General features: G+C 31.2%; 53 protein-coding genes. 1 reads left to right on the plus strand and 52 read right to left on the minus strand.

From position 1 onward, the window contains the following. Nucleotides 1-6: 6 nt before the first annotated feature. The 33 genes from RSD37_RS05205 to RSD37_RS05365 all read right to left on the minus strand — a co-directional run bounded on the left by RSD37_RS05205 (nt 7) and on the right by RSD37_RS05365 (nt 39197). Complete coding sequence (locus RSD37_RS05205; protein WP_346945647.1) at nt 7-2115, minus strand: polyribonucleotide nucleotidyltransferase; 2109 nt, start codon at nt 2113-2115, stop codon at nt 7-9. Nucleotides 2116-2207: 92 nt separating this feature from the next. Then, nucleotides 2208-2471, minus strand: coding sequence for a 30S ribosomal protein S15 (rpsO, locus tag RSD37_RS05210; protein ID WP_346945648.1), 264 nt, complete (start codon nt 2469-2471; stop codon nt 2208-2210). Between the two features lie 153 nt (nt 2472-2624). Beyond that, nucleotides 2625-3590 carry a bifunctional riboflavin kinase/FAD synthetase gene (locus RSD37_RS05215; RefSeq protein WP_346945649.1) on the minus strand — a complete coding sequence of 322 codons (966 nt, stop codon included), beginning with the start codon at nt 3588-3590 and terminating at the stop codon, nt 2625-2627. Between the two features lie 11 nt (nt 3591-3601). Further along, nucleotides 3602-4495: a tRNA pseudouridine(55) synthase TruB gene (truB, locus tag RSD37_RS05220; protein ID WP_346945650.1), complete on the minus strand. Its 894-nt coding sequence runs from the start codon at nt 4493-4495 to the stop codon at nt 3602-3604. A 2-nt stretch (nt 4496-4497) separates the two neighbouring features. Further along, the gene (locus RSD37_RS05225; RefSeq protein WP_346945651.1) at nt 4498-5457 is read right to left on the minus strand and encodes a bifunctional oligoribonuclease/PAP phosphatase NrnA; all 960 of its coding nucleotides are present in this window, start codon (nt 5455-5457) and stop codon (nt 4498-4500) included. Continuing rightward, nucleotides 5447-5809 carry a 30S ribosome-binding factor RbfA gene (rbfA, locus tag RSD37_RS05230; protein ID WP_346945652.1) on the minus strand — a complete coding sequence of 121 codons (363 nt, stop codon included), beginning with the start codon at nt 5807-5809 and terminating at the stop codon, nt 5447-5449. Before rbfA ends, RSD37_RS05225 begins: the two co-directional genes overlap by 11 nt. Nucleotides 5810-5827: 18 nt before the next feature. After that, the gene (gene infB / locus RSD37_RS05235) at nt 5828-7915 is read right to left on the minus strand and encodes a translation initiation factor IF-2 (RefSeq protein WP_346945653.1); all 2088 of its coding nucleotides are present in this window, start codon (nt 7913-7915) and stop codon (nt 5828-5830) included. 17 nt (nt 7916-7932) lie between these two features. After that, a complete protein-coding gene (locus tag RSD37_RS05240) occupies nt 7933-8247 on the minus strand; it encodes a ribosomal L7Ae/L30e/S12e/Gadd45 family protein (protein ID WP_346945654.1) in 315 nt (104 codons plus the stop codon). After that, nucleotides 8237-8506, minus strand: coding sequence for a YlxR family protein (locus tag RSD37_RS05245; protein ID WP_346945655.1), 270 nt, complete (start codon nt 8504-8506; stop codon nt 8237-8239). The genes RSD37_RS05240 and RSD37_RS05245 overlap by 11 nt, the downstream gene beginning before the upstream one ends. A gap of 17 nt (nt 8507-8523) precedes the next feature. Continuing rightward, on the minus strand, nt 8524-9609 hold the full coding sequence (gene nusA / locus RSD37_RS05250) for a transcription termination factor NusA (protein WP_346945656.1): 1086 nt from the start codon (nt 9607-9609) through the stop codon (nt 8524-8526). A 14-nt stretch (nt 9610-9623) separates the two neighbouring features. Continuing rightward, nucleotides 9624-10085 (minus strand): ribosome maturation factor RimP, encoded by a 462-nt coding sequence (gene rimP, locus RSD37_RS05255; RefSeq protein WP_346945657.1) that lies wholly within the window; start codon nt 10083-10085, stop codon nt 9624-9626. A gap of 263 nt (nt 10086-10348) precedes the next feature. Next, on the minus strand, nt 10349-14683 hold the full coding sequence (locus tag RSD37_RS05260; RefSeq protein WP_346945658.1) for a PolC-type DNA polymerase III: 4335 nt from the start codon (nt 14681-14683) through the stop codon (nt 10349-10351). A 17-nt stretch (nt 14684-14700) separates the two neighbouring features. Next, on the minus strand, nt 14701-15750 hold the full coding sequence (ispG, locus tag RSD37_RS05265) for a flavodoxin-dependent (E)-4-hydroxy-3-methylbut-2-enyl-diphosphate synthase (protein WP_346945659.1): 1050 nt from the start codon (nt 15748-15750) through the stop codon (nt 14701-14703). A gap of 9 nt (nt 15751-15759) precedes the next feature. Beyond that, on the minus strand, nt 15760-16761 hold the full coding sequence (rseP, locus tag RSD37_RS05270; protein WP_346945803.1) for an RIP metalloprotease RseP: 1002 nt from the start codon (nt 16759-16761) through the stop codon (nt 15760-15762). A gap of 64 nt (nt 16762-16825) precedes the next feature. Continuing rightward, a complete protein-coding gene (locus RSD37_RS05275) occupies nt 16826-17980 on the minus strand; it encodes a 1-deoxy-D-xylulose-5-phosphate reductoisomerase (RefSeq protein ID WP_346945660.1) in 1155 nt (384 codons plus the stop codon). 317 nt (nt 17981-18297) lie between these two features. Further along, nucleotides 18298-19095: a phosphatidate cytidylyltransferase gene (locus RSD37_RS05280; protein ID WP_346945661.1), complete on the minus strand. Its 798-nt coding sequence runs from the start codon at nt 19093-19095 to the stop codon at nt 18298-18300. 16 nt (nt 19096-19111) lie between these two features. Beyond that, nucleotides 19112-19864, minus strand: a complete 753-nt coding sequence (locus tag RSD37_RS05285) for an isoprenyl transferase (protein WP_346945804.1) — start codon at nt 19862-19864, stop codon at nt 19112-19114. Between the two features lie 93 nt (nt 19865-19957). After that, nucleotides 19958-20515, minus strand: coding sequence for a ribosome recycling factor (frr, locus tag RSD37_RS05290; protein ID WP_346945662.1), 558 nt, complete (start codon nt 20513-20515; stop codon nt 19958-19960). A gap of 17 nt (nt 20516-20532) precedes the next feature. Next, nucleotides 20533-21255 (minus strand): UMP kinase, encoded by a 723-nt coding sequence (gene pyrH, locus RSD37_RS05295; protein ID WP_346945663.1) that lies wholly within the window; start codon nt 21253-21255, stop codon nt 20533-20535. A gap of 181 nt (nt 21256-21436) precedes the next feature. After that, a complete protein-coding gene (gene tsf, locus RSD37_RS05300; protein ID WP_346945664.1) occupies nt 21437-22357 on the minus strand; it encodes a translation elongation factor Ts in 921 nt (306 codons plus the stop codon). 130 nt (nt 22358-22487) lie between these two features. Then, entirely contained in the window at nt 22488-23189 is a 702-nt protein-coding gene (rpsB, locus tag RSD37_RS05305) for a 30S ribosomal protein S2 (RefSeq protein ID WP_346945665.1), read from the minus strand. Nucleotides 23190-23408: 219 nt separating this feature from the next. Continuing rightward, a complete protein-coding gene (codY, locus tag RSD37_RS05310; protein ID WP_346945666.1) occupies nt 23409-24182 on the minus strand; it encodes a GTP-sensing pleiotropic transcriptional regulator CodY in 774 nt (257 codons plus the stop codon). A gap of 231 nt (nt 24183-24413) precedes the next feature. Next, nucleotides 24414-26498 carry a type I DNA topoisomerase gene (topA, locus tag RSD37_RS05315; protein WP_346945667.1) on the minus strand — a complete coding sequence of 695 codons (2085 nt, stop codon included), beginning with the start codon at nt 26496-26498 and terminating at the stop codon, nt 24414-24416. 186 nt (nt 26499-26684) lie between these two features. Then, nucleotides 26685-27779 carry a DNA-processing protein DprA gene (dprA, locus tag RSD37_RS05320; RefSeq protein WP_346945668.1) on the minus strand — a complete coding sequence of 365 codons (1095 nt, stop codon included), beginning with the start codon at nt 27777-27779 and terminating at the stop codon, nt 26685-26687. A 23-nt stretch (nt 27780-27802) separates the two neighbouring features. After that, a complete protein-coding gene (locus tag RSD37_RS05325; protein ID WP_346945669.1) occupies nt 27803-29323 on the minus strand; it encodes a YifB family Mg chelatase-like AAA ATPase in 1521 nt (506 codons plus the stop codon). Nucleotides 29324-29763: 440 nt separating this feature from the next. After that, the gene (gene hpdA, locus RSD37_RS05330; protein WP_346945670.1) at nt 29764-30705 is read right to left on the minus strand and encodes a 4-hydroxyphenylacetate decarboxylase activase; all 942 of its coding nucleotides are present in this window, start codon (nt 30703-30705) and stop codon (nt 29764-29766) included. Nucleotides 30706-30840: 135 nt separating this feature from the next. Beyond that, nucleotides 30841-32136 carry an MFS transporter gene (locus tag RSD37_RS05335; RefSeq protein WP_346945671.1) on the minus strand — a complete coding sequence of 432 codons (1296 nt, stop codon included), beginning with the start codon at nt 32134-32136 and terminating at the stop codon, nt 30841-30843. 71 nt (nt 32137-32207) lie between these two features. After that, on the minus strand, nt 32208-32477 hold the full coding sequence (gene hpdC / locus RSD37_RS05340) for a 4-hydroxyphenylacetate decarboxylase small subunit (protein WP_346945672.1): 270 nt from the start codon (nt 32475-32477) through the stop codon (nt 32208-32210). Nucleotides 32478-32482: 5 nt separating this feature from the next. Continuing rightward, nucleotides 32483-35200, minus strand: a complete 2718-nt coding sequence (gene hpdB / locus RSD37_RS05345; protein ID WP_346945673.1) for a 4-hydroxyphenylacetate decarboxylase large subunit — start codon at nt 35198-35200, stop codon at nt 32483-32485. A gap of 245 nt (nt 35201-35445) precedes the next feature. Then, nucleotides 35446-36363: a response regulator gene (locus tag RSD37_RS05350; protein WP_346945674.1), complete on the minus strand. Its 918-nt coding sequence runs from the start codon at nt 36361-36363 to the stop codon at nt 35446-35448. A gap of 70 nt (nt 36364-36433) precedes the next feature. Further along, the gene (locus RSD37_RS05355; RefSeq protein ID WP_346945675.1) at nt 36434-38455 is read right to left on the minus strand and encodes an ATP-binding protein; all 2022 of its coding nucleotides are present in this window, start codon (nt 38453-38455) and stop codon (nt 36434-36436) included. A gap of 14 nt (nt 38456-38469) precedes the next feature. Continuing rightward, on the minus strand, nt 38470-38928 hold the full coding sequence (locus RSD37_RS05360; protein WP_346945676.1) for a LuxR C-terminal-related transcriptional regulator: 459 nt from the start codon (nt 38926-38928) through the stop codon (nt 38470-38472). Nucleotides 38929-38975: 47 nt separating this feature from the next. Next, the gene (locus RSD37_RS05365) at nt 38976-39197 is read right to left on the minus strand and encodes a PocR ligand-binding domain-containing protein (RefSeq protein ID WP_346945677.1); all 222 of its coding nucleotides are present in this window, start codon (nt 39195-39197) and stop codon (nt 38976-38978) included. Between the two features lie 402 nt (nt 39198-39599). Here RSD37_RS05365 and RSD37_RS05370 point away from each other — a divergent pair, with 402 nt between their 5' ends. Continuing rightward, complete coding sequence (locus tag RSD37_RS05370; protein WP_346945678.1) at nt 39600-39962, plus strand: YraN family protein; 363 nt, start codon at nt 39600-39602, stop codon at nt 39960-39962. 125 nt (nt 39963-40087) lie between these two features. On the opposite strand, the gene RSD37_RS05375 is transcribed toward RSD37_RS05370, so the two are convergent. The 19 genes from RSD37_RS05375 to pta form a co-directional block, all read right to left on the minus strand. Next, nucleotides 40088-40909, minus strand: coding sequence for a ribonuclease HII (locus tag RSD37_RS05375; RefSeq protein ID WP_346945679.1), 822 nt, complete (start codon nt 40907-40909; stop codon nt 40088-40090). Further along, nucleotides 40899-41765 (minus strand): ribosome biogenesis GTPase YlqF, encoded by an 867-nt coding sequence (gene ylqF / locus RSD37_RS05380; protein ID WP_346945680.1) that lies wholly within the window; start codon nt 41763-41765, stop codon nt 40899-40901. The genes RSD37_RS05375 and ylqF overlap by 11 nt, the downstream gene beginning before the upstream one ends. Nucleotides 41766-41843: 78 nt before the next feature. Beyond that, nucleotides 41844-42188, minus strand: a complete 345-nt coding sequence (gene rplS / locus RSD37_RS05385; RefSeq protein WP_346945681.1) for a 50S ribosomal protein L19 — start codon at nt 42186-42188, stop codon at nt 41844-41846. Nucleotides 42189-42299: 111 nt separating this feature from the next. Then, the gene (gene trmD / locus RSD37_RS05390; RefSeq protein WP_346945682.1) at nt 42300-43025 is read right to left on the minus strand and encodes a tRNA (guanosine(37)-N1)-methyltransferase TrmD; all 726 of its coding nucleotides are present in this window, start codon (nt 43023-43025) and stop codon (nt 42300-42302) included. Then, the gene (gene rimM / locus RSD37_RS05395) at nt 43025-43522 is read right to left on the minus strand and encodes a ribosome maturation factor RimM (RefSeq protein WP_346945683.1); all 498 of its coding nucleotides are present in this window, start codon (nt 43520-43522) and stop codon (nt 43025-43027) included. The genes trmD and rimM overlap by 1 nt, the downstream gene beginning before the upstream one ends. A 241-nt stretch (nt 43523-43763) precedes the next feature. Further along, a complete protein-coding gene (locus tag RSD37_RS05400) occupies nt 43764-43991 on the minus strand; it encodes a KH domain-containing protein (RefSeq protein ID WP_346945684.1) in 228 nt (75 codons plus the stop codon). 29 nt (nt 43992-44020) lie between these two features. Then, a complete protein-coding gene (rpsP, locus tag RSD37_RS05405; RefSeq protein WP_346945685.1) occupies nt 44021-44263 on the minus strand; it encodes a 30S ribosomal protein S16 in 243 nt (80 codons plus the stop codon). A gap of 39 nt (nt 44264-44302) precedes the next feature. Next, nucleotides 44303-45664: a signal recognition particle protein gene (gene ffh, locus RSD37_RS05410; RefSeq protein ID WP_346945686.1), complete on the minus strand. Its 1362-nt coding sequence runs from the start codon at nt 45662-45664 to the stop codon at nt 44303-44305. Nucleotides 45665-45675: 11 nt separating this feature from the next. Beyond that, nucleotides 45676-46023: a putative DNA-binding protein gene (locus tag RSD37_RS05415; protein ID WP_346945687.1), complete on the minus strand. Its 348-nt coding sequence runs from the start codon at nt 46021-46023 to the stop codon at nt 45676-45678. An 84-nt stretch (nt 46024-46107) separates the two neighbouring features. Continuing rightward, nucleotides 46108-47019: a signal recognition particle-docking protein FtsY gene (gene ftsY / locus RSD37_RS05420; RefSeq protein ID WP_346945688.1), complete on the minus strand. Its 912-nt coding sequence runs from the start codon at nt 47017-47019 to the stop codon at nt 46108-46110. A 12-nt stretch (nt 47020-47031) separates the two neighbouring features. Beyond that, nucleotides 47032-50589, minus strand: a complete 3558-nt coding sequence (gene smc, locus RSD37_RS05425) for a chromosome segregation protein SMC (RefSeq protein WP_346945689.1) — start codon at nt 50587-50589, stop codon at nt 47032-47034. A 232-nt stretch (nt 50590-50821) separates the two neighbouring features. Next, nucleotides 50822-51913, minus strand: coding sequence for a radical SAM protein (locus tag RSD37_RS05430; protein WP_346945690.1), 1092 nt, complete (start codon nt 51911-51913; stop codon nt 50822-50824). Then, nucleotides 51906-52604 carry a ribonuclease III gene (gene rnc, locus RSD37_RS05435; protein ID WP_346945691.1) on the minus strand — a complete coding sequence of 233 codons (699 nt, stop codon included), beginning with the start codon at nt 52602-52604 and terminating at the stop codon, nt 51906-51908. The genes RSD37_RS05430 and rnc overlap by 8 nt, the downstream gene beginning before the upstream one ends. Nucleotides 52605-52786: 182 nt before the next feature. Continuing rightward, on the minus strand, nt 52787-53017 hold the full coding sequence (gene acpP, locus RSD37_RS05440) for an acyl carrier protein (RefSeq protein WP_346945692.1): 231 nt from the start codon (nt 53015-53017) through the stop codon (nt 52787-52789). 133 nt (nt 53018-53150) lie between these two features. Next, on the minus strand, nt 53151-54152 hold the full coding sequence (gene plsX / locus RSD37_RS05445; RefSeq protein WP_346945693.1) for a phosphate acyltransferase PlsX: 1002 nt from the start codon (nt 54150-54152) through the stop codon (nt 53151-53153). A gap of 245 nt (nt 54153-54397) precedes the next feature. Continuing rightward, on the minus strand, nt 54398-54580 hold the full coding sequence (rpmF, locus tag RSD37_RS05450) for a 50S ribosomal protein L32 (RefSeq protein WP_346945694.1): 183 nt from the start codon (nt 54578-54580) through the stop codon (nt 54398-54400). 2 nt (nt 54581-54582) lie between these two features. After that, a complete protein-coding gene (locus tag RSD37_RS05455; protein WP_346945695.1) occupies nt 54583-55083 on the minus strand; it encodes a DUF177 domain-containing protein in 501 nt (166 codons plus the stop codon). A 242-nt stretch (nt 55084-55325) separates the two neighbouring features. Next, the gene (locus RSD37_RS05460; protein WP_346945696.1) at nt 55326-56522 is read right to left on the minus strand and encodes an acetate kinase; all 1197 of its coding nucleotides are present in this window, start codon (nt 56520-56522) and stop codon (nt 55326-55328) included. An 87-nt stretch (nt 56523-56609) separates the two neighbouring features. Next, nucleotides 56610-57611, minus strand: a complete 1002-nt coding sequence (gene pta, locus RSD37_RS05465) for a phosphate acetyltransferase (RefSeq protein ID WP_346945697.1) — start codon at nt 57609-57611, stop codon at nt 56610-56612. Nucleotides 57612-57671 lie beyond the last annotated feature (60 nt).

Here is a 57671-nt window from a genome sequence, read left to right on the forward strand (position 1 = left end):
TTTAGTTTATTCTTCTGTCTTAGTTTCTTCACTATCTTTTAATGCATCTTTTCTTGAAAGATTTACTCTTCCTTGACCATCAATTTCAGTTACTTTTACAAGTATTTCATCTCCGATAGATACTATATCTTCAACTTTATTAACTCTTTCGTTAGCTAATTTAGATATGTGTACTAAGCCTTCTTTTCCTGGTATTACTTCTACAAAAGCACCAAACGCCATAATCTTAGTAACTTTACCTAAGTATATTTCGCCAACTTCTACCTCTTTTGTAATGTCTTTAATTATTTGTAATGCTTTATTAGCACTTTCACTATCATTAGACATTATAACTATTTTACCATCATCGTTAGTATCAATTTTAACACCTGTATCAGCTATTATTTTCTTAATAGTCTTTCCACCAGGTCCTATAATATCTCTAATTTTATCTGGTTTTATATTTATAGCATACATTCTTGGAGCATATTCTGATAACTCAGCTCTTGGCTCTGATATACATTCATTCATTTTACCTAATATATGCATTCTTGCAGTTCTAGCATCTTCTATAGCTGTTCTTATGCAGTATTTAGATAATCCCTTGATTTTTGTATCAACTTGGATTGAAGTTATTCCCTTTTCAGTACCTGCTACTTTAAAGTCCATGTCTCCAAAGAAATCTTCAATTCCTTGAATATCTGTAATTACAGCTTCATCACTTAAATCTTCACTGGTTATTAGTCCCATTGCAATACCTGCAGCTGGTCTTTTTAGTGGAACCCCTGCATCAAGTAACGCTAAAGTACTTCCGCATACACTGGCTTGAGATGTAGATCCATTAGAACTTAAAACTTCCGAAACAAGTCTTATAGCATATGGAAAATCTTCTATGGAAGGTATTAATGGTTCTAAAGCTCTTTCAGCTAAAGCTCCATGACCAATTTCTCTTCTACCTGGTCCTCTAAGTGGTCTAACTTCTCCTACGCTATATGCAGGGAAGTTGTAGTGGTGCATGTATCTTTTGAAATCTTCTTCTCCAATACCATCGATGATTTGAACATCACCTAATGCTCCAAGAGTTGCAACTGTCATTACTTGAGTTAATCCTCTTGTAAATAATCCAGTACCATGAGTTCTTGGAAGTAATGACGTTTCACATTCTATGTTTCTAATTTCATTAAATGCTCTGCCATCTGGTCTTCTCTTATCTTGAAGTAGCATATTTCTTACTATTTCTTTTTGAATATTATATACAGTTTCACCTATATCGCTGCCCTTATCTGCATACTTTTCTGCAAATTCTTCACTTATCTTAGATTTGATTTCATCAACTCTAACATTTCTTACATCTTTATCAATGATGTACATAGCTTCTTTTAACATATCATAAGAAAAGTTTCTTATGTCAGACTCTAATTCTGCTTCTACTTTATATAAAAGTGGCTCTGGTTTTGTTTTTCCAAATTTAGCTCTTGCTTCTTCTTGGAATTCTATAATGCTTTGACATTCATTAAATCCAAAATCTATAGCTTCAATCATAGTTTCTTCTGGAATTTCTTCTCCGCCTGCTTCTATCATCATAACTCTATCTTTTGTTGCACATACAGTTAACTGCATAGAGCTTAATTCTCGCTCTTTAGATGTAGGATTCACAACGAATTTTCCATCAATTAATCCAACAGATACTGTAGCTACTGCATCTTTATATGGAATGCTAGATATAAGTAATGCTATTGAAGCAGCATTCATAGCTAGTATTTCTGGTGAATTATCTTGATCTACAGATACTACTGTACAAACAACTTGAACATCATTCCTGTATCCCTTTGGAAATAATGGTCTTATAGGTCTATCTATAGCTCTACAGTTAAGTATAGCCTTCTCAGATGGTCTTCCCTCTCTTTTAAGGAACCCTCCTGGAATTTTACCTACTGCATATAATCTCTCTTCATATTCTACACTTAATGGGAAAAAGTCTATTCCTTGTCTTGGTTTTTCTGACGCATTTACGTTTACAAGTATTACTGTTTCTCCATAGCTAATAAACATAGCACAATCAGATAACTTACCAATTTTACCTAGCTCTATTTTCATTTCTCTGCCGGCTACCGATGTAGTTAATATATTTGTCATTGTTTTTCCTCCCTTCGATTCTTAAAATATATATTTAAAATATTATTTTTTCTTATTTAATTAAAATAATAGAGCGGCTTTGCCGCTCTTAATTATTTTCTAATTCCTAATTTAGCAATTATAGTACGGTATCTTTCGATATCTTGCTTCTTTAAGTAGCCTAAAAGTCCTTTTCTTTGTCCAACCATCATTAAAAGACCTCTTCTAGAGTGGTGATCTTTTTTGTGAACTTTTAAGTGTTCAGTTAATTCCTTAATTCTTCCTGTTAATAATGCTATTTGCACCTCTGGAGAACCTGTATCTCCTTCTTGTCTTGCATATGTTTGCATTATTTCTTGTTTTTTTGCCTTATCCATTTGTATGCACCTCCAATAGTTAAATCGCCATATGCCATGTGTTCCGTTGGCATTCGGAATACCTAGCACAAGGTTCCTTTGAAATTATATCAAATTATATTTCTTTTGTAAATAGAAAAACTATTTTACTTTGAATTAATTGTAAAAAATTATCTACAATGGAAACTCATCTTCATATTGAGAGTAATTTTTATTACCTACATATGCCTTATCTCTCACTAACTGATTTTTTAATTCTTCAATATTAATAAACTTCTTTTCTTCTCTTATTTTCTCTATAAAATATAGTTTTATCTCTTCTCCATATATTACCCTATTAAAGTTCAATATATGAGTTTCTATACTTAATTTTTTTCCTTGTAGAGTAGGATTATATCCAACATTCGTTATCCCTCTATAAAAGGTACCGTTATATTCAACAACTGTACTATATACTCCACCTTTAGGAACTATAAATTTTTTATCGTAATTAAGATTCACAGTAGGAAAATCTATAGTTCTTCCAATCTGCTTACCCTTAATTATTCTACCACTTAACATAAATGGCCTATTTAAGAACTTATTTGCTTTTTCTATATTTCCCTCTTGAATATTATGTCTAATTGCAGAACTACTAGAAACTTCCCCATCAACTTTAACTGGTTTAACCACTAAAAGTTCATAATCTAAAATTTCACTGTATTTCTTTAAAAGATCCACATCTCCAAGATTCTTATATCCAAATCTATAATTAAATCCAACTACAATACCCTTTGCATTATAATGTTTTTTTAAATTTTCAATAAAGCTGTCTGGTGATATTGACATTAGTTCCTTATTAAACTCCATGAAGTTCAATATATTTACATTGAGTTTTTTGAACAAGCTACGTTTTTCCTTGTTACTCATTATAAGTTTTGGGCAAACATCTTTATTTATTACAGATAACGGATGATTTCTAAATGTACATACCATGATCTTTACTTCTTCTATGTTGTACTTCAGCTTAATTTCTTCTGCTAAATTTTTAGCATTATTAATTAAAGCTCTATGTCCGCTATGTATACCATCAAAACTTCCTAATACTATTATCGTTGGTGTTTTTATGGTTTTAGTAAAATTATCTCTAATAACCTTCATAAGTATATCCCCTAAATAAATAGTTTTATTAGTTTAAATCCAGCATCGGTTTCAGCACCAATGCCTATTAATTTATTTGAACTATTATATACTGCATAGTTACAAAACTTTTCTAATTGATTTAAAAGAGTTTTATCATTTATCATAACTCCATTTAATATCAATTTTTCAAATTTTTCATTTACAACAAGTTTAGGAAATTTACTGAATACATCTTCTAAAGAAATTATATGATTTTCTATATTCTCTTCAGTTAAATCTTTCAAATTTACACTACCACTTATTGAGAATGGTCCTGTCGAGGTTCTTTCCAGCCCCCACATCATACCACCACAACCTAACTCTTCGCCTATGTCATAGCATAAACTTCTTATATAAGTCCCCTTAGAACAGCTTACTTTTATTTCTACTATGGGACTTTCTATGGTAAGTATATCTATACTATATATAGTAATTTTCCTTGGCTCTCTATAAACTTCTTTACCTTCTCTTGCTAGTTCATAAAGCTTTTTTCCATTCTGTTTAAGTGCTGAATACATAGGTGGTACTTGGTCTATATTGCCAACAAATTTTTCTATAACTTTAATTATCTCATCATTAGTAACACTTACCTCATTCTCACGTAATACTTTACCTTCCCTATCATAAGTGTCAGTAACTACACCCAATTTAACTTTTGCTATGTATTCCTTTGTATCTTCCATAATAAACTCTATAGCTTTTGTTGCCCTTCCAATACAAACTGGAAGTACTCCACTAGCCTCAGGATCTAATGTCCCACCGTGTCCAACTTTTTTCCCCTTTGAAAGCCTTTTTACTTTTCTCACTACATCAAAAGAAGTTATTCCAAGTGGTTTATTAATATTTAAAACTCCACAGAGTTTATTCTTACCATTATCTGCCATAACTATATCAACTCTTTTTCCAATATTTTTATTAATTTCGTTTTTATAGATGACATATTTCCTTCATAGAAAAAGCCTGCCGCTCTAATATGGCCTCCACCATTAAAGGTCTCTGCAATCTTACTAACATCCACTATTTCTTTAGATCTTAAACTTGTCTTAATACCACCTTTGCTCTCTTTAAATAAAGCAACTACTTCTGCTCCATTTATCATTGTCCCAAAGTGTATTACTTCTGCTGAATCTATGCTTTCCAGATTTGATCTTTTTAACATTTCCTCTGTAATTTCCATAAATACAACTTTATCCTTGACCTGTAATGAAATTGTATCTATGATTCTACCAAAAAACTTAACTTTATCAAAATCTTTATTATCAAATATATTTCTTTGAATTTGATTAAAGTTAACTCCTGTTTTAATGACTTCCCCTGCAATTTCATGAGTTTTACTAGTGGTATTGGAATGTCTAAAGGAGCTTGTATCTGTAAGTAACGAAGTGTAAATTGACACTCCTATACTCTTTGTGATTTCAACCTTTAGAAATCCTAATAAATCAAAAATTATTTCTCCTACTGCTGCTGATTGACTATCAACGTAATTTAAATCACCATACTTCTCATTGCTCATATGGTGATCTATATTTATAAGAGTATATCTTTTATTATCTAAGTTCAAATTAGCATTTATTCTTTTGAAATCCCCACAATCAAGTACTATTACAAGTTCTGTACCTTCTTTTACATCTTCAATTAGTCCTGTAATTTCATCACTACAAGGTAAATATGAAAATGTATTTGGTAGACATTCCTTTGAAATTATATATGCATTCTTATTAAGTGCCCTCAGCCCTTGAAGTAGGGCTGTGGCACTTCCTAATGAATCACCATCTGGTGATTGATGAAATGTAATTCCAATATTGTTACTTTTTTTTATGATATCTAATATATCCTTAGTTATCATTTGAATCATTCTCCTTTATTTTTCTGAATAATGATTCAAGATGACTAGCCTTATCTAATGTAGTATCTAATTCTATAATAACTTCCGGTATATGTCTCAACTTAACATTTTTACCAATTTCTTTCCTTATAAAACCTGTAGAGCTTTTAAGTATTTTAAGTGTTTCTTTTTTCTGCTCTTCTGTTCCAAAGATACTAACAAACACCTTTGCATAGCTTAAATCCTTTGTTACCTCTACATCTGTTACACTTACCATTGCACTAAGTCTAGGATCTTTTATTTTACTTCGAATAGTATTGCTAACATCTTTTTTGATTTCTTCGTTAATTCTTCCACCTCTATAGTTAGCCATGGAGCTCACTCCTCTCTATTACAGTCCTTTTGGTTTAATTTCTTCCATGATATAAGCTTCGATAATATCGCCTTCTCTTATATCATTGAATTTATCAACGCTAAGTCCACATTCATATCCTGCTGCTGCTTCCTTAACGTCATCTTTAAATCTTTTTAAAGATCCTAATGTAGATTCAGTTATTACTATTCCATCTCTTAGAACTCTAACTTTACAGTTTCTTGTTATTTTACCGTTTAAAACGTAACATCCTGCTATAGTCCCAACATTAGATATTTTATATACTAATCTAGCTTCACATCTTCCAATTACAAGTTCTTTATACTCAGGCTCAAGCATACCGATCATAGCAGATCTAATATCATCTAAAGCATCGTATATTATCCTATAAGTTTTAATTTCTACATTATCTCTATCCGCTATTACTATAGCATTATTATCTGGTCTAACATTGAATCCAATAATAATTGCACTAGATGCATATGCAAGAGATACATCTGTTTCTGTAATTGCACCAACTGCACTATGGATAACTCTTACTTTTACAGTCTCAGCAGAAAGTTTTTCTATAGATTGTTTAACAGCTTCAGCTGAACCTTGAACGTCTGCTTTAACTATTATACTTAATTCTTTAACCTTACCTTCTTGAATTTGGTTGTATAGATTTTCCATAGAAACTCTATTAGATGTTTGGAAATGTTCTTGTCTTATTTTTTCTTTTCTTGCTTCAGCCATTATTCTAGCAGTTTTTTCATCTTTAACCACTGTAAATCTATCTCCCGCTGCTGGAACTTCTGAAAGACCAAGTATTTCAACTGGTATAGATGGGCCTGCTTCTTTTGTATTTTTGCCTTTATCATCTATCATTGCTCTAATTCTTCCATAGGTAGTTCCTACGATTATAGAATCCCCTGATTTTAAAGTTCCATTTTGAACTAATACACTAGCAACTGGTCCTCTACCTTTGTCAAGCTTTGCTTCAACAACTGTACCTTTAGCTTTTCTGTTAGCATTAGCTTTTAATTCTAACATTTCAGCATTTATTACTACCATCTCTAGTAATGTATCTAATCCCTCTTTAGTATGTGCAGATACTGGTACGCAAATAGTATCTCCACCCCAATCTTCTGATACTAGTCCAAATTCAGTTAACTCTTGTTTAACCTTGTCTGGATTAGCACCCTCTTTATCCATCTTGTTTATAGCTATAATCATTGGAACGCCTGCAGCTTTACAATGGTTTATTGCTTCTACTGTTTGTGGCATTATTCCATCATCAGCAGCTACTACTAAAATAACTATATCCGTAACTTGCGCTCCCCTTGCTCTCATTGATGTGAAAGCTTCATGTCCTGGAGTATCAAGGAAAGTTATTTTTTCACCATTTACATCTACTGTATAAGCACCTATATGTTGAGTTATTCCACCTGCTTCTGTTGCTGTAACTTTAGATTTCTTTATAGCATCAAGCAAAGATGTTTTACCGTGGTCAACGTGACCCATAACTGTAACTATTGGAGGTCTCTTAGATTTATCTTCTTCTGTTTCTGTTAAATCCATGTCATCTGCTTCATCTTCTTGTTCTTCAGCAACATCCCCAACATTACCAGCTTTCAACACTGCAGTAGAACCAAATTCTTCCACAAGTTTCTCAGCTGTTTTAAAGTCGATTTCTTGATTTACTCCTGCCATAACTCCTTGGAATATTAAAGCTCTGATAACTTCAACTACTGGCTTTTTAAGCTTATCAGCTAAGTCTTTTACAACGATAGTAGCTTCCATTTCAATTACTTCATCTGGAGTTTCTTCTTCTTTTTCTTCCTCTGACTTTTTATTTGCCATTCTTCTTTGCTTACTATTTTTTCTCTGCTGTTTATTGATATCGTCATTTATTTTTGTTTCATACTCTTCAACGATTTCTTTTTTTTCAGCTTCCTCTTTCTTCTGCTCTTCATATAACTCTTTTATAAGGTTTGCGTCTTCTTCCTCAATAACACTCATGTGATTTTTAGCTTCAACACCAAACTCATCCATTAATACGGTTATAAGTTCCTTACTTGAAACTTCTAACTCTTTAGCTAATTCATATATTCTTACTTTCGCCAAAATTTTCACCCCCGAATTTACATTTCGTAATTCTCTTTCCATAACTTTATTAAATTTTTACTCATCATTATATCTTTTACTGCTAACACATTAATCTCCGCTCTTCCAATGGATATACCTAATTCTTCACTTGATATTCCATCTATTACAGGTATTTTATTGTCAGTACAGTATTTTTGAAACTTATTCTTAGTATTATCCGAACATTCTACCGATAAAATACATAATTTAATTTTATGCCTTTTAATTTCATCTTCACAGGCATTATATCCTTCTACTAAATTTCCAGACTTTTTTGCAATACCTAAAAAACTCAAAAATTTATTCTGCATTAATTATCTCTTCCTTTAGTTTATCATATATTTCATCATTTATTTTACTTTCTAAGTTTCTTTCTAATCTTTTTGTCTTCACAGCCTTTTCTAGACAACATATATCTTTGCAAATATATGCACCTCTTCCCGGCTTTTTACCATGTAGATCTATAGATATCTCATTCTCTTTGTTTTTTACAACTCTTATTAGTTCCTTCTTGGGTTTCATTTCCATGCACCCAGTACACATTCTTTGAGGTATCTTTTTTACTTTCATAGAATAATCACCTACTTTTAAAGGGTATTTTCTTGATCTTTTAAATTGTCAGCTTGAGTTTTACTTTTGATATCTATTTTCCATCCAGTAAGTCTTGCAGCTAATCTAACATTCTGCCCTTCTTTACCAATTGCTAAAGATAACTGATTATCATCTACCACAACTTTAGCACTTTTAATTTCTTCATCTACATCTACTGATAAAACTTTCGCTGGACTTAAAGCATGAGCGATATACTCTTCTGGCAATTTACTCCATTTGATTATATCTATTTTTTCATTTTTAAGTTCATTAACTATGTTTTGAACTCTTATTCCCTTAGGACCAACACAAGATCCCATAGGATCTACATCTTCATCCTTAGACCATACAGCTATTTTACTTCTAGAACCAGCTTCACGAGCAATATTCTTTATTTCTACTATTCCACTGTATATCTCAGGCACTTCTAATTCAAACAGCCTTTTTACAAGTCCTGGATGTGTTCTTGAAACAACGATTTGAGGACCTTTAGAACTTTTTTTAACTTCTACAATGTATAACTTTAGTTTATCATTATATATATAAGATTCTCCCGGCATTTGCTCATTTGGGCCAAGAACAGCTTCTAATTTACCTAAATCTATAAATACATTTCCTCTATCTTTTCTTAGTACAATACCTGTAATGATATCAAATTCTTTAGTTATAAATTCATTGTATATCATAGTTCTTTCAGCTTCTTTTATTCTTTGAACAACAACTTGTTTTGCTGCTTGAGCTGCAACTCTTCCAAAATCTCTTGGTGTAATTTCTATTTCTGCAATATCTTCTAAAGCATATCTTGGGCTAATTTCTCTAGCATCCTCTACTGAAATCTCAATTACATCATCAAATACTTCTTCTACTACTTCTTTTAATGAATATACATGAGTTTCTCCTGTTTCTCTATTCACCCATACTCTTACATTTTGCTCCTTTGCATGAGACTTTGCAAAGTTTTTCTTATACGCTGCAACCAATGCATCCTCTATAGTGGTAAAAAGCATTTCTTCACTTATACCCTTTTCTTCAACTAGTTGTTTTGTAGCTTCTATAAATTCTTCCTTAAATCCGGTGCTCATTATATATATCCTCCTTATAAAGTTGGGTTTAAAGTAACTATAGAAACCTTTAACATTGGTAACACAATCTCATTGTTATCAACTTCTAATCTTAGATTTTCACCATCAAACCCCTTTAATACCCCTTCATACTTTTTATTTCCATCAACTAATGCTGAAAGCTTTACAGCTACATCACAATCTATATATTTATCAAAATGTGTCTTTGTAAATAAAGTTCTAAATATTCCTGGAGATGATACTTCTAAATTATATTCTTCAACTATAGGATCTTCTATATCTAGCATCTCGCTAACAGCTTTACTTACTAATATACATTTGTCTAAAGCAACACCATTTTCATTGTCTATGAAAATTCTTAAAATATTCTGTCCACCTTCACGTACATACTCTAAATGGTAAAGTTCAAAGCCGAGTTTTTCTACTATATTACTTATCTTGTCATTGAGTTTCTCCGCAACGCCATTACTTCTCATAATATACTTCCTCCTCCTTATTATATTTCCTTTAAAGTCATAATGTTAAACCTATTATTTATAATTAAAACGCAACTTCCATTGCGTCTTAATAAATAGAGAGTAGGCATAAATCCTACTCTCCTCAAAAGATTATTATTGTAACTCACTTGATTACCTATAATTATAGCATAGGTATGTTTGTTATGCAATGTTTTTAACAGTTTCGCCTTTGTTATCCACACTACACCTATTGAGGAATTTTTTTCAAGTTTTATGTTGAACTAGAAAAGACTTAGTTGATTTGTCTCTGGTAGATTTCCTATAGCTCCATGATTATACAAAGCTTCAATTACGGTTTTTGTTGCTTTACTTCTAATTCTAAGATCTTCTTTTGATATAAACTCTCCATCTTTTCTAGCTTCTGCAATACCATTAGCGGCATTTACTCCAACCCCAACAAGTCCACTCATTGGAATTCTAATATACTCTCCCTCTATAATGAATTTTACTGGATCTGATTTATATACATCTACAGGCAAAAATTTTATACCTCTCTTATACATCTCATAACATAATTCCAGTGCAGTTAGAAGACCTTTTTCCTTTGTACCAATATTATTCCCTAATCCATTTAATTCATCCATTGAATATTTTATAGCTTCTTCCCCTTTTATAGCTAAATCCCCATCAAAGTCATCTGCTCTTACAGTAAAGTATGTTGCATAATATGCCTTGGGATAATAAACTTTAAAATAAGCTATTCTAACAGCCATAGTTACATATGCTACGGCGTGGCCTTTTGGGAACATGTATTTAATCTTCTTGCAAGATTCAATATACCAATCAGGTACATTATTCTCCCTCATGATTTTTTCGAATTCTTCAGATACTCCCTTTCCCTTTCTAACCTTTTCCATTATGGTAAATGCTAGCTTAGGCTCTAAGCCTTTATATATTAGATAAACCATGATATCGTCTCTGGTAGAGATACAATCTTTTAGTGTTGTATAGCCTTCTTTTATATAGTACTGCGCATTGTTAAGCCATACATCTGTACCATGTGAGAGTCCAGAAATTCTAACTAAATCTGAGAAAGACTTAGGTTGTGTGTCCAGTAGCATCTGTCTTACAAACTTAGTTCCAAACTCTGGTACTCCGTAGCTTCCAACTTCACATCCTAGTTCTTCTGGTGTTAATCCAAGACCTTTAGTTCCAGTAAACAAGCTTATAACCTTGGAATCTGAAAGTGGTACACTCTGAGGATTTACTCCAGTTATATCTTGAAGCATTCTTAACATAGTTGGATCATCATGTCCTAGTATATCTAACTTAAGTAACCGTCCACTTATAGAGTGATAATCGAAGTGTGTTGTTATTATATCAGAATTCGGATCATCTGCAGGATGTTGTATAGGACAGAAGTTAAATATTTCATTATCGCTAGGTACAACCATTATTCCACCTGGATGTTGTCCTGAAGTCCTCTTTACTCCAGTACATCCAATTGTCAATCTTTCTATTTCAGCATTAGTAGTATTTATATTTCTTTCATCTAAATACTTTTTAACATACCCATAGGCAGTTTTATCTGCAATAGTTCCTATTGTTCCCGCTTTAAAAGTATGCCCCTTTCCAAAGAGCACCTCCGTATATCTATGAATATCTCCTTGGTTATCTCCTGAGAAGTTAAGGTCTATATCAGGCTCCTTATCTCCTTCAAATCCTAAGAAGGTTTCAAAAGGTATATCGTGCCCGTCCTTAATGTAAGGTGTTCCACATTTTATACAATCTTTATCTGGCAAGTCTACTCCAGAACCTATGGATCCATCCATAATGAATTCACTGTTTTTACAATTAGGACATACATAGTGAGGTGGAAGACCATTAACCTCTGTTATATCAGTCATGGTTGCTACAAAGGAAGATCCAACAGACCCCCTTGAACCAACCAGATACCCATCACTGATAGATTTTGCTACTAACTTTTGTGCTATTAAATAAAGCACTGCATATCCATTATTTATAATAGAATTTAACTCTTTATCAAGCCTCTTTTGAATAACCTCTGGAAGATTATCTCCATATATTGATTTCACCTTATTGAGGGTCATATTTCTTATTTCATCTTCTGCACCTTCAATCTTTGGTGCATAAGTCTCATCGGGTATAGGTTTAACATTCTCAACTTGTTCTTCAATATACTGAGGATTTTTCACTACAACCTCCATGGCCTTCTCTTGCCCTAAGTAAGAAAACTCCCTCAACATCTCTGTAGTGGTTTTTAAATATAATGGTGGCTGTGAATCCGCATCATCAAAGCCTTTACCTGCCATTAAAATTCTTCTATACACTTCATCTCTAGGCTCTAAAAAATGTACATCTCCAGTTGCTACAACTCTTTTATTATAAAAATCTCCAAGTTCACATACTTTCCTATTTAAATCTCTAAGTCCTTCATCATCCTTAACCATATTTTTCTTTATCATAAATTCATTATTGCCAATAGGCTGTATTTCCAAGTAGTCATAAAACTCAACTATCTTTTCCATATCCTCAAAGGTTTTTCCACCTAAAACCCCTTTAAATACCTCTCCTGCTTCACAGGCAGATCCAATAATTAGACCCTCCCTAAATTCTTCTATGACACTTTTAGGAAGTCTAGGTCTTCTATGATAATAATCTAGATTCGAATGAGAAATTAATTTATACAGATTTTTTAATCCGCATTGGTTCTTAGCTAAAATTATAACATGGTAAGTTTGAGCTTTTTTAATATCAAAGAACTTTAAATACTCCTTATTTAATGAATCTATATTGAACAACTCTTTTTCTTCCAACAATTCAAAGCATTTTAAAAGTATATCTCCAGTAGCCTTAGCATCATCTACTGCTCTATGATGATTTTCAAGTGATATATTTAAATGCTCACATATAACGTTAAGTTTATGCTTCTTTAAATCTGGAAATAAAAATCTTGCTAGAGGTAAAGTGTCTATCACTCCATTTTCAAACTTTAACCCAAGTCTTCTACAATTTGTCTTAATAAATCCTGTATCAAAGTCAGCATTATGAGCTACAACTATTGCATCTCCGACAAAACTCAAAAATCTAGGAAGCACATCATTTATTGTTTTACACGCCTTAACCATATCATTATTTATTCCTGTAAGTTCAGTTATCTTATAAGGAATGGATATTTTAGGATTTATAAGTTCATTAAACCTATCAACTATCCGTCCATTTTCTATTTTAACTGCTCCTATTTCTATAATGCTATCCTGGTTACTGGAAAATCCTGTAGTTTCTATATCAAATACTACATAAGTGTCATCAAAATTCTTTCCTTTACATCCAGTACCAATGGCAACTCCATCATTTACTAAATAGCCTTCCACTCCATATATTATTTTTATATTATGCTTTTTCCCTGCATCCATCGCTTCTGGAAAAGCTTGTGCCACTCCATGGTCTGTTATGGCAATTGCTTTGTGTCCCCATTTAGCTGCTTTAGCAACAAGTTTTGAAGCTGATACTATTCCATCCATGGAGCTCATAGTAGTATGGGCATGAAGTTCTACTCTTTTAACTTCACTACTATCCATTCTCTCACTGGACTTAAGCTTAACTATAGATTTAGCATTAAGCACTAAATCCTTAGAGAATCTATCAATTTCAACTTCACCATATACCTTACAACATACTCCTGGCTTTAATTCTTCAAGTAATTTTTCCACTTCTTCGTTATTTCTAGAATACATTTTTACAGTTATTGAACTTGTATAGTCAGTTACATATAGAGAAGGATAAATCTTTCCACTCTTAGCCTCAAATATATTAACCTTAAATATATCACCAGATATTGCAGCTCTTCCTGAACCCATATTTAATTCTACAATTTCAGTAACTTCTTCATTTATATTTCTGTTTCCGTAAACTACATTTGCATCTAAAGATTCTTTACTTCTTCCTTTATAATTTTCCTTCCAAGGGTTATTCTTTTTCTCTCCCTTGCTATCCTTAGGCTTATCCTTACTCTTCTCACTAGGTTTACTAGATGGTTTAGGACTATTCGCTATAATATCACTGACTATTCTCTTTTCTTCAATTTCCTTCTCTAATATATAATCATCTTCTATTGCAGATTCATCATAATATATCTCAACATTAATTTTCACATTAAACATATTATATATTTCTATTTTCAACAATCTATCTAGGCCCTTAGTATTTAACATTCTAGAAATGAATTCATTAGATATACCTATTCTAATTTTATCCTCATCCAATGTTTTTTGAGCCTTAAGCAGACTAGTTTTTGCAGAAGGAAAAGATGAGGCAAGAGAGTTAACCACATCTATCCAATACTCTCCTACCACATCTTCTACTCTAACATTCTCTACATCTTTATACCATAAAGTCTCTATAATCCCTAAATCACTAAGCTTATTTTGTACTACAGTAGCTATTTCATTTTTAATTCCATCGTTTAAAGAATTTTTATGTTTTAATACTACTTTTACCTTTTCACTCTGCTTTAGGTATTGAACCTTATATATTATGATATCTTCATAAATAGGAAACCTACTATCATATCCTAGAAGTTCTGATAAAGTCATTGCAGCACCCCCCTATTCTATAGATTTTCTATCTCCTTTATTAATTCATCTAATAAATTCTCTTCCTTAACTTTTCTTAGAATCTCACCTTTTCTAAAGATAAGACCTTCACCATTTCCACCAGCTATTCCAACATCAGCTTCTCTAGCTTCTCCTGGTCCATTAACAATACAGCCCATTATAGCTACCTTAATATCTTTATCAATATGACCAAGTCTTTCTTCCGCTTCCTCAGCAATTTTTATTAGGTTTATCTGTGTCCTTCCACAAGTTGGGCAAGATACAAACTTAATTCCATTATTTATCAATCCAAGAGACTTCAATATTTCTTTCCCTACCTTAACTTCTTCTCGCACATCTCCGGTAAGTGATACTCTAAGTGTATCCCCTATTCCTTGTGCAAGAAGTGCTCCTATCCCCACACTTGACTTAATAGAACCACGCCAAATAGTTCCAGCTTCTGTCACTCCTATGTGTAATGGATAGTTTGTTTTTTCTGAGACTATATTATATGCATCTATCATCTGAACTACATCCGAGGATTTTATTGATATAATTATATCCTCAAAATTTACAGCCTCTAAAATCTTAACATGGTTAAGGGCACTTTCGGCAAGTGCTTCACTACACACCTTACCATATTTACTTAATATCTCTTTTTCTAAAGATCCTGAATTAACTCCTATTCTAATAGGAATATTCTTTTCCCTTGCCATCTTGGCAACCATTTCAACTCTACTTATGTCCCCAATATTTCCTGGATTTATTCTTAGCTTTGAAATACCATTTTCCATAGCCTTTAAAGCTAATCTGTAATCAAAATGTATATCTGCAACTAGTGGAATATTTATTTGCTTAACTATCTCTTTTATAGCTTCTGCCGCTTCCATATCAGGTACTGCACATCTTACGATATCACAACCACATTCCTGTAACTGTTTAATTTGATTTACGGTAGCCTTCACATCTCTAGTATCAGTGTTTGTCATGGACTGTACTGATATTTTTGAATCTCCCCCAATGTATATATCTCCAACTTTAACTTTTCTAGTTTCTCGCCTTTTCATAGTATCCCCCTAAAATTGAATAGGATTTATAATATCTTTTATTAGTACAAAGACCATAAGTCCCATCAACGCTAAAAATCCGTAATAATTTATTGTTGCAACTTTTTCCTTATCAACTTCCTTACCCGTTATGATTTGGAATAATAATAGGAATATCCATCCTCCATCTAAGGCTGGAAAAGGTATTACATTAAATATCGCTAACTGAACGCTAAACAAGGCCATAATATTTAATAGAGTAAGTATACCTTGTTGTGCTGCTCTTCCAGAGATCTTAATTATACTTATAGGTCCGCCCACATCATCTGATGAAACCTTCCCTCTGAATAGTTGCCCAAAAAATCCAAAAGTTTGTCTTATGGTACTTCCTGTTTGATTAATTCCGTAACTAACGGACTCTATAAAGTTAGGCTCCTTCACTTTGGAATATATGCCTACCATATATCTGCCTTCCTCTTCATTTAACTCTGGAGTTAAACGAAACTCAAGCTTTTCACCATTTCTATCTACTTGCATATTAAGAGGTTTACCTTCTTCTACAATAACTTCACCAAGGAAATCCTCCCAAGTTGTTACCATTTTACCATTAGCTTCTGTTATTTTATCTCCTGGTTGTAAACCAGACTCCATAGCTGGTGAATCAGCTACAATGCTCTCAATTATATTAGTGCTATGCCCTTGAAAACCACCTACAACACTAAATAACAATATAGCTATTATAAAGTTCATAATAGGTCCAGCAGCCACTATTGTTAATTTTTGAAAAGATGTTTTATTTGAAAATGCCCTATCATCGACTACATTAACATCATCTTCTTCTCCATACATCCTTACATATCCACCAATAGGAAGAGCTTTTATAAGATATTCTGTCTCCTTTCCCTTTACGGAAAATAGTTTTGGGCCCATTCCTAAGGAAAACTCTAGAACCTTAACCCCATTTACTCTCGCCATTATAAAATGTCCAAATTCATGACCAATAATTAGTAAACTAAATGCAAGTAATGCCATTAATATATACGGTATATTAGATATTATACTTTGCAACACACTTCTCCCCTTCCACTATGCACTTCTATGCATATCTCTTTAAAACATATTCCCTTACTTTATTGTCTATGTCTAAAACCTGATCCAAATTTGGATTTTTAACATAAGAAAAATTATTCATAGACGCTTCTATTATTTCCTCAATTTGTAGATAAGCTATTTTTTCATTTAAAAATAACTCAACAGCAATTTCATTAGCTCCATTATATATTGCTGGCATATTACCCCCAAGTTTTCCAGCTTTAAATGCCAGTTCTAGACACCTAAAAGTTTTTATATCAGGTTCTTCAAATGTCAACTGTGCTATATTCCTAAAGTCAATCTTATCAGCCACCGCACTTTTACGCTTGGGATAGCTTAATGCATATTGAATTGGAAGCCTCATATCTGTACTTCCAAGCTGTGCAATAATAGATCCATCAATGTATTCTACCATGGAGTGTATAATACTTTGAGGATGTACTATAACCTCTATATCATCATATTCAACACCAAAGAGAAAATGTGCTTCAATTACCTCAAGTCCTTTATTTACTAAGGTTGATGAATCTATAGAAATTTTTCTTCCCATATTCCACTTTGGATGTTTTAGCGCCTGATCCGGTGTTATATTTATAAGTTCTTCTCTTAATCTACCTCTAAAAGGTCCCCCTGAAGCTGTAAGAATTATTTTGCTTACTGCTTTCTTTTCATTACCTTGCATACATTGAAATATAGCTCCATGCTCTGAATCTACTGGTAGTATTTCAACCCCATTTTTTTTAGCTTCCCTCATAACTATCTCGCCTGCAACTACCAAGGTTTCTTTGTTTGCTAATGCTATATTTTTCTTAGCCCTTATAGCTTTTATAGTTGGTTTTAATCCTGCAATTCCCACAACAGAAGTTAAAACTGTATCTATTTCATCTAATGTTGCAACCTGTTCTAAAGCTTCCTCCCCCTGAAATATTTCTACTTTTTTGTTATTTTCCTCACAGTACATCTTAATCTTTTCATAACACTCATCATCTGTTACCCCTATATATTTTGGACTAAACTCATCTATAATATCCACTAACTTCTTAAAGTTTCTATGAGCTGTTACTCCTATAAGTCTTATTCCATTCTCCTCATCTCTTATCACATCTAATGCTTGTGTTCCTATAGATCCAGTAACTCCAAGTATACTTATATTCTTCACTAGTATCTCTCCTTTAAAGTTTAACCTCAATTCACTGTTGGTTAGGTTTTACATTTTATTATTTAAACCGAATGTATATGTTATACATATTAAACAATTTATTATGATTATATTTTTACACCTAGCCTACTTAATCCTTGATTATTATGTTCAATTGACATTAGCTAAATATACAAACATTATACCTTATAACAGCTAGGAATACAAAATCTTAATAGTTAAATTACTTTTAAATTTCTCTGTATAATTAAAAGCTAGCATATGGTTTTATACCACATACTAGCTTACTTAACTTCACAGCTCTGTTTATATAATATTTATGCTATAGCAAATATACTTATATAGTAGTAAACCACTACAGATACAAATAATATACTATCAAATCTATCTAGAATACCACCATGCCCAGGAATTAAATTAGAGTAATCTTTAACGCCAGTATGTCTTTTTATGGATGAAGCTACAAAATCTCCACACTGTCCAAATATTCCACCTAAAATACCTATCCCAACATAATGATATAGTGGTACATTTACATCATATCTAGCTATTACAAATCCAAAAATAGTACATCCTAAAACACTTCCTAATAATCCACCTATCCCACCTGCTACAGTTTTTTTGGGACTAACCTTCGGTACCAGTTTACGCTTCCCTAAATATCTTCCAAAATAGTATGCCATGGTATCACAACCCCACGAAGATATAAATATAAGCCATACAAAGTAGTTTCCATTAGTTTTAATGCTAAGTAATAATATAAAGCTGAAAAAAATTGCTACATAAAAGCACGGAAGAATAGTAAGACCTATATCGATAAAGTTTCTTTCTGTATTTATTACTGGCACTATCATAAGTAACAATACTACTAAAGTAAATACACCTACTGCAACTCCTAAATCAAAACCATTACCTATATACATATAATAAGCTATACATAAAATGTACCCTATAAAAGCAACTGGTTTGTATCCACTTATTTTGCTTACCTTATAAAACTCATACATACCCCCTAGAGACAATAGTGCTACTGAAATTTTTAGAAAGTATCCACCTAAAAATATAAATAGCAGCAATGGAGCTAAAACTAAAGCTCCTATATATCGTTGATTCATTTACTTCACCTCTTAATTATACTCCACCATATCTTCTATCTCTCTGTTGAAAATCGAAAATTGCTTTTCTTAAATCACTCTTCGTAAAGTCAGGCCAATTTATGTTAGAAAACCAAAATTCAGAATATGCACTCTGCCATAATAGATAATTACTAAGTCTTAACTCTCCACTCGGTCTTATTATAATATCAGGATCTTGCATTCCTTTTGTATATAAGTGATTAGATATCTCTAATTCATTAATATCTTCTATTTTTAATTTACCTTTCAAAACCAATTCAGCTATTTCTTGTATTCCTTTGATTATCTCATCTCTTCCACCATAATTTAGTGCTATATTAAGGGTTAATCCTGTATTATTCTTTGTCTTTTCTTTAGCATCCTCAATAGAATTTCTTGATTTATCTGGAAGTTTACTTATATCACCTATAGAATTAAGTCTTACATTATTTTTATGCAGTTCATCAAATTCTTTATCTATAAACTCTACTACTAAATCCATCAATGCTCCAACTTCAGCTTCTGGTCTCTTCCAATTTTCTGTAGAAAATGCATATAGTGTTAAGTATTTCACACCTAATTCACTTGCTTCCTTAACCACTATTTTTATGTTTTTCATACCAGCTCTATGACCCATAGTTCTTGGAAGTTTTCTTTCCTTCGCCCATCTTCCATTTCCATCCATAATTATAGCGATATGGGCTGGTATTCTATTCATATCTAGATCTATTTCTTCATTATTTTTACTTTGCTTTTTTAGTTTAAACATATTCAAAGTCTACCTCTCCATTCCAAGTATTATTATGTTATTATATCATAATACTTAGTAATAAAACCTGCATGTCTGCAGGTTTTATCTTATCTATACTTTCATAATTTCTTTTTCTTTTTCTTCAATCATTTTATCAATTAATTTTATAAATCTATCAGTTTCCTTTTGAACAGTGTCTTCAGATTTTTTGCTTTCATCTTCACTTATTTCACTATTCTTCTTTAATGCTTTTATTTTATCATTAGCATCACGTCTTATAGATCTTACAGCAACTTTTGCATCTTCTCCAGATTTCTTAACGGATTTAACTAAATTCTTTCTAGTTTCTTCTGTTAATTCTGGTACAATTAATCTTATAACTTGACCATCACTACTTGGATTAATGCCTAAGTCTGATTTCATAATTGCCTTTTCTATATCTTTTATAGAACTCTTATCCCAAGGTTGAATCACAAGTACTCTTGACTCTGGTGCGGATACGCTTCCAACTTGATTTAGCGGAACCATAGATCCATAACTTTCCACTTGAATTCTGTCAAGCATAGTCGGATTTGCCCTTCCAGCTTTTAATGTTCCAAGTTCATTTTTTAAACTTAGAATAGTCTTATTCATTTTCTCATCAGCATTTTTAATGATATCTTTTACCATAAAATTACCTCCACCTATTATTTATATATATTAGATGATACTAAAGTACCAATATCTTCACCATTTACTGCTCTTATAATATTTTCCGGCTCATCTAAACCAAATACAAGTATTGGAATATTGTTATCCATACACAACGAAGTTGCTGTAGAATCCATAACCTGTAATCCCTTTTCTAGAACCTCAATATAAGATAAATTTTCAAACTTAATAGCATCCTCATATTTGTGAGGATCTTTGTTATATACGCCATCAACCTTTTTAGCTAATAGAATAACTTCTGCCTCTATCTCTGCTGCTCTTAAAGCAGCCGTAGTATCTGTGGAGAAATATGGATTTCCTGTTCCTGCTGCAAATATTACAACTCTACCTTTTTCAAGATGTCTCATTGCTCTTCTTCTGATATAAGGTTCTGCTATTTCTTTCATCTCAATAGCTGTTTGAACTCTTGTATTAACCCCTATACCCTCTAAAGAATCTTGTAATGCTAAAGCATTGATACACGTAGCAAGCATACCCATATAGTCTGCAGTGGTTCTATCCATACCTTCACCACTTCTGCCTCTCCATATGTTTCCACCACCAACAACTGCACCTACTTCAACACCCATATCTACTAATTTTTTAATTTGTAACGCAATAGTGTTAGCTGTATCAAAGTCTATGCCATATCCTTTTTCTGCAGCTAATGCCTCTCCTGAAAGTTTAAGCATGACCCTCTTATATTTCGCAGTTCCCATATATATATTATACCTCCAACTCAATATATTTACACCTAGAGTAATTCAAAATAAAACTAAATCATAATGTTCTATTAGTTCAAATTACTTAAAATCATTTTATAAAATACCTTCACTAATAATTATACCTACATATAGATTTTAAAAAAAGAGAACCTAGGTTCTCTTTTATTTTCTTGTATTATTTTCCTTGAACTTGTCTTTGAACTTCTTCAGCAAAGTTTTCTTCAGCTTTTTCGATTCCTTCGCCTCTTTCAAATCTAGCAAATCTCACAACTTCTATAGTTGCTCCAATTTTCTTTCCTTCTTCTTGAACATATTTGCTTATAGTGTAATCTCCATTTTTAACCCATACTTGATCTATTAAGCAAACCTCTTTGTAGTATTTGTTTATTCTTCCCATTACCATTTTATCAACGATATTTTCTGGTTTTCCTTCGTTAAGAGCTTGAACTCTATATATTTCTTTTTCTTTTTCTAAAGATTCATTATCTACTTGATCTTTATTTAAGAATAATGGGTTAGCTGCTGCTACTTGCATTGCTAAATCTTTAGCAACTACTTGTAATACTGCTTCTTCTTTTTCACATGCTAATTGAACTAAAACAGCTATTTTACCATTACCATGGATGTAACTTTGAACTACTCCATTGTTAACTACAAACTTTTCAAATCTTCTTACAGACATGTTTTCGCCTAGTTTTGCAATTAAAGCTGTAACTGCATCTTGTAATGTTATGCTTTCATCTGCGATATATTTTTCTGCTAATAATACTTCTACTGTTGTTGCACTTGTAGCTGCTGCCATTTTCGCTACATTAGTTGCTAAAGCTTTAAAGTCCTCATTAGCTGCAACAAAGTCTGTTTCACAGTTAACTTCTACTACTGCTCCTATTTTCATATCTTCAGATATGTATGTTGTAACCATACCTTCTGCTGCTATTCTTCCTGCTTTTTTAGTTGCTGCTGCTAATCCTTTTTCTCTTAAAACTTCGATTGCTTTATCCATATCTCCGTTTGTTTCACTAAGAGCTTTCTTACAGTCCATCATTCCTGATCCTGTTCTCTCTCTTAATTCTTTTACCATTGCTGCTGTTATCATATTTATTCCTCCTTAAATTTCCTAATAAAAAGGTAAATGAAAGATTTCTCTCTCATCTACCTTTGAAATTTCATATGTTTTACAACCATAGATGAGGCTGTTTAAAATTAAGTTTAAAAGATTTTATATATTATTCAGCTACTTCTTCGCCTTGTCTAGCTTCGATTATAGCATCTGCTAATCTTTCTGTTATTAATTTAACTGCTCTTATAGCATCATCGTTTCCTGGAATTACATAATCAACATCATCAGGATCACAGTTTGTATCTACTATAGCTATTACTGGAATTCCTAATGTTTTAGCTTCAAGTATAGCATTTTTCTCTTTTCTTGGATCAACTATGAATAATGCACCTATGTTGCCAGCTTCCATGTTTCTGATTCCGCCAAGATTTTTTTCTAGTTTTTCTCTTTCATTTCTAAGGTTTATAACTTCTTTCTTAGGAAGAACTTCAAATGTTCCATCTTCTTCCATTTTATCTAATGCTTCTAATCTACCAATTCTTGTTTTGATAGTTCTGAAGTTAGTTAACATTCCACCTAACCATCTGTTGTTTACGAAGTGCATGCTTGATCTGATGGCTTCCTCTTGGATAGCTTCTTGAGCTTGCTTCTTAGTTCCAACAAATAATACATCTTTTCCTTCTTCTGATACTGATTTTATGAAATCGTAAGCTTCATCGATTTTCTTAACTGTTTTTTGTAAGTCGATGATGTATATACCATTTCTTTCAGTGAAGATGTAAGGAGCCATTTTAGGGTTCCATCTTCTTGTTTGATGTCCAAAGTGAACACCTGCTTCTAATAATTGTTTCATTGAAATAACTGCCATTTTAATATACCTCCTGGTTTTTTCCTCCACTACCATCATTTTTATTAAAGACCCCTGAAGGCACCTTTCAATAAATAAAGTAGTGTGTGTATTTTCTTACTTTGTGTATTGTATCACATTTAAAATAACTATTCAATAAGTTTTATAAATATATTAAATAGTTATTTAAAGTTACATAAAAATAGAAATCCCAAATTTAGGATTTCTATTTTTTATTATTTATTTAACTTTGTTTAATTCATCCATCAATCTATCATTAAGGATTTTTATGTGTGTACCCTTCATTCCTAACGATCTTGATTCTATAACTCCAGCACTTTCAAACTTTCTTAATGCATTTACTATAACTGATCTAGTTATTCCAACTTTGTCTGCTATTTTAGATGCAACTAGCAATCCTTCACTTCCATCAAGTTCATTAAATATATGCTCAACAGCCTCTAGCTCTGAATATGATAAAGTCCCTATAGCTAATTGTACAATAGCTTTTTTTCTAGCTTCTTCTTCAATCTGAACTGTTTTAGCTCTTAACACTTCCATACCTACGATTGTACTGCTGTACTCTGCAATAACTAAATCATCTTCAGTAAATTCTCTTCCAAACCTAGATAGTAATAAAGTTCCCAATCTTTCCCTATTACCATTAATTGGAACAATAGTCGATAGCATATCTTCATAATTGCATTTAATCTCGTTTGAAAAAACACAAATACTCTTATTTGGTATGTTTGACTTAGTTTCATCAATGTTTAATAATTTGTTGTTATACTCCTCAGGGAACCTTTTATCCTGAACTACTTGTTTCTTAACATTCTCACATTCAAATCCATGAGATAAATCATATCCTAGGACCTTTCCTTTTCTACTAATTATATATACATTGCAATCTAATACTTCGCTTAAAATTCCGCATATATCATCAAAAACCACCGGTTCTGAACCTGATTTCTGTAGTATCTTATTTAATTTTCTTGTTTTATCTAATAATAACACTGCTATTCCTCCTTGTATATTTGCTTTCAACTGTAATGTGAGTAAATTATCTCACCCTTTATTAAACAATTCGAAATATTTAGTATTTTTCTAACTCTTAGAATTGTTTCGTTATTAGCATAACATATCGATTATATTATATCAAGTTTTTTTGGTATTTTTCGACACGTTTGTTTTAAAACTTTAATTATATTTGATTTATTATCAATCTTCTATTATTTATTTACTATTTTACTTACTGTTTACTATTCCCTTGTATTTACATTCAGCATTGATGCATTCTAGGTAATCACCTTTTGCCTTGCTATATCTTTTAGCCATTAAACTTCCACAGTCAGGACATTTTTCTTCTGTAGGCTCATGCCAACTTACAAAGTCACACTGTGGATAATTTCCACATCCATAAAATAGCTTACCTTTTTTACTTCTTTTTTCAAGAATCTTTCCTCCACACTTTGGACATGGAACTTCTAGTTCTCTTGCCATAGTCTTGGTATTTTTGCACTCCGGGTATCCAGGACATGCAAGGAAATCACCAAATCTGCCTTGTTTTATAACCATTAACTTTCCACACTTATCACAAGGAATATCTGAAACCTTATCTTCTATAGTTATTTTTGCAATTTCTTTTTCAGCTATATCTATTTCTTCTTTCAGTGGAGTAAAAAATTCTTCTACAACTTCCTTCCACTGTGCTGTGCCTTCTTCTATTCTATCTAACTTATTTTCCATTTCAGCTGTGAACTCAACATCTACAATCTGTTTAAAGTATTCACTGACTAGGTTATTTACAATAAACCCAAGTTCTGTTGGAAGTAATACTTTTTTTTCTCTTTCTACGTATAGTCTTCCTAATAGAGTAGATATGGTAGGTGCGTAGGTACTAGGTCTCCCAATTCCATTTTCTTCAAGCATTTTTACTAATGATGCTTCTGAGAATCGAGCTGGTGGTTGAGTAAAATGTTGTTTTCCATCTATACCACGACTTTTAATATTTTCTCCCATTTCCAAAACAGGTAGTTTTGAATTTTCATCATCTTCTTCATTCTCTGTTGTATATATTTTTGTAAATCCATCAAACTTAACTTTATACCCTGACGCTCTAAATATATATTCTCCATTTTCTATGTTTATAGATGTAGTGTCAATTATAGCCGATTCCATCTGACTTGCAACAAATCTATTCCAAATAAGATTATATAATTTAAATTGGTCATTACTTAAAGATTCTTTTGCAACTTGAGGAGTAATCTCTACATTTGTAGGTCTTACAGCTTCATGGGCATCTTGAGACCCCTTCTTACCTTTATAAACCTTTTTAGTTTTTGGGGCATATTCATCACCATATGTATTCTTTATAAAATCAATGGCTGCAGTCTGGGCTTCATCTGCTATTCTGACAGAATCAGTTCTCATGTAGGTTATGAGACCTACTGTTCCATATCCCTTAACATCTATACCCTCATATAACTGTTGTGCTGTAGACATGGTTTTCTTTGTTGAAAAATTTATTTTTCTATAAGCATCTTGTTGAAGCGTGCTTGTGGTAAATGGTGGTAACGGATTCTTTGATTTAGAAGTTTCCTTTACATCCTTTACTACGAAATCGTTCTCTTTTATAGCATTTATTATATTGTTAGCTTCCTCTTCATTATTTATAACTAACTTTTTGCCATTTTTGCTTTGTAACTTAATTGTAAAAGTTTTTGCTTGTGATTGTTTAGATACTTTAGCCTCTACAGTCCAATACTCTTCTGGTACAAATTTTTGAACTTCTTTTTCTCTATCACATATTATTCTTAAAGCTACTGATTGAACTCTTCCTGCACTTAGTCCCCACTTTATTTTTCTCCATAATATAGGGCTTATTTCATATCCTACCAATCTATCTAAAACCCGTCTTGCTTGTTGTGCATCAAATACATTCTCATTTATCTTTCTCGGTGATTTTATTGCATTTTTTACCGCAGTTTTAGTAACCTCATTAAACTCAATTCTACATTCTTCACTTGTATCTATTTTCAATATCTTCGCAAGATGCCATGATATTGCCTCTCCCTCTCTATCAGGGTCAGTTGCCAAATAGATTTTCTCACTTTTTTTTGCTTGTTTCTTAATTTTATCTAATAATTCGCCTTTTCCTCTGATAGTTATGTACTTAGGCTCATAATTATTTTCTATATCTACTCCTAATTGGCTTTTTGGCAAATCTCTTATGTGTCCCATTGATGCTTCCACCACATAATTTTTCCCTAAATATTTTTTAATAGTCTTAGCCTTCGCTGGTGATTCAACTATAACTAATCGTTGCCCCATTTTAACCCCTCCACTATAGCTTATAATTCAATTTTTTATATATTTTATAAGCATTTTCTATAATTCCTTGTATAACACTAACTAAACCTAGACAACTCTCTTAGTATTCTAGCTCTTGATAAAATACTTTTTCCTAAAAACATTATATTTAAAATTGTCATTAACTGTTTGCTAAATTATTAGTTTTTATCTAGTATTTCTCATTTTATTAATTCTAACATAAAAGTTTCCACTTAAACATAAAATCTCCTCTTTTGCTTGCAATTCAAATAATAACTTATATAATTGATTTATGTCAATATCAGTTGTTTTAATTATGCTATCAATATGTATTGGATTATCATCTATGATACCATATATTTTTTCTTCTAATTCACTTTTGGTGGACATTTCTATATTATTATCCATACTAATTCTAGAAATATTCAATAAATTTAAAACATCTTCTATTTCAGTAAAAACATACGCTCCATCTTTTATAAGTTTATTGGTACCCTTGCTTTCACTTGAAAATATACTACCTGGAACTACAATTATATCTTTACCTTGCTCTAATGCAGTTCCTGCTGTTATTAAAGTTCCACTTTTTTCTCCACCCTCTGTAATTATTAATAGATCACTTATGCCACTTATTATTCTATTTCTCATTGGAAAATTTCTACTAAAAGGCTGTGTTCCTAAAGGGAATTCGCTTAATATACATCCACCATTTTGCAATATATCCTCATATATTTTTTTATTTTCTCTTGGATAAACAATATCCACTCCACTTCCCAGTACTGCTACTGTATTAATATTATTTTTCATAGCAGCCTTATGAGCTATAGAATCTATCCCCTTAGCCATACCGCTTATAATGTTTATTTTATAAGTAGACAACTCATTTATAATATTATTTGTAACATCCATACCATATCTAGTACATCTTCTTGAACCTATTATTGAAACATTTTTATTATTATTTATCTTGTAAATATCGCCTTTATAAAACATACCAAAAGGAGAGTCCTTATAAACTTTTAAATCATTTGGATATTCTTTATCATATATAGTTATTATGTCTATATTACTTTTATCCATGTAATCTAAAATATCACTTTTTTCAAGATTTTCATATGCTTTTATTAATTTATTAATAATCTTTTCTTTTAATATTGTAGTATTTCTTGAAAATACGTTATCTTTTACAGTTTCTAAAGTTTCAAACCTGTTAAAAATCTCTTTTTTAGCTTCATTAGATATTTCAGCTGTAGTTAACCAAACTTTTAATAACTTATCCATATATTCTCTCCCTTACTAATCTATTAAATTATATCTTGTTTTACATACTTCCTATATTGAAGTGCTTCAATAATATGATTTTCTTCTATATTTGCCTTTAATTCTAAGTCAGCAATAGTTCTAGCTACCTTTAAAATCCTATTATAGACCCTTGTACTAAGTCCATATTTATTATAAGCATACTCTAGAATTTGACTTGAACTTTCCTTCAGCTTACAATATTTCCTTATATGCTTAGCGGTCATATCACTATTGCACTTTATACCCTCATTTTTAAATCTATCAGCTTGCATTTCTCTAGCCCTTAATATTCGTTTACGTATAATCTCCGAGGTTTCCTCCACCTTATTACTATTTATCTCCACATAAGATACTGGATTCACTGAAGTAAATATATCAATTCGATCTAATAGCGGTCCTGATAATCTTGATAGATATCTATCGATCTCATACTGTGTACATCTACAATTATCCGTAGAACCTCCAAATCTTCCACAAGGACATGGATTAAGAGCAGCTATCAACATAAAGTTTGCAGGATACATTACAGTTCCACTAACTCTAGATAATCTTATTTTTCCATCCTCTAATGGTTGTCTTAATACTTGAAGTGCTTTTTTATTAAATTCTAAAATTTCATCTAAAAACAAAACTCCATTATGGGCTAAGGATACCTCTCCTGCAGATGGATTTCTTCCCCCACCTACCAATGCAGTATTAGTAATTGTGTGATGCGGATTTCTAAAAGGTCTACGTTCAATTAATCCTTGGTTTTTAAGTTCTCCACTTACACTATATATTTTTGTTACTTCTAAGGACTCTTCATAACTAAGAGGTGGCATTACAGAAACAATACGTTCTGCAAGCATAGTTTTACCAGATCCTGGTGTACCATACATTAAAGCATTATGACCACCAGCCACAGCTACTTCTAAAGCCCGCTTAGCCGACTGTTGCCCTATAACGTCACAGAAGTCTAGTGTAGTATCTACGGTCCCTTCCACCTGGGTAATTGAGCTATAAGGTTTCATATCCTTATAAGTAAAAAAATGAATCACGTCACTCAAATTACTTATTGGATAAATATTTGCTCCATCAATACATGAACATTCATCCCTATTACCTATAGGAACTACAAAGTTCTTTATTCCTTCTTTCAAGCCTTCCATAACTATTGGTAATGCTCCATTGATTTTATTTATGTCCCCATTTAAAGAAAGTTCACCTATAAATATAAAACCCTCTACATCTGATACTAAGATTTGTTTTGTAGCAGTCAATATTCCCACGGCAATTGGCAAATCATAATGTGAACCCTCTTTTTTTATATGAGCTGGAGCTAAATTTACCGTTATCCTACTTATAGGAAACTCTAGCTTTGAATTTGTTATAGCCGCACGAACTCTATCCTTTGATTCCTTTACTGCCATATCTCCCAAACCTACAATATTGAAATTGGGAAGACCATAAGAAATATCAACTTCTACATTTATTAGTACTCCTTCAACACCTGAAAAAGCTGCACTTTTTATTTGAATTGACATAATTTCACCCTCTAAATATATTTTCCTAACTTTATAGATTAATTATTGACCATTCGCCCTAGTATAATCAATTTAGTAATAAATTCTTAGATTTTAATTATTATTCAAACTAATTAAATTTTGTTCATAATTTACCTATTATAATTAATAATACAGAGGAAGATAATAAAATGAAGGTTTTAAATAAAGATATTGGGTCACTTGGTCAAGATATATCAGAAAGTTATTTGAAAATTTAAGATATAGGATTTTAGGCAAAAAAAAAACAAATGCACCTTTTATATCTTCAAGGTTTATTTGTTTTTTATTAATTGTTATTAATAAGAAACCAATTCTTTTTTCACTAAAACATACGGCTCAAGCCATCTTTTATCTCAAACAAGTTAGTATTTAAACGCTTTCTTAAACTTTAACTAACTCTATTAATTAAATCAACCTAACTAAAAAATTGTGTCACTTCCAACATAGCATGCTATTCCGTTATCTAAATATAAATCTTGAAGCCTGTTCATTTTTTCCTCATCTGTTGCTTCTTCTTTACTATAAAGATAATCTTTCCCAAGTTGGTTCCATTTTGAATCTCCCATTCTATGAAATGGTAAAAGATTAATTTCGAAAATCCCTAATTTTTTCATAAAATTGACTGTCTCTATAGCATTTTCCTCAGTATCATTAAAATCACGAATTACAGGCATTCTAAGCACTAGTCTACCTTCCCAACCTGAATTAATAAGAATTTCTATATTTTTAAGAATTAAATCATTGTAAACACTTGTCTTTTCCTTATGCTTATCCCTATTCATATGCTTTACATCTATAAAGGCAAAATCAATATATTTCATAGTTTCCAAAAATATATTAGTATCTATGAACGCTGATGTTTCAATAGCAGTGTGAATATATGACTCTTTGCATTTTTTTAAAGTTGCTAGTAAAAATTCATTTTGATAAAAAGGATCTCCTCCACTAAAAGTCACTCCACCATTACTGCCCCAAAATTGCCTATCCCTATTTAAAACTTTTAATAAATCTGTTACAGTATAATACTTGCCACAAACTCTTAATGCTTCGTTATAGCATACCTTAGCACATTCAAAAGTAGTACAATTTCTACATAATTCCCAGTTCAATACTAACTTCTGTTCCTCATTAAAACTAATAGCTTTGTTATTACAAGCTTCTTCGCATCTAATGCAACCCTGATCATGTTTGCATTTTGCTTCTGCATACATAATTTTTTGCTTACTAATCCAACTTTCAGGATTAGCACACCACTCACACTTTAAAGTACACCCACTCATAAAACAAGTTGTTCTGCACCCAGGACCATCATTTACTGAATAGCTTTGTATATCGAAAATAATTCCTTTATTCTCCTCCATAATAGTTCCCCCCAATTTAAATATGTAATTTTCTAATAAAGTATTAATTAAGATAACTTAATCCAATCATATGAAAAGCGGAAGATTAAAATCTTAAATAGATATCCCCCGCTTGACCATATTTAAATTTTATATTTATATATTTTCCACTTTATTTGATGATACCATCTTATTATTTTTAATTGAAAGTGGCAATTTAATAGCAATTAATGCTGAAAATATGAATGCACAAGCCGCAAATATTATGGAATTTAAATAACTTCCGGACTTATCATATAAATATGCTCCCATAAAGCTTCCAACTGCCGGTCCTATTCCCATTACAATTAAAGTTGCAGTTCCCCATATTTTACCTAAAGTTTTATTTCCATAAATAGAAGCAGCATAACCTGCTACTCCACCTGGCTCAATTGCCCAATATGCTGCAAACAAAATACATGCTATTATTCCAAATACAATAGATATTTTGCTCATAAGCAGAAGTCCGCAAGCCACTAGTCCAATAACTGGAGCAATTATAAGCATTGTTTTTCTACCTTTAGATTCATGATTATATTTTGCAACCATTTTATCTGCCACTCTACCCATTAATGGCATTGTAACGATACCTGCAATACCTATAATAACATAAAGATTAGTTGCTGCACTTAATGACATTTTTACATCATTAGTCCAGAATTTAACTACCTGAGTCCAAATTAAAAATTCACCAATCATACTACCAAGGAACGCCAATATAGCTCCCCAAATGGGGAATACACTAAAAGCCTCTTTAAGTGTCCAAACTTTTTCTTCAACTTTAGGGCTATTTGACTTATTTAAATCCATTCCAAAAGGCTCAAGATTATAATCTTGTGGATTTTTCTTTGCTACAATAGCAGCAATTACTAGTACTATGAAAACCACTACTCCAAGGCCTCTCATGGCTACTCGCCAATCAGTAGATTTAAGAGCCTGTTTAATTCCAAGACTTAAAACGACTTGCGCAACTGGAGCACCCATAAATGCAATTCCCCACATAGAGGCATAAGATTTCCCTACATACCACTTACGAACAGAAACTGTAGAAGATACCCAAAGCATACCTGTACCAACACCTGCAAAAATCGCATAAGGAATTAAATAACTCAAATAACTTTGAGCATAACTTGTTACAATAAATCCTAATGCAGCACACACAGAACCTATTGCATATGCTGGTTTTGTACCCCATTTATCAATTATCATGCCACTAAAATAAGCTGTAATTGCGTATACAGACATCATTAAAGAATATCCAAGTGTTAACTGTGATGACTGCCATCCTAATCCTTTTGACATAGGTACTTGCAAAATAGAAAATGATGACCTAAAACCAAACAAACAAAATATAGCTAACCAAGATGCAAGTACCACCATATGTCCCAAATGATTGGCATTTTTATCTTTCATACTTTCCCCTCCTCTATATTTTAAAAGATAGGTATGTTAATTGACTATCATACCCATCTATAATTTAAATTCTATTTATTTAATTTGTAACCTTCGCAAGTTACTGCATTCAACTCCCCATAAGTCCAAGATTGTTTTTTTAATCCTACACATGTTCCCACATTATCTTTATCAGGGTTTTTAAAGTTTGCACAGTTGTTACATTTACTTACCTCATTGAAATTCTCACAAACTGGAGTATCTATAAATATCATTTCATTAGATAATCTACAAATACCTTTTGCTACATCAATTTGCGAAAAATTCACACAATCATTATGCTTCATATTTACATTTTCCATTTTAATTAAACCCCCTCGTATTCTGTTCTTGCAATAACCTCATCTTGAATTGGCTTACCTATTTCACACCAGTATTGTGTAAATCCAGCAACACGTACCATTAAATCTCTATAGCTTTCAGGTTTTCCCTGTGCCTCTTTTAACACCTTAGAATCTACAATGTTATACTGAATATGATATCCCCCTTCTCTCATATAAGAGCGAGTTAAATCAAGAAGCTTCTTTGATCCTTCAATACCTTTTATAGCACTTGGATGAATTTTCAAGTTCATCTGAGAATTTTGAGACATACTATGATCCCAAACCGTAGCTGATTTAAATAATGCATAAGGACCATTTTTATCTGTTCCAGGGTATGCAGACATAGAACCATCTGAATAGGTTGTACCAGATAAACGTCCATCTGGAGTGGCAAGTGTCGCAGCTCCTTGTGCACCATGAGTTGAAACAGAAATCTGACAAGCGTACATTTTTTTAGCATATAAGGACTCATAATTATGAGTCATATCACAGAACCATTCTTCATAATCCTTTAATATATTATCAACATAAGCATCATCATTTCCATATTTAGGAGCTAGTAAGCAATCTCCATACATATCATCGTATTTAGCATTTGCATCTCTTTTTTCTTGATCTGCAAGTGAATAACTACCAACCTCACTTGCTGCCTTAAATCCATAGTTATCAAGAATTGCTTCTGTCATTTCTTCAAGAGTATATTTTTGCTCTTCATATACAAGTTTTTTCAATGCAGCTAAACTGTTTACACAGTTAATAGTTCCACAACTTTCTATATTAAATGTTGCATTATATTGGTAACCTAAATTTCCAATATGCTGTCCCTTATCCAAGCAGTTAGGTTTTAACATAGAATTAAATACAGCCATGTTTTTCTTACGCCAAACATCATGTTGAATATTATTAGTTTTAGCAAGCACATCACAAGTTAATGCATAATAGTCTTTAAATTGTTGTAAAAGTTCTTCATAAGTTTCAAGTTTCTTATTATGTGGAGGATATACTTGTAAACCTATTCTATTATCTCTTCCATTTGTAAGCACTAGTTCTAAAACCTTTGGATTAGCGATAAAATGAACACCAACTGAAGTAGGTTGTCCCGCACCACCGGAAACACTATAAGTTTTACCGTTTAAAGTAAGGTCTTTCCAACTACAAGGTGATGTTTCAAGACATCCTCCTATTGCAACAGACCTTGCCTCATTAATAGTCATTCCTTCTTCTCCATACTGATTCATCATAAATTCTATTGCTCCACGATTATTCATCCAAGCAGGATATCCTGTACCTGTTTTATCACATTCAATACATTTTAATAAGAATTCTTCTGGTAACTTTTCATCATATAAACAGGATAATGTTGGCTGTGGAGTAGCACAAGTTATACCAGCTTGAACAATTAAATATTCCAATCTATTTACTGCTGAACTACCATCTTTCTTGAGCCCACCTATAGTTAAATTGTTAAAGGTATTACCTGAAAGAACCCCTCCTACAACTCCTGTAGAAGCAAAGCAGTCTATATTGGTAAATTTAATTCTGTGTAGTTCAAGAAGCTCTAGTACTTCACTTTCAGTTGTTCTTCCTGCCTCAATGTCTTGTTCGAACCATGGATATAATATTTGGCCAAGTCGTCCAAGTGACATTCCTGAAATAGCATCCTCATTAACTACTGCTATATGAATTATATAAGTTAATTGAATTGCTTCTCTGAAAGTACGTGGTTGTTTGTGTGCAATCCATTCCAAGCATTCTACTATTTCCATATATCCATTTTTTTGGTTTTCATCTTTACAAGTTTCAGCTAACCCTTTTGCGTGTTTTGCATAATTTAATATCCAATTTTGAATCCCTTCAATAATTAATATAACTGATTCATAAAAGTATAGACGATCCATACCTATTATTCCATCACCATCAGCATTTCCGGCTACAATTGCCTTTAGCTCCTTAGCCATGTCAATTAAATTATCAAACCCATGCTCAAGAGGGTAATAATAATTTATAACTTCTCTACCTTGTGGTAATGTAAATCCTGAATCAAACATGCAGATTAATGACTTCATAATATTTTCTTTTATATGGTACCCTGGTACCATTTGTTCATATTTATGACCCAAATCATCAACAGAACGTCCAACCCATTCTTTAGCAAGTGTAATTAATGCAGGTATTTCTTCCTGCCTCATTCCAAACTTACCAGCTATTGATACTACCTTACCAAAACTAGCAGTAACATTTCCACCACCAGTTCCAAATTTACTCAATTCTCCTGCACTACCACTTCCACTTTCTAATGCTGCCTTATAAAGCTCGTCTTCTTTTGCAACAAAGAAACCTTCTGAAAGCCAAGGCATAGGAAAAGAACCTCTATAATTATTAGTCTTTTGCATAACTAACTTTTCACCGGGTATAATATTAGGTGTTAAATGTGAAAATGCACATTTAAGGGATTCTGCTCTTCTAACAACATCAACTTCTCCCTCTAGTTCATTCCATCTTCTATTATACCAATAAGGAAATTCTGTATTAGCAGATGATAATGTGTCATAATAAATATCTCTCAATCTCTTAGCCCTAGGACTTGGTTCCGCCTTTATTTCTCTCGCCATCAGACCTTCTGGTGCTCTTCCACCAAATTGGTTATTTATAGGTAATCCTTTTTCAGCCAATATATCAGCTAATTTTGTTTTTATTGCCATTTATATTCCCTCCTTAATTTTATATTTGTAATAATACATGCATAAGATTACGTTTGAATACTTTAGTAAACTATTACCTTCTTTCTATGTAATTATCATTTTATTTTATATTATATTCCATAGAATTCACATTAGTCTTAGGTTGTAATAAATACTTATTTAAAAAATTAAATACGACTTTGGTAGTATTTGAATTTAATTCATATCTATTTTTTTACAACAAATGAACCGTTCAATTGAACGGTTCATTTGTTGTATTTATTATAATGTATACTTTTTATAAATTTTTCATCTTTTAATACCTGTTTTATTGCATCTAAAACCTCTATACTCCAATATCCCTTTTGGCATTCCTCACTTAATTTAGTAATACTAGTATCTTCGTCATCAGTCTGTTCTAATATTTCTACAAATCGGTTTATTGTTATTAAAATTTTCATTTCTAATGACATTTCATTCTCCATTAGACCATCAGGAAACCCTTGTCCATTTATTTTTTCATGGTGATTTCTAACAAAAACTTTTAACCATTTACACATCTTAAATGAAGAAATAATATCTTCACCAATTTCCACATGATCATCACCATTTGAAATAACTTTCCCAATGTCATGTATATATGCTCCCACTAATAAACGTTCCATTGCTTCATCTGTTATAGTTAGTATTTTGCCCACTTTTTCTGAATATTTTTTCACACTACAAACATGTAAATATAAATTATTATTCTTTAATTTTAAAATTTTTAATAAACTTTTAGTTACTTCATCTACATGCTCCATTTTATCAAAAGCTTTTTTAGAGTTGATTGCCCAAGCAACTCTATTTTTTAATTCTTCAAAGATAATAGGCTTAGATAAAAATACATCTGCACCTACATTAAGGCCACGAATCCTATCTTCAACTTCATTTAGTACTGTTAACATTATAATGAAAATATTTTGTGTATTAGAATTACTTTTTAATTTTCCACAAACTTCGAAACCATTCATTCCTGGCAACATAACATCTAAAAGAATTACAGCCGGATTAAGGTTAATGGCAATATTAATTGCTTCTTTACCTTCAACAGCTACATAAACATCATATCCCCATGCAGACAATAAATCTTTAATAATTTCACAATTTTGTTTATTGTCATCCACAATCAATATTTTTTCCACTGTTTACCTCCTAAAAGTAATTTACTCTTACATTAATATATAATACTAGTACAGTTATTCGTATTTTATTTTATTCTATATTAATAGGCAATGTAACTATTACTTCAGTCCCTTTACCTAAAATACTATGTAAAAATATTTTTCCTCCGTGCATTTCAACTATTTTTTTTGTTAGTGGCAGACCTAATCCTGTTCCCTCATATTCCCTTTCATAAGAACTGTCTACTTGTTCAAATTCATTAAATATTCTTTCCTGGTCTTCCGCTTTAATTCCTATCCCATTATCTTTAACAGTCAACTGCATATATTCTCCATTTTTATATACATCCACTGTTACTTTTCCATTTTCAGAAGTAAATTTAATAGCATTAGCTAATAAGTTATATAATATTTGTTTTAATTTGTTAGCATCAACTTTAATTGTAAAATCATTAGGAACTATGTTAATAGTTATATCAATATTTTTTCTATACGCCAAGCTTTTTACAACATGAAATCCTTCCATTATCACCTCTGAAATTGAATAAAGGCCAAGTACAAGATTCATTTTACCAGCTTCAATTTTAGATATATCCAAAACATCATTTATCAATTTTAATAGATGATTACTACTATTTAAAATATTACTTGTATATTTGTATTGCTTATCATTTAAAGTTCCAAATAATTCATCTTTTAATATTTCGGAACAGGTAATTATAGAACTCAAAGGTGTTCTCAATTCATGGCTCATATTAGCTAAAAATAAAGACTTAATCTCACCTGCTCTTTTTAACCCAATTATTGCTTCACGTAAATCTTGAGTTCGCAATTTTACTTTTTCCTCTAAGTTTTCATTTAATACAGCTAATTCTTCAGATAACTTCTGCTGTTCAAAATGTTCATATTTCAGTTTTTCTAAGTAATTTGATTTTTCTTCTTCACCCTTTTTCAAGTCATAGGCCATTTCTTGAAATGCTTTAAGCAAAATAGTTGTTTCACTATTTTTTCCTTCTAAAAATCTCTTATCTATTAATACTTCATTGTTTCTTTGAGATATTTGATTAGCTAATTCTGTAGCTTTAATAATAGGCTCCGTAATTCGTTTTGCAATTACTATACCAATAAATGTCATAATTGCTAATCCCAAAATAGAAACACAAATAATAATATTTCTTTGAATGTTCATAATAATAGAGAATTTATATTCGGGAATGCCCACTCCTAAAACTCCAACTTTATCTCCATCGCAGTTTAAAATTGAATCATCTAAAAAAATATGAATTTCTCCATCAAAATTTTGCTTACCGAAATAAGCATTCCTTGTGCCCTCCAACGTACTCAAAGGTATTGGAATTGAACTTCCGATATAATTTCCATTTTTAGGGCTACGAATATTAGAAGATATACGAATTCCATCAATAGAAATTGCTAGATATGAATTTTGAACACTTTTAGAATAAACTTGCGGAAAATAACTATCATTATTTACTATTGTCCCCAATACTAAAAAGCCTATTATTTTATTGCTTTCTTTATTATAAATAGGTGAAATATTAACAGCAGTTAAACATTTTGTTAAATATTTACCTGTATTTTTGTCTTTATTATTATTAATTAACACCTTAAATTTATTATATTCTTCAGAATCTGGAAGAAATAAATCGTCCAGGCTAAATTGTTCCTCAGATGTAATTGTGTTGCCCATCTTCTCTGCTTCATCAATCAATGTTCTTAAACGAGAATTTTCAGGGTTTTTTACATTGGGTTGACTAATTAGTAATTTCTTCTCTCCATCAAACACCATATAGAAATCTATGTAATCATATACCTCATTAATATCACTAACAGTTTTATTCAAAATTTTAGTGTTTTCTCCTTCAATTGCTTCTTGAAATTCCAAAGATTTAGCTGTGTTTATACCTAATTTTTCCATTTCATTTAATCTGTTAATCATTTGATTTCGAGCAATTATAAGAGCATTTTGTAAATACCCTTGGGCTGCTTTTTCTATTTGATAATTTAAAACACTATTAGACAAAATAAATATAAAAATCATAGGACCAATTACAACTATAAAAACAAACATTATCATCTTTTTTCTAATTGGCATAAATTCCCTCCAGATTAACTCATAATACTCCCCTTACAAAAAATAACTACTTGTAATCTATTTTTCAGTTTTAATTTTCTAAGAATATTTGTGATATGCGTTTTTACAGTTTTTTCACTAATATTTAGCTTAGCTGAGATTTCTTTATTTATTAGTCCAGCATTTATTAGTTTAACAACCTCTATCTCCCTAGAACTTAATTTATTTTTTAAAAGAAATAATTCCTGTCTAAGATTCTCTCTATTATTTTCTTTTTCTAAGCTTACCTCTTCATTAATATTTAAAAGATTAAATGTATTTTCTAACATTTTTACAATGTCATTTATTTCCATTTCACTAAATATTCTAATATCTTCAACGCCTTTATAATCACACAAATTCTTGTTTTCTCCTAAGCGTATACCTCCACCTAAACAAATAGCAACAATATCATTATGACAAAATATAGGACAAGCAAAATAAGTAACTCCCATATAGCAAGTATACTTAATTGTCTCTTTTTCTTTTAAAACATAGTCAATTATATTTTTTTTTCTTTCCTACATCTTTCACTATTGTTTTTTACAATATAGTTACAAAATAATGAGGAATTAGACCGAACTGTCAAAGACTTACCATCGATTGATATAATATCCAAACTAATATTGAATATTTCAGCAAAGGAATCTTGAAAAGATTGAATTTTTCTTTTTCCCATTGTGGTTAACCATTTCTTGCATCTTGAAAATTCCATTTTGTCCATTTTTTAAAATTCACCCCAAATCATTAAACACTTCTTCTACACTATCAACATACAATTTTAATGCTTGTATATTATCTGAAAATGAATTTAATGCATCATAGTACATTGTCCCCCTTTTATATTGAAAAATCCACCTGTTTCCTTTTACGTAATTGCAAAACTTCTACAAAATACCTTACAAAAGCCAACTAACCATATATAGGCATTATACAATTAATGGTATAGTATTGCAAATTAAATTGGTTTTATCTATTGCTTAAGTCATGTATTCCTTTTATTGATTATTAACTCTAGTATGATTACCTTTATAATGAATTCTTAAATTCTAGTTATTGTTTAAGCTAATTGAATTTGGTTCATGATTTAGCTATTATAATTAATAATATGAAAGGAGATAATAAAATGAAGGTTTTAAATAAATCAATAGGAGATTACGGTGAAAACCTAGCTAAAGTTTATATAGAAAACCTTGGATATATTTTGCTAGAACAAAATTTTCTATGTAAATTAGGTGAAATAGATATTATTGCAAAGGATAAAAATTACATATGTTTTATAGAAGTTAAGACTAGATATACTAATAAATATGGTTCTCCCCTAGAAAGCATTACCACATTAAAAAGGAGAAAAATCTATAAGGCCGCTGAGTATTATATTTCTTTAAAACATATACATAAATCATATTTTAGATTTGATGTTATTGAAATAATTATCAATACTGTAGATTCTTCACCTCATATAAATTTAATTAAAAATGCCTTTTAGAATAAAAAATGCCCTTAAATTTCACAAGCTAAGAATAGTTTCAATACTACAATCTTAACTTTTATTTAAGGGCATTTACTCTATATCTGAATTTTAATTAAATTTAACAAACTCTGTAATAAATTTTATCTTTGATGTATGTTTTTCAAAAAACTTTTTCTATGGATTTCACAGCTACCATGTTGTAATATAGCATCCATATGTTCCTTAGTTCCATACCCTACATTCTTATCAAAGTTATAGTTACTATAGTTCTTACTGTACTCTTCCATCAAACTATCCCTATATACCTTTGCTATTATTGAAGCACAAGCAATAGATGCACTTTTAGTATCACCCTTTATTACAGCTTCATTTTTAAGATTAAACTCTTTAATAGTATATCCATCAGATAATACTATGTCTGGAACTACACTTAGTCCATTTATAGCTTCCTTAAATATCTCATTATTGCAGAAGGCTATTCCTTTATTATCTATATCTATATTACTTTTAAGTGCTATAGAATAACTTACTGCTTCACTCTTTATTATTTCACTTAACTCTTCTCTTAATTCTTTACTTAATTTTTTGGAGTCATTTATCCGTAAAATTAAGTCCTTCGAATTACTATCAAGTACCACTGCCGCTGCTACTATTGGTCCTGCTAGTGGACCCCTACCAACTTCATCAACACCTGCTACAATTTTATAACCATAGCTTCTATCAAAATCATAAAATTTTTGTACTCTCACAACTTCATTTTTATAATGATCAACATACTTTCGTACTGTTTCTCCTAAAGCTTTAACATTTTTTCTATGATCAGAGTTTAAAGTTTGATACATAAGTTCATATTCTTCTTCATGATTAGCCACATCATTTAGTGTCATAAATCCCCTTACAGAAGATTTTATGTCATTAAATCTCATAGTCTTAATTTCATCCAAAACCACTTTACTCTTCATTCTCCTTCTTCGTATTAGGTGCCTCTAATGATATAGGCCCTAATTTTCCCCCTCTAAATTCATCTAATAGCATTACTGCTATTCTATTATAGTCTATGTTACCACCAGAGATTATAGCACCCCTCTTTTTTGCGATGTTATCCATATTTACAAGAGGATTTTCATCTAACTCCTTAAGTTTATATCTTTCCTTTAGCCTATTACCATTGCTAATTTGAAGACGCTCTATAAGCTTCAATGCAAGCTCTTCGATATCCATAATTTCATCTTTTATAGCTCCTGTAAATGCTAAATTAAGTCCAACTTCCTCGTCTTCAAATTTAGGCCATAAAACTCCTGGAGTATCCATTAATTCTATTCCTATCTTTGTCTTAATCCATTGTTTACTCTTCGTAACTCCAGGTCTATCTCCAGTTTTAGCTATATTGTTCTTAGCCATTTTATTTATAAATGTAGATTTTCCTACGTTAGGTATTCCAACTACCATTACTCTCGTAATGATATTTACAAGTCCCTTACTCTTTAATCTGTCATGTTTTTCCTTTAAAAGCTCATCTAATGTTGGTTTTATTTTATTAAGACCTACACCTGTAAGACAGTTAACTGATAGAACTCTAGTATTTTCATTAGATAGTTCTTTTACCCATCTCTTTGTTACATTACTATCACTAAGATCACTTTTGTTAAACAGGATTATTCTTGGCTTTTCACTGCAGATATCAACAATGTCTGGATTGGAGCTTGAATATGCTATTCTTGCATCTCTAATTTCAACTACTGCATCTACCATTTTTAAATTTTCTTTTATTTCTCTACGGGTTTTCGCCATGTGTCCTGGAAACCAGTTTATACTCATTTATTATCACTCCTAAGATTATCTATTACTTAATATCTTCTTTATAACAAAAAAAGGGACTTAATCAGCCCCATTTTCTTACATTCTCTCTTTAACTTTAGCAGCTTTACCTACTCTATCTCTTAAGTAGTATAGCTTAGCTCTTCTTACTTTACCTTTTCTTACGATCTCAACTTTTTCTATAACTGGCGCATTAATTGGGAAAGTTTTCTCAACTCCAACACCTGACGCAAATCTTCTTACTGTAAAAGTCTCTCTAGATCCGCCATTTTGTTTCTTAAGTACAGTTCCTTCAAAGATCTGAACTCTTTCTTTAGCGCCCTCTTTGATCTTAATATGAACTTTAACTGTATCCCCTACGTTGAAAGCAGGTAAATCAGTTCTTAACTGTTCAGCTTCTATTTCTCTTATTATATCTAACATGTGCATAACCTCCTAAATTTTATTCCGACGTTCTTACTCACATTTTGTGACAGAGGACCGCCTGTAGTAGCACAATTTTCATTCTATCATATAATATTGCACTATGCAATGTTATTTATTTTTTTTATAATAATTCTCTAGTAATTTTTTATCTTCCTTTGTAAGTTCTATTCTTTTGTATAGATCACTTCTTCTCTCTTTTGTAATAACCAGAGAATTAAGCCTTCTCCATTTTCTTATATTATCATGATGTCCAGATACCAATACTTGTGGAACATCATCTCCATTAAAGGAAAATGGCCTTGTATAATGAGGATATTCTAATAATCCATCATAAAAAGACTCTTCTTCAAAACTTTCATTACAAGACAAAACTCCAGGTATCATTCTTGCAATACTATCTATTACTGGTATACATGCCATTTCTCCACCTGTTAATACAAAGTCCCCTAAAGATATTTCCATATCAATATATTTGTATACACGCTCATCTATACCTTCATAATGCCCACATATAAACACTAATTCTTTTTCCTTAGAAAGCTCCTTACAAGTTTCTTGATTAAGGGTTTTTCCTCTAGGTCCTAGAAAAATTACTTTTCCCCCATTAGTTTTCTTTATATGCTTTATAGTATTTACTATAGGTTCTGGTGTCATAACCATGCCAGCACCCCCACCATAAGGATAATCATCAACTTTTTTATGTTTATTATTAGAGAAATCTCTTATGTTTGTGGATTTTATTGATAGTATTCCCTTCTCCATAGCATTTCCTATGATACTATGATTGAATATATCAAACATTTCTGGGAATAAGGTTAAAATATCTATATTCATTATTCAGACCATACCTTCACTGGTTTAATTACAATCTTATTATTTGCAATATCAACTTCTTCTACTATATTTTTCATTGCAGGTATTAATACGTCTTTTTTACCCTCTGATTTAACCCAGTACACATCATTACTACCTGTTTCTATTACTTCATACACCTTACCTAACTCTTCGCCTTCAGTATCATATACATAGCAATCCATAAGATCTGCAATGTAATAACTATCTTTAGGTAGTTTTATAGCATTTTCTCTTTTCACTTCCAAATATTTATTTCTATACTTATCTGCTTCTTCTATAGAATCTATTCCTTCTATTTTTAGTATAGCTCTATCAGTTTGAAGCTTAACAGATGTTATTTTTATTTCTACTCCGTCTATGTACACCTTATCTAATGTTTTAAACCTCTGTAAACTATCTGTTAAAGAAACCACTTTAACTTCCCCTCTAACTCCGTGAGGCTTTGTTATTTGACCAACGCTCATTAATTCCTTCATACTGTTTCTCCTTACATCTTATTACTTTTTTATTATTAACCACAAACTTATTTTTATAACAAATAAATCACTTACAAAAAAACTTGTGAAATACTCTCTGCTTTTCTTTTAAAATATTTAGTTATCCCTAAAACTCTTATATGATATTATAAGATAATAGATTCTGTTTACAGTAATCACTATAGCATTCCACTAAATTATATATATTTATATGAAAATAAGAGTTAGGATTACCTAACTCTTATATTATCTCTACAACAACTCTTTTATTTTCTTTAATCGCTGCTGCTTTAACAACAGTTCTAATAGACTTAGCTATTCTTCCCTGTTTTCCAATTACTTTACCCATATCTTCTTGAGCAACCTTTAATTCTAAAATTACAGAATGCTCTCCAGCAATTTCATTTACTACTACAGCATCTGGGCTGTCAACTAATGATTTTGCAATGATTGTAAGTAATTCTTTCATGGATTGCGCCTCCAATCAATTAAACTTTTCTATTTTATTCCTGCATTGTTGAAAAGTCTTTTAACTGTATCTGTAGGTTGAGCTCCATTTTGTATCCATTTAACTGCTTTCTCTTCATCGATCTTTACAGTTATTGGCTCTGTAGTTGGGTTGTAGTATCCAATTTCTTCAACAAATCTTCCATCTCTTGGAGATCTTGAATCAGCAACAACTATTCTGTAGAAAGGAGCTTTTTTAGCACCCATTCTTCTTAATCTTATTTTAACTGCCATGTTATTTTCACCTCCTTCAAAGGATTAATATATCAAAGTTTAGAATGGTAATTTACCTAGCAAACCTTTTTTACCAAATTTGCCAGCCTTACCACTCATGCCTTTCATTTGCTTCATCATTTTTTTCATTGCTTCATAGTCTTTTAAAACCTTGTTTACAGCTTGAATTGTAGATCCTGAGCCATCCGCTATTCTCTTTTTCCTTGATGGAGAAGATGAAACTATGCTTGGATTTCTTCTTTCCTTAGCTGTCATGGAATGAATTATTGCTTCCATTTTACCCATGGTTTTTTCACCCTGTGAAAAATCTACACCCTTTAATTCCTTAGAATTAAATCCAGGTATCATCTCCATAAGCTTACCCATAGGTCCTAAATTTTTCATTTGATTCGTCATTTCTAAAAAGTCCTCAAGATTAAACTCTTGATTCATCATTCTATTTCCAAGCTCTGTAGCTTTCTTTTCATCGATGGCTGATTGCGCTTTTTCTATTAGTGAAAGTACATCTCCCATACCAAGTATTCTTGATGCCATTCTTTCAGGATGAAAAACTTCTAAATCAGTCATTTTTTCACCAATACCAGCATACTTAATAGGTTTTTCTGTTATAGCTTTAATTGATAAAGCCGCTCCACCTCTAGTATCTCCATCTAGCTTAGTAATGATAACCCCTGTTATATCTAATGTTTTATTAAAGGATTCTGCTACATTAACTGCATCTTGACCTGTCATTGCATCTACAACTAATAATATCTCTGAAGGATTTATTGAAGCTTTAATATCTTCAAGCTCGCCCATAAGAGTTTCATCTATATGTAATCTACCTGCGGTATCTACAATAACTACATTTGAACCAATACTCTTTGCATGTTCAATTGAAGCTTTTGCAATATCTACAGGACTATTTTTATCTCCCATTGCAAATACTGGAACATCTATTGATTTTCCAACTACCTCTAATTGTTTTATAGCAGCTGGTCTATATACATCACATGCTACTAAAAGTGGCTTTTTATTGTTTTTTCTAAGATTTAATGCAAGTTTTCCTGCCATAGTAGTTTTACCTGCCCCTTGCAGTCCTACTAACATTATCATTGTTATACCGTTGTTTACAAATTCTAATTTTTTCTCTGTAGTTCCCATTAGTGAAGTTAATTCATCATTAACTATTTTAACAACTTGTTGTCCTGGAGTTAAACTTTCCATAACTTCATCTCCAAGGCATTTTTCACTAACAGATTTCACAAAATCCTTAACAACTTTATAATTTACGTCAGCTTCTAAAAGAGCAAGTTTTACCTCTCTCATAGCATCCTTGATATCTTTCTCTGAAAGCTTACCTTTACCTTTTAGCTTTTTTATGGTTTCTTGTAATTTCGAAGATAGTCCTTCAAAAGCCATGTGAAAACCTCCTATACATTCTCTATTATATCTTCAATTATATATTTTATTGTTTCTTTCTCATCGGTTTCAGAAACAATATCTTGTAACTTTTGTAACTTGCTAATAATTTTTGTTTTAGAGTTTTCTATAGTTAAGGTTTTTTCCATTAAGTGAAGTTTTCTTTCATACTCTTCTAAAAGATGATTGCACCTTTTAATTAAGTCATGAATTGCTTGCCTACTAGTGTTATTAATCTCAGATATTTCTGATAGAGATAAGTCTTTATTATAATATAAATCCATAATATCTCTTTGTTTATCTGTAAGCAATAAATTGTAATAATCTAATAAAATCGATATTTCAACTCTCTTTTCCATATAATCACCTAACTCACAAAAACTATATTAACAAATTAATCATTACCTGTCAAGTATTTTTACTTAACAGGTTAATTATACTTTTTAGAACAATGCTTCAACAAATTCCTTTGAATTAAATTCTTGGAGATCATCTATTCCTTCGCCTACACCAATATATCTAACTGGTATATTTAAGCTATGTTTAATAGAGATTACTATTCCACCTTTAGCTGTACCATCTAACTTTGTTAAGATTATTCCATCTATAGGACATACCTCCATGAACTGCTTTGCTTGAATAACTGCATTTTGTCCAGTAGTAGCATCTAGAACTAGTAAAATTTCTTTTTTAGCCTCGCTATACTCTCTATCAATAATTCTATTTATTTTTGCTAGCTCATCCATAAGGTTCTTTTTATTGTGAAGTCTTCCTGCAGTATCACATATTAATACATCCGTTTTTCTTGCCTTAGCTGCTTGAACTGCATCGAAAACAACTGCAGCTGGATCTGATCCCTCTTTATGTTTTATTAGATCTACATTTGCTCTTTTACTCCATACTTCTAATTGGTCTATTGCTGCTGCTCTAAACGTATCCGCAGCTGCAAGTAAAACCTTATGATTACTTCCTTTAATTCTTGCAGCCATCTTTCCAATAGAAGTAGTTTTACCTACTCCATTAACACCAATTACAAGTCTTACCTCTGGCATAGTGTCTGGAACTATTGAAGTTTCATAATCTCCAAGCATCTCCATTATGATAGACTTCATAGCTGGAAGTATTTCCTCTGGATTATTAATTCTTTCTGATATAACTTTTTTCTTTAATCTTTCAATAATTTCAACTGAAGTTTCTACTCCGATATCGCTGGTTATTAATATTTCTTCTAATTCTTCATATAGATCATCATCTATGGTAACTGCAAGTTTTAATACCTGAGTTACTGCATCATTTATAGTATTTCTGGTCTTAGAAAGTCCTTGCTTTAACTTATCAAAAAATCCTCCAAACATATATAACCCTCCTTATTGTTTTGTAAATTCTAATGACACTACCTTGGATATACCCTTTTCTTCCATTGTAACTCCATAAATCATGTCACTAGTTTCCATAGTACCCTTTCTATGGGTTATTACTATGAACTGTATGTGCTCTGAAAATTTCTTCAAAAATTGTCCATATCTAAGTACATTTGCATCATCTAGCGCTGCCTCAATCTCATCTAGTATGCAAAATGGTGTAGGTTTCATTTTTAAGATAGCAAATAGTAATGCTATAGCCGATAGTACTTTTTCTCCTCCCGAAAGAAGATTTATGTTTTGAAGCTTCTTTCCTGGTGGTTCTACATCTATTTCTATCTTACATGTTAGTTCATCATCTCCTTGAAGTGTCAAATCAGCACTTCCCCCTTTAAATAACTCTCTAAAGGTTTCGTTAAAGTAAATTCTAAGTTGCTTAAAATTACTCATAAATACTGTTCTCATTTTCTCAGTGATTTCGCCTATAAATGTAACGATTTCATCCTTTGATTCAACTAGATCTCCTCTCTGAGAACTCATAAATGTGTACTTTTCATTAACTTCTTTAAATTCTTCTATTGATCCTAAATTAACAACCCCTAGATCACTTATCTGCTTCCTTAAGACTGCTACTTCACTCTTCAACACATTTATATCATAACCCTCAACCTTAAAAGTTAATCCTTCTGCGAATGTAAGATTATATTCTTCATTAAGTTTCTTTAAAAGCATCTCTTCCTCTGACTGAATTTTAGTTAAGGCGATTTCATTTTTATGGACTTCTTTTTCTAGTTTCTCTAATTGTAAATCAATATCTTCAATTTTTGAAGTTATAACCGGTATTTTTTCTTTTATCTTTATTTTTTTCACTTCTGATTCTTTAAAAAATTCTTCTAATTCATGAATTAAATTTATTATTTTCTTAATACTGTTACTATTATTATCTATTTGTAATTTATACTTTTCCTTTTCTAACTTAGAATTCTCAATTTCATCCAAGTTATTATTAATTATTTTTCTTTCAATAGCTATCCCTTGCTTCATTCTTTCAAGCTCTAAGTTATTACTACTGATCATCTCCATAATCTTTGCTTTGCTTATCTTAACCATAGTTAACTCTTCTTTTAATTTATCAACATATAAGTTTTTATCCTTAGTTTTAACACTAACTTCTTGATACTCCTCTTCAATGTTTAATATTTTCTCATTAAGTTTCTCAATTTCTATATTTGTTACACTAAGTTTATCCTTAAACACTTTAATTTTTTCATTCTCTTTTGATAAATTTTCGCAAGCTCTTTCAAGTTCTCTTTTATTTCTTGTTTCTTCCTCTGTTACCCTTGAGATTTCTCCTCGTATCTTTGTTATATTGATATTTTCAAAATGTATTTCATCTCTAAGATTTAGCCCCTCATCATCTAACTTTTTAATAATTGTATTCATATCAGATATTTCTTTATTTCTATCTTCAACTATTAAATGACTTTCTGCAATGGTATCAGTTAATTCCTGTATTTCTCTTTTTCGACCAATAACATTTGCATTTTTAGAATAATTACCACCCGTTAAAGATCCACCCGGATTAAAAACTTCACCATCTAAAGTAACAATTCTATATTTATAACCACTGATTTTAGATATGTGTAATCCATCATCCATAGTATCACATATAAGAGTTTTACCAAGAACCTGGTCTACAATACCCTTAAACTTTTCATTAAACTCTATAAGTTCACTAGCTATACCTATATATCCTTTAGACTGTATTATTACTCTATCTACTACTATATTTTTACCTTTAACAATGTTCATAGGCATAAAAGTAGCTCTTCCTATTTTACTGCTTTTTAAGTAGTTAATTAGATTCTTAGCTATAAGCTCATCTTTAGTTACAATATTTGATATGCTTGCTCCCATGGCAATTTCTATAGCCTTTTCTACTTTCTTTGGAACCTTAATTATATCTCCTAATACATAACAATCCTCATTTGTTTTATAAGTCTTGCTATCGGCTATATACTGCATAAGTAGTTTAACGGATTTATTATATCCTTCATAGGAATTTTCTAGAGTCACAAGGGCATTTAACCGAGCTTCTTTATTTCCTTGAACTCTTATTATATCCTTCAGGTTTCTTTCTAAAACTTCAAGGTCATGTTTGTTCTTTATAAAATTCTTTCTATTTACCTTAACTTCCTCTTCATATTTCTCGATATTGCGTATTGTAACCTGCTCTTCTTCCAAAAGATGAGTTTTTGTTTTCTTATTTATTAATATGGAATTTTTATAGGTTTGTACATCTAAAATTAATCCTTCTATGCTTTCCCCACTTAATTCAATATTATTATTTAGAATGCTTCCTTCGTTTCTCTTAGCATTAGTTTCACCATAATGCTTATACTTTAAGTCTTCTAATATTTTTAATCTATCATTATAATCTATTACACTCTTAAGTATTGTAGCTACTTCTTTATCTTTAAGGCTAATCTTCTCTTCAATTTCCTTTTCTTCATCTTTTAGTAAAACAATATTCTTTACTCTACTATTAATCTTTAATTCTTCCGCTTCTATAGAATTACTTTTTTGTAAAATTTCTTTCTGCAGTCTATTTATAGTCTCCTTCAAATATCCTATCTTTTCTTCAAAGAGCTTAACTTCTCCAAGAACATTCTGATGCTTACTTTGATTTTCATAATAAATTGTCTTCTTTTCATCTACAACCTTATTAAAAGACTCTAATTCTTGGTTCTTTTCTTCAAGGCTAAACTTTAATTGTTGTTTTTCACTTTGTAGATTTTCTTGTGATAAAGTCATCCTTTTAATATCATTATTAATTTTATCTATAGTAAACTTTGTTTTTTCTAAAAAATCTGTTATTATGTTAACTTCTTTTATCTTTATTTCCTCTGATGTCTTCAAGAAAACTTTAGCTTTTTCACAATCCATTTCTAAAGCCGGTAATCTTTCTTCATAGGTTGAAATAATATCATTTATTCTAATAAGGTTTTGCTCTGTATTTTCAAGTCTTCTCTCCGCTTCTTCTTTTCTTGTCTTATATTTTACAATTCCCGCTGCTTCTTCAAGCAATTTTCTTCGATCTTCAGATTTAGCACTTAAAATTGCATCAATTTTCCCCTGTCCAATAATTGAATATCCTTCTTTACCAATACCTGTATCCATGAATAAAGCTTGTACATCTTTTAATCTACATACGGTGTTATTAATTAAATACTCACTATCTCCAGATCTATACAACCTTCTAGATACAGTTACTTGAGAATATGCTATATCTAAATCTGAATCACTATTATCTAAAGTCAATGATACTTGCGCAAGTCCCACAGGTTTTCTATACTGAGTGCCTGCGAAGATAACATCTTCCATCTTATCTCCTCTAAGATTTCTAATGCTCTGCTCTCCCAAAACCCATCTTACAGCATCCGAAATATTGCTTTTTCCACTTCCATTTGGTCCTACTACTACTGTTACCCCTTGTTTAAAAGTTAACTCTGTCTTATCTGCAAAGGATTTAAACCCTCTTATCTCAATAGATTTTAAGAACATCTATTCACTCTCCTAATAACCTAAAATAATCGGCAAAACAAACATTAATACCATGATTAAGCATACACCTATCATCATCACCCTAGTATATTTTTCTCTTTTTTTCTTACTCATTCTCATAAAATCACTCCTAATTTAAAATAATTCTTGTAAATTATACAAGCTAAATCTTAGATTTAGCTTGTTAGTTAAATGAAATTCATTGTAATATCATTATGTTGCTAAAGTCTTTCTATTTTGTTCCATAAATATCCTTTAAATATTCTTGTTTTTTTATTATATTTAATTTACCATTATTATAAAACCCTAGACTTCCATTTTCTAAATCACTACTTTGAAGTATACTTAATTTTTTAACTTTCATTTTTTTAAGTAGCTCATTAAAATACTCCTTTTTGTTAGCATATAGCTTTGATATATCCTTAGGATTTATATAAATGCTAGAAGGAATTTCTTTTTTCTTATTTACATAATCATAAATTATATCACAATAAATGCTACCCTCTACTAACTCTCTGTATGCAGGGTGGAATGGACCGTCTATAATATCTCCACCTTCATTAATTTCCTCTGTAGGTTGAAGTCCTATACGTATAACCTTTACCCCACTACTTTCTAGCATACCATAAATTACCTTACTTATATCTACAGACTGTTTTAAACTATAAGGTTTATATTTTCCAGCTAATAAAAGTTTCTCCATTGGTGTATCCTTTATTACTAAGGATGGATAAATTCTGCATATAGAAGGTCCCATAGCTATACTTTTCGTTGTAGTGGCTATATCTTTCTCTTTTGTGTCTCCAGGCAATCCTAGCATTATTTGATGCCCTAAGGTAAATCCATATTCTTTTATTAACTTAGAAGCCCTCTCCACATCTTGGACAGTATGCCCTCTGCCTGATTTATTTAACACATCATCATCTAGTGATTGTACTCCTAGTTCTATAATATCTACATCAAAACTTTTAAGATGATTTAAAATTTCATTATCTATATAATCAGGCCTTGTAGACAATCTAATAAAATTAATAGTTCCAGCATTTTTATAATTTTGCGCCACATTTAGTAATTCTCTTTGCTTACACATATCAATCCCCGTGAAGGTTCCACCAAAGAAAGATACTTCGATTATAGCTTCCCTGTTATTAATAGTATTAAGGTACTCATCTATAGTTTTCTTTACAAAGTTTCCATCAACGTTTCCTGTACTACCTACAATTCCCGCATCTCCTGTAATACTATCTTGATTACAAAACACACAAGTATGCGGACATCCTATATGTGGTACAAATATTGGTATTATATAATGCTTATTACTCATTAATATCACCTCTACTTGCCAATACTTTTTTCGCCGCCATCTGCTCAGCTTCTTTTTTGCTATAACCAGATCCATCACCTTCGACCTCATCATTAATTAAAACCTCAACGAAAAATTCTCTTCTATGAGGTGGACCTTCAAATCTAGTTAGATTATAACAAATATCCACATCACCGTTCTTCTGAAGTATTTCCTGAAGTTTAGTTTTATAATCTAAAATTATTTGATTTTTAACCGCTTTTTGAATTATAGTATTAAAGTTTCTTAATACAAACTCTTTAATAACCTTAAGTCCTTGATCTAAATATATAGCAGCAATTATCGCTTCTACCGCATCAGCTAAAATAGATACTCTAGCTCTTCCACCTGTCAACTCTTCCCCCTTACTCATATATAAATATTTACCCAAATCCCATGACTTAGCTATTTCAAATAATGAATTTTCACATACAATAAGTGATCTTATTTTTGTTAAGTATCCCTCAGTTTCATTTTTGTGATTTATGAATAAATATTCAGATATAATAAGTTCAAGTACAGTATCACCTAAAAATTCTAATCTTTCATTAAATGCTACATTTCTTTCATTAGCATATGAACTGTGAGTTATGGCTGTTTGTAATAATGATAACTCATTAAACTCAATTCCTAATTTTTCTTTTACTTCTATAGTGTTCTTTAATATTTTCATCCTTTTACCTCTTTCATAGAGGTTTATTCTTCAATTTATCCGATGACTAGTCGCTCTAGCATTTCCTCTTTTCAATCTGAAATTAGTAAGTATTAGAGTTACAAAACACAGGTATTTCCTGTACAAATAGATTCAAGAATAAACCTAAAAATAAGGTTCCGCATTGCTACGGAACCTGGTTATTAATCTTCTACTCTTGCTTTTATGTAGTCAACTACATCGCCTACAGTAGCTATCTTTTCTGCATCTTCATCTGGAATTTCTATATCAAATTCCTCTTCAAGGGCCATGATAAGTTCCACTATGTCTAATGAATCTGCACCTAAATCATCAACAAAGCTTGCTTCCATAGTTATCTCTTTTTCATCTATGCTTAGTTGTTCTGCTATTTTTGATTTTACTTTTTCAAACATTTCATTTACCTCCTAAAATTTGAATATAATATCACTATCTAATATAATATCATATTACATAATAATCAACTGTTTATTTATAAATAATAATAATAATATAATATACTAATTTTATTAACTTTTATTCATTAATTTACAAACTTTCTTTTTCTTCTTGGAAAGCTATTTTAACTTTATCTAATACCTTGGTATCATAATATGTTTTTGAAAGTCTAATTGCATTTTTAATTGCCTTACCATCGGAGCTACCATGAGCTTTTATGCATATACCATTTACACCTAAAAATGCAGCTCCCCCATATTCTTTGTAATCATACTGCTTTTTAAACCTACCAAAAACTGGTTTTAATAGAAGTCCACCTATTTTAGTTCTTGTAGAACTCATTATTTCATCTTTTAATTCATTTAAAATAGTACTTGCAACACCTTCATACATTTTTAGTACTGTATTACCAACAAATCCATCACAAACAAGAACATTTACTTCCCCTTTGGGAATTTCTCTTGGTTCTACATTACCAACAAAGTTAATATCTTCTTCTTTTAAAAGTTTATGAGCCTCTTTAGTAAGTTCATTACCCTTTTCTTCTTCTGCACCTATATTAATAAGTCCTACAGTAGGATTATTAACACCTAGTACATTTTCAAAGTACACCTTACCCATCTGTGCAAATTGAGTTAAGTAATGAGGTTTACAGTCAGCATTTGCACCTACATCTATTATCATAAAAGGACCATTCTTACCCGGCATTACAGGTGCTAATGCTGGTCTACTTATTCCCTTAATTCTTTTTACAATAAGTGTACATCCTGCTAAAAATGCACCTGTACTTCCTGCTGATACAATTGCATCAGCTTCATTGTTTTTAACTAATTCTAGAGCTTTAACAAGAGATGAATCCTTTTTAGTTTTCAATGCTTTAACTGGACTTTCATTAGTTGAAATTACCTCTCTAGCATCTACAACTGTTATCTTTTCTTTATTATATTCATATTTTTCTAACTCCGCTTTTATAAGTTCTTCTTTACCTGTTATTATTATATTTATGTCATATTCTTTTTGTGCTAAAACGCACCCTTCAACTATAGTTTGTGGAGAATGATCTCCACCCATTCCATCTACTACAACTTTCATATTAAACCCTCTCACTATCATTTACAATTAATATAAACAGAGCTCTTAGCTTCATAGGATCATTCTATACTCATCAGAGATATAATTATTATTCAGATCCCTAATCACTTCAATACTCATATTCAGGCTAAATCCCACTTAAATATTCATACTTAACTTTTTCTAAAATATTTAAGTATATTATATATTTTTTTTTGAAAAAATTCCACACAAAAAAATAAAAGAAAGTCTAATGACTTTCTTTTTTATTTCTCAGTTGAAATAACTTCTCTATTTTTGTAGTAACCACAGTTCTTACAAACTCTATGAGCAAGTTTCATATCATGACACTGAGGGCATTCAACTATTCCTGGTAAACCAAGTTTAAAAGTTGAAGCTCTTCTTCTATCTCTTCTGCCTTTTGAAAATTTTCTAGCTGGATTTCCCATTATTACACCTCCTTATAGTCAGAAAACATTTGTGTTAGCTTTTCAAGTCTAGGGTCTACATAAAAATCTGAACAAGAACATTGTCCAAGATTTAAATCTTTCCCACAAGTCTGGCATAAGCCTTTGCAATCATCCTTGCATAACCTTTTTATAGGCAATTCAAGCATAATACTGTTTTCAATAATTTCATACATATCTATATTATCAGCTTTGATTGAGATAATCTCACAATCTTCAGTGTTTGATAATTCTTCCTCAATATGAATATTAACCTCAAAAGGAAAAACTTTCATACATCTAGAACAGTTTAATAATACCTCAGTATTTACATCGCCAATAAGTTCTAGTACTCCTTTTCTACGACGTAAAAAACCATCAAACTTAATAGGTTTGGAGTACTCAACTATCTCAACGCCATCGAAAAAGTTATCTTTTTCAATTTGTATATTGATATCTTTTTTTTCATAGTTTTTTTCATTTAATTCATTTATATCTATAATCATAATAATTACTCTGAAAAAACATTCAACCTATGTTTTTCCTCATACAACTAAAGTAGTCATATATAATGCAAAATGCATAGCTTGAGCAAAGCTCCAACGTCCCTCCTTAAGTTAATTAAATGTATCATTCAAACACAAGTTATTATATAAATTATACAGGTAAAAGTCAAGATAATTTACTCATGTATATTTTTTCCTTATGGAGAGACATTGAAATTATTGTATTATTTGTGAATTTACAATTATTTTGAAGTAAGTGTTTTAGTATCTCTAGCTATTACTAACTCTTCATTAGTAGGTATAACAAATACTTTTACCTTAGCTCCATCTTTGCTTATCTCTGTAGTTTTTCCTCTTACATTGTTCTTAGCTTCATCAATTTCAATTCCTAAGAATTCTAAGCCTTTACAGATGTCTACTCTAGTTCCTATAGCATTTTCGCCAAGACCAGCTGTAAATACTACTGCATCTACTCCGCCCATACCTGCTGCATAAGCACCTATCATTTCTCTTACTCTGTAGTTATATACGTCTAAAGCAAGTATAGCTCTTTTATTTCCTTCACCCGCTGCATCTTCAATATCTCTGAAATCGCTGCTTACTCCTGATAATCCAAGAACTCCTGATTCTTTGTTCATTAGGTTATCAACTTCTTTAGCGTTCATGTTGCACTCATTAATTAAGAATGTAGCTATAGCAGGGTCAATGTTTCCACATCTAGTTCCCATAGCTATTCCTTCAAGTGGAGTGAATCCCATACTTGTGTCTACACAGTGACCATCTTTTATTGCAGCTAAACTAGCTCCATTTCCAAGGTGGCAAGTGATTATTTTAACATCTTTAATGTCTTTTTTCAACATTTTAGCACATTCAGCTGATACAAATTTGTGTGATGTCCCGTGGAAACCATATTTTCTTATACCATATTTTGTGTATAATTCATATGGCAGTGGGTACATATAAGCTGTTTCTGGCATAGTTTGGTGGAATGCTGTATCAAATACTGCAACCATAGGAGTAGTTGGCATTAAACTCTTGCAAGCGTTAATTCCGATTATGTTTGCTGGATTGTGAAGTGGTGCAAGTTTTACACACTCTTCTAAGCTAACCATAACTTCGTCATCGATTACTACTGATTCAGAATATTTTTCTCCGCCGTGAACAACTCTGTGTCCTACTGCTGATATCTCATCCATAGAAGCAATAACACCATGTGTTCCATCAACTAATGCACCTAAAACTAATTTTATTGCATCTTTGTGATCAACCATTGGCTCTTCAATTATATATTTATCTTTTCCTGGAGCCTTTTGAGTTAAGATTGACCCCTCAATTCCTATTCTTTCTACTAATCCTTGTGCTAAACTTTCTTCAGTCTCCATATTAATTAATTGGTATTTTAATGAAGAACTTCCGCAATTTATTACTAATACTTTCATTTTTAATTCCTCCTATGCTATTGTAATATACTATTATATAAGATTAACTTATATTTATAATTAAATCAACAACCCATTTAATGGTATTTATTTATTATTTTGTGCTTGTACTGCTGTAATTGCTACAACATTTACTATATCATCCACACTACATCCTCTTGAAAGGTCATTTATTGGTTTTGCAAATCCTTGACATACAGGTCCTATAGCTTCTGCTCCTGCAAATCTCTGAACTAACTTATAACCAATATTTCCTGCTTGTAGATCTGGGAATATTAGAACATTTGCATTTCCTGCAACTGTGCTATTTGGCGCTTTAAGACTTGCAACTTTTCCTACGATTGCAGCATCAAGTTGTAATTCTCCATCTATTGCAAGATCTGGTCTTGTTTCTTTTGCAAGTTTAGTAGCTGCAACAACTTTATCTACATTTTCATGCTTTGCACTTCCCATTGTTGAGAATGATAGCATTGCAACTTTTGGATCTATTCCACATAGTACTTTTGCATTTTCTGCTGTACTTATAGCTATTGATGCAAGTTCATCTGCTGTTGGGTTTGGATTTACTGCACAATCTCCAAATAGTAATGTTCCATTATCTCCATATGGTGAATTTGGTACTTCCATAACAAAGAAGCTTGAAACAACCTTTGTTCCTGGTGCTGTTTTTATAATTTGAAGACCTGGACGTAATAAATCTCCTGTACTATGTACTGCCCCTGAAACTAAACCATCTGCATCTTCCATTTTAACCATCATAGTTCCAAAATAAACAGGGTCTTTAACTGTTTGTAATGCTTTTTCCTCTGTAACACCTTTACTTTTTCTTAATTCATAGAATGCTTTTGCATATTCTGCTGTTTTTGTCGAAACTTCTGGGTCTATTACTTCAATCCCATCAATATTCACCCCAAAGCTCTTAGCATTCTCTCTTACTTTAGCCTCATTTCCAACTAATATAACATTGGCAATATTATTGCTATGAATGATTTCTGAAGCTCTTAAATTTCTTTCTTCTTCACCTTCTGGTAGTACTATTGTTTTCACATTCTGTTGTGCTATTTTCCATACTTTTTGTGTAAAATTCATTTTATATAACTCCTTTCAGTCAAAAAATCCTAAATATCCCTTATTAATATACCCCTTTTC

Origin of the sequence: Clostridium sp. (assembly GCF_036646415.1) — a bacterium.
Taxonomy (GTDB): domain Bacteria; phylum Bacillota; class Clostridia; order Clostridiales; family Clostridiaceae; genus Clostridium_J.

Coding starts and splice junctions, on each gene's coding strand:
- RSD37_RS05205 (WP_346945647.1), bottom strand. CDS start 2,115: ATGACAAATATATTAACTACATCGGTAGCCGGCAGAGAAATGAAAATA.
- rpsO (WP_346945648.1), bottom strand. CDS start 2,471: ATGGATAAGGCAAAAAAACAAGAAATAATGCAAACATATGCAAGACAA.
- RSD37_RS05215 (WP_346945649.1), bottom strand. CDS start 3,590: ATGAAGGTTATTAGAGATAATTTTACTAAAACCATAAAAACACCAACG.
- truB (WP_346945650.1), bottom strand. CDS start 4,495: ATGGCAGATAATGGTAAGAATAAACTCTGTGGAGTTTTAAATATTAAT.
- RSD37_RS05225 (WP_346945651.1), bottom strand. CDS start 5,457: ATGATAACTAAGGATATATTAGATATCATAAAAAAAAGTAACAATATT.
- rbfA (WP_346945652.1), bottom strand. CDS start 5,809: ATGGCTAACTATAGAGGTGGAAGAATTAACGAAGAAATCAAAAAAGAT.
- RSD37_RS05240 (WP_346945654.1), bottom strand. CDS start 8,247: ATGCAGAATAAATTTTTGAGTTTTTTAGGTATTGCAAAAAAGTCTGGA.
- RSD37_RS05245 (WP_346945655.1), bottom strand. CDS start 8,506: ATGAAAGTAAAAAAGATACCTCAAAGAATGTGTACTGGGTGCATGGAA.
- nusA (WP_346945656.1), bottom strand. CDS start 9,609: ATGAGCACCGGATTTAAGGAAGAATTTATAGAAGCTACAAAACAACTA.
- rimP (WP_346945657.1), bottom strand. CDS start 10,085: ATGAGAAGTAATGGCGTTGCGGAGAAACTCAATGACAAGATAAGTAAT.
- RSD37_RS05260 (WP_346945658.1), bottom strand. CDS start 14,683: ATGACTTTATCAGAACTTCTAGGATATGATAGTAGGTTTCCTATTTAT.
- ispG (WP_346945659.1), bottom strand. CDS start 15,750: ATGAAAAGGCGAGAAACTAGAAAAGTTAAAGTTGGAGATATATACATT.
- rseP (WP_346945803.1), bottom strand. CDS start 16,761: ATGGCATTACTTGCATTTAGTTTACTAATTATTGGTCATGAATTTGGA.
- RSD37_RS05280 (WP_346945661.1), bottom strand. CDS start 19,095: ATGAATCAACGATATATAGGAGCTTTAGTTTTAGCTCCATTGCTGCTA.
- RSD37_RS05285 (WP_346945804.1), bottom strand. CDS start 19,864: ATGTTTAAACTAAAAAAGCAAAGTAAAAATAATGAAGAAATAGATCTA.
- frr (WP_346945662.1), bottom strand. CDS start 20,515: ATGGTAAAAGATATCATTAAAAATGCTGATGAGAAAATGAATAAGACT.
- pyrH (WP_346945663.1), bottom strand. CDS start 21,255: ATGGGAACTGCGAAATATAAGAGGGTCATGCTTAAACTTTCAGGAGAG.
- tsf (WP_346945664.1), bottom strand. CDS start 22,357: ATGATAACAGCAGCAATGGTAAAAGAATTAAGAGAGAGAACAGGATCA.
- rpsB (WP_346945665.1), bottom strand. CDS start 23,189: ATGGCAGTTATTTCAATGAAACAATTATTAGAAGCAGGTGTTCACTTT.
- topA (WP_346945667.1), bottom strand. CDS start 26,498: ATGGGGCAACGATTAGTTATAGTTGAATCACCAGCGAAGGCTAAGACT.
- dprA (WP_346945668.1), bottom strand. CDS start 27,779: ATGGATAAGTTATTAAAAGTTTGGTTAACTACAGCTGAAATATCTAAT.
- RSD37_RS05325 (WP_346945669.1), bottom strand. CDS start 29,323: ATGTCAATTCAAATAAAAAGTGCAGCTTTTTCAGGTGTTGAAGGAGTA.
- hpdA (WP_346945670.1), bottom strand. CDS start 30,705: ATGGAGGAGAATAAAGGAATTATTTTCGATATACAAAGCTATTCAGTA.
- RSD37_RS05335 (WP_346945671.1), bottom strand. CDS start 32,136: ATGAAAGATAAAAATGCCAATCATTTGGGACATATGGTGGTACTTGCA.
- hpdC (WP_346945672.1), bottom strand. CDS start 32,477: ATGGAAAATGTAAATATGAAGCATAATGATTGTGTGAATTTTTCGCAA.
- hpdB (WP_346945673.1), bottom strand. CDS start 35,200: ATGGCAATAAAAACAAAATTAGCTGATATATTGGCTGAAAAAGGATTA.
- RSD37_RS05355 (WP_346945675.1), bottom strand. CDS start 38,455: ATGCCAATTAGAAAAAAGATGATAATGTTTGTTTTTATAGTTGTAATT.
- RSD37_RS05360 (WP_346945676.1), bottom strand. CDS start 38,928: ATGGGAGTTACTTATTTTGCTTGTCCTATATTTTGTCATAATGATATT.
- RSD37_RS05365 (WP_346945677.1), bottom strand. CDS start 39,197: ATGGACAAAATGGAATTTTCAAGATGCAAGAAATGGTTAACCACAATG.
- RSD37_RS05370 (WP_346945678.1), top strand. CDS start 39,600: ATGAAGGTTTTAAATAAATCAATAGGAGATTACGGTGAAAACCTAGCT.
- RSD37_RS05375 (WP_346945679.1), bottom strand. CDS start 40,909: ATGAAGAGTAAAGTGGTTTTGGATGAAATTAAGACTATGAGATTTAAT.
- ylqF (WP_346945680.1), bottom strand. CDS start 41,765: ATGAGTATAAACTGGTTTCCAGGACACATGGCGAAAACCCGTAGAGAA.
- rplS (WP_346945681.1), bottom strand. CDS start 42,188: ATGTTAGATATAATAAGAGAAATAGAAGCTGAACAGTTAAGAACTGAT.
- trmD (WP_346945682.1), bottom strand. CDS start 43,025: ATGAATATAGATATTTTAACCTTATTCCCAGAAATGTTTGATATATTC.
- rimM (WP_346945683.1), bottom strand. CDS start 43,522: ATGAAGGAATTAATGAGCGTTGGTCAAATAACAAAGCCTCACGGAGTT.
- RSD37_RS05400 (WP_346945684.1), bottom strand. CDS start 43,991: ATGAAAGAATTACTTACAATCATTGCAAAATCATTAGTTGACAGCCCA.
- rpsP (WP_346945685.1), bottom strand. CDS start 44,263: ATGGCAGTTAAAATAAGATTAAGAAGAATGGGTGCTAAAAAAGCTCCT.
- ffh (WP_346945686.1), bottom strand. CDS start 45,664: ATGGCTTTTGAAGGACTATCTTCGAAATTACAAGAAACCATAAAAAAG.
- RSD37_RS05415 (WP_346945687.1), bottom strand. CDS start 46,023: ATGGAAAAGAGAGTTGAAATATCGATTTTATTAGATTATTACAATTTA.
- ftsY (WP_346945688.1), bottom strand. CDS start 47,019: ATGTTTGGAGGATTTTTTGATAAGTTAAAGCAAGGACTTTCTAAGACC.
- smc (WP_346945689.1), bottom strand. CDS start 50,589: ATGTTCTTAAAATCTATTGAGATAAGAGGGTTTAAATCCTTTGCAGAT.
- RSD37_RS05430 (WP_346945690.1), bottom strand. CDS start 51,913: ATGAGTAATAAGCATTATATAATACCAATATTTGTACCACATATAGGA.
- rnc (WP_346945691.1), bottom strand. CDS start 52,604: ATGAAAATATTAAAGAACACTATAGAAGTAAAAGAAAAATTAGGAATT.
- acpP (WP_346945692.1), bottom strand. CDS start 53,017: ATGTTTGAAAAAGTAAAATCAAAAATAGCAGAACAACTAAGCATAGAT.
- plsX (WP_346945693.1), bottom strand. CDS start 54,152: ATGAAAGTTGTAGTAGATGGAATGGGTGGAGATCATTCTCCACAAACT.
- rpmF (WP_346945694.1), bottom strand. CDS start 54,580: ATGGGAAATCCAGCTAGAAAATTTTCAAAAGGCAGAAGAGATAGAAGA.
- RSD37_RS05455 (WP_346945695.1), bottom strand. CDS start 55,083: ATGATTATAGATATAAATGAATTAAATGAAAAAAACTATGAAAAAAAA.
- RSD37_RS05460 (WP_346945696.1), bottom strand. CDS start 56,522: ATGAAAGTATTAGTAATAAATTGCGGAAGTTCTTCATTAAAATACCAA.
- pta (WP_346945697.1), bottom strand. CDS start 57,611: ATGAATTTTACACAAAAAGTATGGAAAATAGCACAACAGAATGTGAAA.